Source organism: Thioclava pacifica DSM 10166, assembly GCF_000714535.1.
Lineage (GTDB): Bacteria > Pseudomonadota > Alphaproteobacteria > Rhodobacterales > Rhodobacteraceae > Thioclava > Thioclava pacifica.
Map to the genome: position 1 here is coordinate 53,880 of NZ_AUND01000042.1, position 55,059 is coordinate 108,938.

The 55,059-nt window shown below is 64.3% G+C and carries 56 protein-coding genes and 1 riboswitch (2 of these 57 running past the window's edge); of the genes, 34 read left to right on the plus strand and 22 right to left on the minus strand.

Annotated features, from left to right (window positions below; all coding sequences use genetic code 11):
• The 5 genes from TP2_RS17490 to TP2_RS17510 form a co-directional block, all read left to right on the plus strand.
• Window positions 1-835: the 3' portion of a Hint domain-containing protein gene (locus TP2_RS17490; RefSeq protein WP_038080164.1), read on the plus strand. 149 nt of this gene lie to the left of the window's left edge; 835 of the gene's 984 nt are visible here — the last part of the coding sequence; its start codon lies off the left edge, out of view; the stop codon is at window positions 833-835.
• Window positions 836-940: 105 nt separating this feature from the next.
• Window positions 941-1,639, plus strand: a complete 699-nt coding sequence (locus tag TP2_RS17495; protein WP_038080166.1) for a type 1 glutamine amidotransferase — start codon at window positions 941-943, stop codon at window positions 1,637-1,639.
• Window positions 1,640-1,651: 12 nt separating this feature from the next.
• The gene (locus TP2_RS17500; protein WP_038080317.1) at window positions 1,652-3,007 is read left to right on the plus strand and encodes a glutamine synthetase family protein; all 1,356 of its coding nucleotides are present in this window, start codon (window positions 1,652-1,654) and stop codon (window positions 3,005-3,007) included.
• Between the two features lie 4 nt (window positions 3,008-3,011).
• Entirely contained in the window at window positions 3,012-4,313 is a 1,302-nt protein-coding gene (locus TP2_RS17505; protein ID WP_038080168.1) for an NAD(P)/FAD-dependent oxidoreductase, read from the plus strand.
• 103 nt (window positions 4,314-4,416) lie between these two features.
• Window positions 4,417-5,601 carry a DegT/DnrJ/EryC1/StrS family aminotransferase gene (locus tag TP2_RS17510; RefSeq protein ID WP_038080170.1) on the plus strand — a complete coding sequence of 395 codons (1,185 nt, stop codon included), beginning with the start codon at window positions 4,417-4,419 and terminating at the stop codon, window positions 5,599-5,601.
• 89 nt (window positions 5,602-5,690) lie between these two features.
• Here TP2_RS17510 and TP2_RS17515 read toward each other — a convergent pair whose 3' ends face one another.
• From TP2_RS17515 to ubiA, 3 genes are all read right to left on the minus strand, one after another.
• A complete protein-coding gene (locus TP2_RS17515) occupies window positions 5,691-6,017 on the minus strand; it encodes a hypothetical protein (RefSeq protein WP_038080173.1) in 327 nt (108 codons plus the stop codon).
• An 11-nt stretch (window positions 6,018-6,028) separates the two neighbouring features.
• The gene (locus tag TP2_RS17520) at window positions 6,029-8,155 is read right to left on the minus strand and encodes an OmpA family protein (protein WP_051692833.1); all 2,127 of its coding nucleotides are present in this window, start codon (window positions 8,153-8,155) and stop codon (window positions 6,029-6,031) included.
• A gap of 77 nt (window positions 8,156-8,232) precedes the next feature.
• Window positions 8,233-9,213: a 4-hydroxybenzoate octaprenyltransferase gene (ubiA, locus tag TP2_RS17525; protein WP_038080176.1), complete on the minus strand. Its 981-nt coding sequence runs from the start codon at window positions 9,211-9,213 to the stop codon at window positions 8,233-8,235.
• Window positions 9,214-9,225: 12 nt separating this feature from the next.
• Here ubiA and TP2_RS17530 point away from each other — a divergent pair, with 12 nt between their 5' ends.
• From TP2_RS17530 to TP2_RS17540, 3 genes are all read left to right on the plus strand, one after another.
• Window positions 9,226-9,951, plus strand: a complete 726-nt coding sequence (locus TP2_RS17530) for a 16S rRNA (uracil(1498)-N(3))-methyltransferase (RefSeq protein WP_038080179.1) — start codon at window positions 9,226-9,228, stop codon at window positions 9,949-9,951.
• Window positions 9,948-10,484: a hypothetical protein gene (locus TP2_RS17535; RefSeq protein ID WP_051692835.1), complete on the plus strand. Its 537-nt coding sequence runs from the start codon at window positions 9,948-9,950 to the stop codon at window positions 10,482-10,484. Before TP2_RS17530 ends, TP2_RS17535 begins: the two co-directional genes overlap by 4 nt.
• A gap of 69 nt (window positions 10,485-10,553) precedes the next feature.
• On the plus strand, window positions 10,554-11,924 hold the full coding sequence (locus tag TP2_RS17540; protein ID WP_038080182.1) for a glutamate--cysteine ligase: 1,371 nt from the start codon (window positions 10,554-10,556) through the stop codon (window positions 11,922-11,924).
• Between the two features lie 46 nt (window positions 11,925-11,970).
• Here TP2_RS17540 and TP2_RS17545 read toward each other — a convergent pair whose 3' ends face one another.
• The gene (locus tag TP2_RS17545) at window positions 11,971-12,660 is read right to left on the minus strand and encodes an NAD-dependent deacylase (RefSeq protein WP_038080184.1); all 690 of its coding nucleotides are present in this window, start codon (window positions 12,658-12,660) and stop codon (window positions 11,971-11,973) included.
• A 28-nt stretch (window positions 12,661-12,688) separates the two neighbouring features.
• Here TP2_RS17545 and TP2_RS17550 point away from each other — a divergent pair, with 28 nt between their 5' ends.
• Window positions 12,689-13,159, plus strand: a complete 471-nt coding sequence (locus TP2_RS17550) for a low molecular weight protein-tyrosine-phosphatase (protein WP_038080324.1) — start codon at window positions 12,689-12,691, stop codon at window positions 13,157-13,159.
• 28 nt (window positions 13,160-13,187) lie between these two features.
• On the opposite strand, the gene TP2_RS17555 is transcribed toward TP2_RS17550, so the two are convergent.
• Window positions 13,188-13,499, minus strand: coding sequence for a hypothetical protein (locus TP2_RS17555; RefSeq protein ID WP_038080185.1), 312 nt, complete (start codon window positions 13,497-13,499; stop codon window positions 13,188-13,190).
• A 203-nt stretch (window positions 13,500-13,702) separates the two neighbouring features.
• A complete protein-coding gene (locus TP2_RS17560) occupies window positions 13,703-13,894 on the minus strand; it encodes a heavy-metal-associated domain-containing protein (protein WP_038080187.1) in 192 nt (63 codons plus the stop codon).
• Between the two features lie 118 nt (window positions 13,895-14,012).
• Between TP2_RS17560 and lepA the strand changes: the two genes are divergently transcribed.
• Complete coding sequence (lepA, locus tag TP2_RS17565; RefSeq protein WP_038080190.1) at window positions 14,013-15,812, plus strand: translation elongation factor 4; 1,800 nt, start codon at window positions 14,013-14,015, stop codon at window positions 15,810-15,812.
• Between the two features lie 56 nt (window positions 15,813-15,868).
• Window positions 15,869-17,227, plus strand: a complete 1,359-nt coding sequence (gene dgt, locus TP2_RS17570) for a dGTP triphosphohydrolase (RefSeq protein ID WP_038080192.1) — start codon at window positions 15,869-15,871, stop codon at window positions 17,225-17,227.
• A gap of 78 nt (window positions 17,228-17,305) precedes the next feature.
• On the opposite strand, the gene TP2_RS18360 is transcribed toward dgt, so the two are convergent.
• Window positions 17,306-17,446 carry an entericidin A/B family lipoprotein gene (locus TP2_RS18360; RefSeq protein ID WP_084714476.1) on the minus strand — a complete coding sequence of 47 codons (141 nt, stop codon included), beginning with the start codon at window positions 17,444-17,446 and terminating at the stop codon, window positions 17,306-17,308.
• 113 nt (window positions 17,447-17,559) lie between these two features.
• Between TP2_RS18360 and TP2_RS17575 the strand changes: the two genes are divergently transcribed.
• The 4 genes from TP2_RS17575 to TP2_RS17590 all read left to right on the plus strand — a co-directional run bounded on the left by TP2_RS17575 (window position 17,560) and on the right by TP2_RS17590 (window position 19,109).
• Window positions 17,560-17,772, plus strand: a complete 213-nt coding sequence (locus TP2_RS17575; protein ID WP_038080195.1) for a hypothetical protein — start codon at window positions 17,560-17,562, stop codon at window positions 17,770-17,772.
• A gap of 129 nt (window positions 17,773-17,901) precedes the next feature.
• Window positions 17,902-18,225, plus strand: a complete 324-nt coding sequence (locus tag TP2_RS17580; RefSeq protein ID WP_038080197.1) for a hypothetical protein — start codon at window positions 17,902-17,904, stop codon at window positions 18,223-18,225.
• A gap of 111 nt (window positions 18,226-18,336) precedes the next feature.
• Complete coding sequence (locus TP2_RS17585; protein WP_038080199.1) at window positions 18,337-18,519, plus strand: hypothetical protein; 183 nt, start codon at window positions 18,337-18,339, stop codon at window positions 18,517-18,519.
• 98 nt (window positions 18,520-18,617) lie between these two features.
• Complete coding sequence (locus TP2_RS17590) at window positions 18,618-19,109, plus strand: cytochrome b (protein WP_038080201.1); 492 nt, start codon at window positions 18,618-18,620, stop codon at window positions 19,107-19,109.
• Window positions 19,110-19,126: 17 nt separating this feature from the next.
• On the opposite strand, the gene TP2_RS17595 is transcribed toward TP2_RS17590, so the two are convergent.
• The gene (locus tag TP2_RS17595; protein ID WP_038080203.1) at window positions 19,127-19,900 is read right to left on the minus strand and encodes an alpha/beta fold hydrolase; all 774 of its coding nucleotides are present in this window, start codon (window positions 19,898-19,900) and stop codon (window positions 19,127-19,129) included.
• 125 nt (window positions 19,901-20,025) lie between these two features.
• Here TP2_RS17595 and TP2_RS17600 point away from each other — a divergent pair, with 125 nt between their 5' ends.
• The gene (locus TP2_RS17600; RefSeq protein WP_038080209.1) at window positions 20,026-20,397 is read left to right on the plus strand and encodes a hypothetical protein; all 372 of its coding nucleotides are present in this window, start codon (window positions 20,026-20,028) and stop codon (window positions 20,395-20,397) included.
• A gap of 258 nt (window positions 20,398-20,655) precedes the next feature.
• Here the strand turns inward: TP2_RS17600 and glyA are convergent, their stop codons facing one another.
• Window positions 20,656-21,948 carry a serine hydroxymethyltransferase gene (glyA, locus tag TP2_RS17605; protein ID WP_038080211.1) on the minus strand — a complete coding sequence of 431 codons (1,293 nt, stop codon included), beginning with the start codon at window positions 21,946-21,948 and terminating at the stop codon, window positions 20,656-20,658.
• Between the two features lie 160 nt (window positions 21,949-22,108).
• Between glyA and TP2_RS17610 the strand changes: the two genes are divergently transcribed.
• Window positions 22,109-22,873: an NAD kinase gene (locus tag TP2_RS17610; RefSeq protein WP_084714479.1), complete on the plus strand. Its 765-nt coding sequence runs from the start codon at window positions 22,109-22,111 to the stop codon at window positions 22,871-22,873.
• Window positions 22,874-22,895: 22 nt separating this feature from the next.
• Here the strand turns inward: TP2_RS17610 and TP2_RS17615 are convergent, their stop codons facing one another.
• From TP2_RS17615 to TP2_RS17630, 4 genes are all read right to left on the minus strand, one after another.
• On the minus strand, window positions 22,896-24,374 hold the full coding sequence (locus tag TP2_RS17615) for a sigma-54-dependent transcriptional regulator (protein ID WP_084714482.1): 1,479 nt from the start codon (window positions 24,372-24,374) through the stop codon (window positions 22,896-22,898).
• A 136-nt stretch (window positions 24,375-24,510) separates the two neighbouring features.
• A complete protein-coding gene (locus TP2_RS17620; protein ID WP_038080213.1) occupies window positions 24,511-25,887 on the minus strand; it encodes a hybrid sensor histidine kinase/response regulator in 1,377 nt (458 codons plus the stop codon).
• Between the two features lie 156 nt (window positions 25,888-26,043).
• The gene (locus tag TP2_RS17625; RefSeq protein WP_038080215.1) at window positions 26,044-27,936 is read right to left on the minus strand and encodes a propionyl-CoA synthetase; all 1,893 of its coding nucleotides are present in this window, start codon (window positions 27,934-27,936) and stop codon (window positions 26,044-26,046) included.
• Window positions 27,937-28,141: 205 nt separating this feature from the next.
• Window positions 28,142-30,418, minus strand: a complete 2,277-nt coding sequence (locus TP2_RS17630; RefSeq protein ID WP_038080218.1) for an NADP-dependent malic enzyme — start codon at window positions 30,416-30,418, stop codon at window positions 28,142-28,144.
• Window positions 30,419-30,658: 240 nt separating this feature from the next.
• On the opposite strand from TP2_RS17630, the gene TP2_RS17635 reads away from it, so the two are divergent.
• The 5 genes from TP2_RS17635 (at window position 30,659) to TP2_RS17655 (ending at window position 35,586) form a co-directional block, all read left to right on the plus strand.
• Window positions 30,659-31,051 carry a cytidine deaminase gene (locus TP2_RS17635; protein WP_038080221.1) on the plus strand — a complete coding sequence of 131 codons (393 nt, stop codon included), beginning with the start codon at window positions 30,659-30,661 and terminating at the stop codon, window positions 31,049-31,051.
• Entirely contained in the window at window positions 31,051-32,373 is a 1,323-nt protein-coding gene (locus TP2_RS17640) for a thymidine phosphorylase (RefSeq protein ID WP_038080224.1), read from the plus strand. Before TP2_RS17635 ends, TP2_RS17640 begins: the two co-directional genes overlap by 1 nt.
• Entirely contained in the window at window positions 32,370-33,587 is a 1,218-nt protein-coding gene (locus tag TP2_RS17645; RefSeq protein ID WP_038080227.1) for a phosphopentomutase, read from the plus strand. Before TP2_RS17640 ends, TP2_RS17645 begins: the two co-directional genes overlap by 4 nt.
• Window positions 33,588-33,596: 9 nt before the next feature.
• Window positions 33,597-34,229: a uracil phosphoribosyltransferase gene (upp, locus tag TP2_RS17650; RefSeq protein WP_038080230.1), complete on the plus strand. Its 633-nt coding sequence runs from the start codon at window positions 33,597-33,599 to the stop codon at window positions 34,227-34,229.
• A 67-nt stretch (window positions 34,230-34,296) separates the two neighbouring features.
• On the plus strand, window positions 34,297-35,586 hold the full coding sequence (locus tag TP2_RS17655; protein WP_038080234.1) for an SPOR domain-containing protein: 1,290 nt from the start codon (window positions 34,297-34,299) through the stop codon (window positions 35,584-35,586).
• Window positions 35,587-35,633: 47 nt separating this feature from the next.
• Here TP2_RS17655 and TP2_RS17660 read toward each other — a convergent pair whose 3' ends face one another.
• Window positions 35,634-36,653: a hypothetical protein gene (locus tag TP2_RS17660; RefSeq protein WP_038080235.1), complete on the minus strand. Its 1,020-nt coding sequence runs from the start codon at window positions 36,651-36,653 to the stop codon at window positions 35,634-35,636.
• Between the two features lie 318 nt (window positions 36,654-36,971).
• On the opposite strand from TP2_RS17660, the gene TP2_RS17665 reads away from it, so the two are divergent.
• The 10 genes from TP2_RS17665 to gcvP all read left to right on the plus strand — a co-directional run bounded on the left by TP2_RS17665 (window position 36,972) and on the right by gcvP (window position 48,299).
• The gene (locus TP2_RS17665) at window positions 36,972-38,003 is read left to right on the plus strand and encodes an NADP-dependent oxidoreductase (protein ID WP_038080236.1); all 1,032 of its coding nucleotides are present in this window, start codon (window positions 36,972-36,974) and stop codon (window positions 38,001-38,003) included.
• Window positions 38,004-38,079: 76 nt separating this feature from the next.
• On the plus strand, window positions 38,080-38,523 hold the full coding sequence (locus TP2_RS17670) for a tellurite resistance TerB family protein (protein WP_038080238.1): 444 nt from the start codon (window positions 38,080-38,082) through the stop codon (window positions 38,521-38,523).
• 140 nt (window positions 38,524-38,663) lie between these two features.
• Entirely contained in the window at window positions 38,664-39,458 is a 795-nt protein-coding gene (locus TP2_RS17675; RefSeq protein WP_038080241.1) for an ABC transporter ATP-binding protein, read from the plus strand.
• A 38-nt stretch (window positions 39,459-39,496) separates the two neighbouring features.
• Window positions 39,497-40,216, plus strand: a complete 720-nt coding sequence (locus tag TP2_RS17680) for a transporter substrate-binding domain-containing protein (RefSeq protein ID WP_038080244.1) — start codon at window positions 39,497-39,499, stop codon at window positions 40,214-40,216.
• A gap of 44 nt (window positions 40,217-40,260) precedes the next feature.
• Window positions 40,261-41,142 (plus strand): ABC transporter permease, encoded by an 882-nt coding sequence (locus tag TP2_RS17685; RefSeq protein ID WP_038080246.1) that lies wholly within the window; start codon window positions 40,261-40,263, stop codon window positions 41,140-41,142.
• Window positions 41,139-41,966, plus strand: a complete 828-nt coding sequence (locus tag TP2_RS17690) for an ABC transporter permease (protein ID WP_038080248.1) — start codon at window positions 41,139-41,141, stop codon at window positions 41,964-41,966. The genes TP2_RS17685 and TP2_RS17690 overlap by 4 nt, the downstream gene beginning before the upstream one ends.
• A gap of 3 nt (window positions 41,967-41,969) precedes the next feature.
• Window positions 41,970-43,301, plus strand: coding sequence for a glutamine synthetase family protein (locus tag TP2_RS17695; RefSeq protein ID WP_038080249.1), 1,332 nt, complete (start codon window positions 41,970-41,972; stop codon window positions 43,299-43,301).
• Between the two features lie 414 nt (window positions 43,302-43,715).
• A riboswitch (glycine riboswitch) is annotated at window positions 43,716-43,806 on the plus strand.
• Window positions 43,807-43,968: 162 nt separating this feature from the next.
• On the plus strand, window positions 43,969-45,072 hold the full coding sequence (gene gcvT / locus TP2_RS17700; RefSeq protein WP_038080251.1) for a glycine cleavage system aminomethyltransferase GcvT: 1,104 nt from the start codon (window positions 43,969-43,971) through the stop codon (window positions 45,070-45,072).
• A 23-nt stretch (window positions 45,073-45,095) separates the two neighbouring features.
• Entirely contained in the window at window positions 45,096-45,455 is a 360-nt protein-coding gene (gene gcvH / locus TP2_RS17705; RefSeq protein ID WP_038080253.1) for a glycine cleavage system protein GcvH, read from the plus strand.
• Between the two features lie 6 nt (window positions 45,456-45,461).
• Window positions 45,462-48,299 carry an aminomethyl-transferring glycine dehydrogenase gene (gene gcvP / locus TP2_RS17710; RefSeq protein ID WP_038080255.1) on the plus strand — a complete coding sequence of 946 codons (2,838 nt, stop codon included), beginning with the start codon at window positions 45,462-45,464 and terminating at the stop codon, window positions 48,297-48,299.
• Window positions 48,300-48,433: 134 nt separating this feature from the next.
• On the opposite strand, the gene glpX is transcribed toward gcvP, so the two are convergent.
• The 4 genes from glpX to TP2_RS17730 all read right to left on the minus strand — a co-directional run bounded on the left by glpX (window position 48,434) and on the right by TP2_RS17730 (window position 51,499).
• Window positions 48,434-49,399 (minus strand): class II fructose-bisphosphatase, encoded by a 966-nt coding sequence (gene glpX / locus TP2_RS17715; protein ID WP_038080257.1) that lies wholly within the window; start codon window positions 49,397-49,399, stop codon window positions 48,434-48,436.
• A gap of 83 nt (window positions 49,400-49,482) precedes the next feature.
• A complete protein-coding gene (locus tag TP2_RS17720; RefSeq protein ID WP_240473785.1) occupies window positions 49,483-49,902 on the minus strand; it encodes a VOC family protein in 420 nt (139 codons plus the stop codon).
• Window positions 49,903-49,905: 3 nt separating this feature from the next.
• A complete protein-coding gene (locus tag TP2_RS17725; RefSeq protein ID WP_038080264.1) occupies window positions 49,906-51,210 on the minus strand; it encodes a homoserine dehydrogenase in 1,305 nt (434 codons plus the stop codon).
• A gap of 73 nt (window positions 51,211-51,283) precedes the next feature.
• A complete protein-coding gene (locus TP2_RS17730) occupies window positions 51,284-51,499 on the minus strand; it encodes a hypothetical protein (RefSeq protein ID WP_038080265.1) in 216 nt (71 codons plus the stop codon).
• 111 nt (window positions 51,500-51,610) lie between these two features.
• Between TP2_RS17730 and TP2_RS17735 the strand changes: the two genes are divergently transcribed.
• The gene (locus tag TP2_RS17735; RefSeq protein ID WP_038080266.1) at window positions 51,611-52,201 is read left to right on the plus strand and encodes a TetR-type transcription factor C-terminal domain-containing protein; all 591 of its coding nucleotides are present in this window, start codon (window positions 51,611-51,613) and stop codon (window positions 52,199-52,201) included.
• Between the two features lie 78 nt (window positions 52,202-52,279).
• On the opposite strand, the gene TP2_RS17740 is transcribed toward TP2_RS17735, so the two are convergent.
• Together TP2_RS17740 and hisA are read right to left on the minus strand one after the other, a co-directional pair.
• Window positions 52,280-52,747, minus strand: a complete 468-nt coding sequence (locus tag TP2_RS17740; protein ID WP_038080267.1) for a hypothetical protein — start codon at window positions 52,745-52,747, stop codon at window positions 52,280-52,282.
• A 104-nt stretch (window positions 52,748-52,851) separates the two neighbouring features.
• Window positions 52,852-53,571, minus strand: a complete 720-nt coding sequence (hisA, locus tag TP2_RS17745; RefSeq protein WP_038080268.1) for a 1-(5-phosphoribosyl)-5-[(5-phosphoribosylamino)methylideneamino]imidazole-4-carboxamide isomerase — start codon at window positions 53,569-53,571, stop codon at window positions 52,852-52,854.
• A gap of 143 nt (window positions 53,572-53,714) precedes the next feature.
• Between hisA and TP2_RS17750 the strand changes: the two genes are divergently transcribed.
• Window positions 53,715-54,098: a DUF2147 domain-containing protein gene (locus TP2_RS17750; RefSeq protein WP_038080270.1), complete on the plus strand. Its 384-nt coding sequence runs from the start codon at window positions 53,715-53,717 to the stop codon at window positions 54,096-54,098.
• Here the strand turns inward: TP2_RS17750 and TP2_RS17755 are convergent, their stop codons facing one another.
• A complete protein-coding gene (locus tag TP2_RS17755; protein ID WP_038080272.1) occupies window positions 54,099-54,764 on the minus strand; it encodes a Dph6-related ATP pyrophosphatase in 666 nt (221 codons plus the stop codon).
• A protein-coding gene (gene hisH / locus TP2_RS17760) for an imidazole glycerol phosphate synthase subunit HisH (protein WP_038080273.1) crosses the window boundary here: on the minus strand, window positions 54,764-55,059 show its final stretch. The gene runs 343 nt beyond the window's last position; the window shows 296 of its 639 coding nt (coding positions 344-639); its start codon lies off the right edge, out of view; it ends in the stop codon at window positions 54,764-54,766. The genes TP2_RS17755 and hisH overlap by 1 nt, the downstream gene beginning before the upstream one ends.

The following is a 55,059-nucleotide window of genomic DNA, read 5'->3' on the forward strand; positions in this document are numbered from 1 at the left end:
GCTGATCCTCGCACAGAGCGGTGCGCAGGCGGAGGTGGTCGAGGGGTCCGAGTTTGGTGCGCAGGGCGATCCTCTGATCCTCGTTGCGCGGCATCTGATGATGACGCCCGATGGCGACACGGTCGACGTGCTGCTGATCCGGCATGACCCGCAAGGCCGCCACTTCGCGCTGCCGCTTTCGCCGATCGCCCCACGGCTCGACTACACGCTGCTGGAGGCCAGCGACGACCCGGGCGAGGTTCAGCTCGTGGATCTGGTCTGTGTGGCGTTCACGACCGGCACGATGATCACGCTCGCGGGCGGGGCGCAGATGCCGATCGAACAGCTCAAGGCCGGTGATCGGGTGCTGACGCGCGACAACGGCCCGCAACCGGTGCAGCTCGTCGCCAAGGCCACGATGCGTGCTCTGGGAAGTTTTGCGCCCGTTGTGATCTCGGCGGGCGTCTTGGGAAATGAGGGCGATCTGGTGGTCTCGCCGCATCACCGGGTCTTTCTCTACCGGCGCGGCAAGCAGAAGCTGGCCGATACTTCCGAGATCCTCGTGCAGGCCAAGCATCTTGTCGATGACGAGAATGTCTGGCGCCGCGAGGGTGGGTTCGTCGATTACTATGCGCTGGTCTTCGAGCGCCACGAGATCATCTATGCCGAGGGTATTCCGGTCGAGAGCCTGATGGTGTCGGAGGCGACGTTGTCGCTTCTGCCCGAGGAGCTTGGCACGGAGATCTCGGCGCGTCTGCCCGATCTCGCGCATCGGCCGCATTTCGGCACCGAAGCGACGCGCGAATTGCTCGACCGTATCGGGCGTGAGCAGATTTTCCGCAAGCGTAAGCCTTGAACGCCTCTTGCGCGTGACTTGACGCCGGGATCGGCGCGGTCCCCCTTGCCGCGCTACCCGCCCCGCACTACGCTCCGCTCAAAAGAGCTTACGAGCGGACCTTTCATGCGTATCGGCATCCTTCAAACCGGCCAATCCCCTGACGTGCTGCGCGATCAGGCGGGTGACTATCCCGACATGTTCGAAACCCTTCTGGCAGGGCGCGGGCTGACGTTCGCGCGCTATGATGTCGAGCATATGCAGTTCCCGAAAGACGTGCATGAGTGCGAGGGATGGCTGATCACCGGCTCGCGCCACGGCGCCTATGAGGAGCACCCCTTCATCCCGCCGCTGGAGGATTTCATCCGCAAGGCGCATGAGGCGAAAGTGCCGATGGTGGGGATCTGCTTTGGCCACCAGATCATCGCGCAGGCGCTTGGCGGCGAGGTCGAGAAATTCGCGGGCGGCTGGGCCGTGGGTCCGCAGGACTATGATTTCGACGGCGAGACGGTGACGCTCAACGCCTGGCATCAGGATCAGGTGACCAAGCTGCCGCCCGGCGCCACGCCTGTCGCGGGCAATGATTTCTGCGCCTATCCGGCGCTCGTTTATGGCGATACGATATTCACCGTGCAGCCCCATCCCGAGTTCCGCGATACTTTCGTGGAAGGGCTGATGGACACGCGCGGGCGCGGCGTGGTGCCGGATAATCTGATGGAGGCGGCGCGCGCGAAGCTCGGTTCTCCCAATGGCTCGGCACGAATGGCTGCGCGGATCGCCGATTTCTTTCTACAGGAAAGGGCGCAGGCGCGCCCGGAAAGCTGACCGATGAACTCGATGAAGGACTGGACCGACCGTATCCCGCAGGCGGCGCGCGACTATCTTGAGGGCCGCCGCCTCGACGAGGTGGAGTGCATCGTCGCCGACATTGCCGGCGTGGCGCGCGGCAAGGCGATGCCCGCGTCGAAATTCCAGTTCCAGGACCGGTTCTTCCTGCCGAACTCGATCTTTTTGCAGACGATCACCGGCGAGTGGACGGACAACCCTTCGGGCGCCTTCACCGAGCCGGACATGATCCTCGTGCCCGATTTCTCGACGGCGACCGCCGCGCCTTGGACGGCCGACTGGACCTTGCAGATCATCCACGATGTCGAGGACCAGCAGGGCAACCCGGTGCCGATCGCGCCGCGCAACGTCCTCAAGCGCGTGCTCAGCCTTTACGAGGCCGAGGGCTGGAAGCCGGTCGTCGCGCCCGAAATGGAGTTCTTCCTTGTCGCGCGCAACGTGGACCCGAACCAGCCGATCATCCCGCCGATGGGCCGCTCGGGCCGTCGCGCGGCGGCGAAACAGGCCTATTCGATGTCGGCGGTCGATGAATACGGCAAGGTGATCGACGACATCTACGATTTCGCCGAACTTCAGGGCTTCGAGATCGACGGCATCTTGCAGGAAGGCGGCGCGGGCCAGATCGAGATCAACCTCGCCCATGGCGACCCGGTCGAGCTGGCCGACCAGATCTTCTACTTCAAGCGGCTGATCCGCGAGGCCGCGCTGCGCCACGATTGCTTCGCGACCTTCATGGCCAAACCGATCGAGGGCGAGCCGGGTTCGGCGATGCATATCCACCAATCGGTGATCGACATCGAGACCGGCGAGAACATCTTCTCGGATGAAAAGGGCGGCGAGACCGAGGCCTTCCTGCATTGCATCGCGGGGCTGCAAACCCATCTTCCGGCGGTGATCGCGCTGCTCGCGCCTTACGTGAACAGCTATCGCCGCTACGTTCCCGATTTCGCCGCACCCATCAATCTCGAATGGGGCCGCGACAACCGCACGACGGGGCTGCGCGTGCCGATCTCGGGGCCTGCCGCACGGCGGATCGAGAACCGTCTCGCGGGGATGGACTGCAACCCCTATCTCGGGCTCGCGGCCTCGCTCGCCTGTGCCTATCTGGGGCTGAAAGAGCAGCAGATGCCGAAGCCCGAATGTCTGGGCGACGCCTATATGTCGGCCGAGGACGTGCCGGTGAACCTTGGCGATGCGCTCGATCTCTTCTCGGAGGATGCGAAGATCCGCGATGTGCTCGGCCATGAATTCTGCGCCGTCTACGAGGCGGTCAAGCGCAACGAGTACAAGGAATTCCTGCAAGTGATCTCGCCCTGGGAGCGTGAGCATCTTCTGCTGAACGTGTGATCCGATGAACCTGCTCTTTGCCAATGACCGCCGGGGTGAGCACCCGCCGAGCTACTACGCTGCGACAGCGCTGACCAAGAAACGCTGGCCGGAGCTGAAGGGGCAACAGCGTGCCGATATCTGTGTGATCGGTGGCGGTTTCACCGGGCTTTCGGCGGCTCTGCACCTGGCCGAGAAAGGCTTTTCGGTGATCCTGCTCGAAGCCCATCGCGTGGGCTTCGGCGCCTCGGGGCGCAATGGCGGTCAGGTGGGATCCGGTCAGCGGCTCGAACAGGACGAGCTGGAGAAGATCCACGGGCGCGAGATGGCGCATCGGCTTTGGGATATTGGTGAAGATGCGAAGGCGCTCGTGCGCGATCTGATCGCGCGCCATGAGATGGGGGTGACCTTCCATCCCGGCATCGCCCATGCCTGCCGCAGCGAGACCGAGGTCGCCCATTCGCACAAGATGGCCGAGAAGCTCGCCCGCGATTACGGCTATGACAAGATCGATCCGCTCTATCGCGAGGATCTGCGCGCGCTGCTGCCGTCCGAGGCCTATATCGGCGGCGATCTCGATCGTGGGGCAGGGCATCTGCATCCGCTCAATTTCGCGCAAGCTCTGGCGTTGGCCTGCGACAAGGCAGGGGTGACGATCCACGAGAGTTCTCTCGTTCATCATATCCGCCCCGGAGAGCCGGTGCGCATCCAGACCCAGCATGGCCATGTCGATGCCGATCACCTGATCTTCGCGGCCAATGGCTATCTGGGGGATCTCTCGCCGCGCGTGGCTGCCCGCGTCATGCCGATCAACAATTTCATCCTCGCGACTGAACCGCTGGGCGATCGTGTCGACGAGGTGCTGCGCGCCAATATCGCCGTGGCCGATACCAAGTTCGTGGTGAATTACTGGCGACTGTCCGAGGATAACCGGCTGCTTTTCGGTGGTGGGGAGAGCTATGGCTACAAGTTTCCCGATATCGTCGCGACCGTACGCAAGCCGATGCTCGAGGTTTATCCGGGCCTTGCCGATGTGCGCATTGATTACGCATGGGGCGGAACGCTTGCGATCACTCGCACCCGGATGCCCTATTTCGCCCGCCCACTGAAGAACGCGCTTTCGGCCAGCGGATTCTCTGGCCATGGCGTGGCGATGGGCACGATGGCGGGTAAGATCATGGCCGAGGCGGTTGCCGGGCAGGCCGAACGTTTCGATCTGATGGCCGGGCTCAAGGTGCCGAGCTTCCCGGGCGGTGCGCTCCTGCGCAGCCCGCTTCTGGTTGCGGCGATGACGTGGTTCTCGATGCGCGACAAGCTGGGCATTTAAGGCACGAAACCGCCCGGTCTCGATTTCGTCATGAAATGGTCACTGGAGAAATATCCACAGAGAGTGTAAGGTTTCCCAAATATCAGTTTCAGGAAACCTTGCCATGCCGCGTGACGGACAAATCGCCCCGAACTGCTACGACGCCGAACCCATCCCCGAGGCCGCCCGCGCCGAGATCGACCGCCTGCTCGCAAGCGGCGATCTGTTCCGCTACACCTCGGAGAATGCCCCCGTCGCCCGGCTCGAAGCCGAGTTTGCAGAGTTCATGGGCGTGAAATACGCGGTCGCGGTGTCGTCCTGCTCGCAGGCGCTGTTCCTCGCGATGAAGGCGCTCGACCTGCCGCGGGACGCCCGCGTGTTGGTCCCGGCTTTCACCTTTGCGGCTGTACCCTCCGCCATTGTCCATGCCGATTGCGTGCCGGTGCTGGTCGAGGTGGGGTCGAATTACCGGATCGACCTCGATGATTTCCGCGCCAAGTTCGACGACAGCATCGACGCGGTGATGATTTCGCACATGCGCGGACACACCTCCGACATGGATGTGATCATGGAGCTCGCCGAAGAAAAGGGCGTGCCGGTCATCGAGGACGCGGCGCATTCGCTCGGGACGCTCTGGAATGGCAAGAAGATCGGCACGATCGGCAAGATCGGCTGCCTCTCTTTCCAGTCCTACAAGCTGATCAACGCGGGCGAGGGCGGCATCCTGCTGACCGACGACCCGGAACTGGCCGCGCGCGCCGTGATCATGTCGGGCGCTTACGAGCATAACTGGAAGAAACACCCCGGCCTGCAAAACTCCTTCGTGCAATGGCAGAACAAGCTGCCGCTTTATAACTGCCGGATGCAGAACCTCTCGGCTGCGGTGATCCGTCCGCAGATCCCGGAAGTGGATCGCCGTGTGAACGACGGCCGCGCGAACCACGATTATGTCGCGGAGCGGCTGAACACGAGCGATTGGCTCGACGTGCCGCCTCCGCTCGGGCCCGAGACCCGCGCACCGGACTCGCTGCAATTCAACCTCGCGGGCGAGTGGACCGACGAAGAAGCCCGCAAGCTTCAAACCGAGGCGAAGGCCCGGGGCGTCGGCGTACAGGTTTTCGGTCTGAGCGAAGATAACGCGCGTGCCTATTGGAACTGGCAGTTCCTCGGCGATGTGCCGGAGCTGCCGAAGACCCGCGCGATGCTGATGCGCGCCTGCGACACGCGCCTTCCCGCGCGCCTCAAGCAGCCCGAGCTCGATTACATCGCCGATGCGATCCTCGAAGCGGTTGAGGTTGTAAAAGGGTAATTCGGCCAGCCGAAGGCCAGCGGATAAAAACAGGGGCGCGAGTGATCGCGCCCCTTTTCGTTTGTTCTCGCCTTGGCCTGTTTGTCCGCTTAAGCCTGCTGCATCCGCTCGATATAGGCGCGCAGTTCCTCGGCCTCGTGGCGGGCGTCGCGCAGCCCGTCCATCGCGGCGCGCAGTTCGGCCTCGGACTGGTTGAGCTGGTTGGTCAGCTCCGCCTCGCGCTGCTCGAAATAGGCGAGCGCCTGATCGCGCGTTTCCTCGGCTTCGTGCAGCGCTTGCGCCATCTGCTCCAGCTCGCCCATGTCGGCGCGGGTCACGCGGGTCAGGCGATGGATCAGCCAGCTCGCGAACCAGCCCAGGGCGAAAGCCACGAAGAGAATGATCGCGGTGGCGATGATGAATTCGGTGCGGTTCATATCCTGTCCCCTCAGCCCTTCGTAAGATCTTGCGGCCGGGTCTTCGGACGCGGCGTGGCATCGCCGGGCGTCTCGACCGGGAGCTCGTCTTGCGTGGCAGGCTCTGTGGCCCCTGTGTCGGTGGTGTCGGTGGCTGCCGCGTCAGTGGCGGCCGCATCCCCCGGCGTCTCGGTTGCATCGGCGGCAGGCTGCGCGGCCCCATCCGTCTGCGCATCCTCTGTCGGAGCGGCATCTTCGGTCGCGGGCGTACCGTCATCGGTCACCGCGCCGTCCCAATGCGGCTCGCCTTCGGCTGCGGCATCGGCCGCGCTCGTTTCACCCTCGTCGACCGGAGCCTCGTCGAGCAGCACAAATTCGATGCGGCGGTTCTCTTCGCGGCCTTCTTCGGTGTCATTCGTGGCGATCGGCTGGTCTTCGCCATAGCCTTTGGCCACAAGATTGCCGATCAGGATGCCGCGATCGAGCAGGCCGCGGATCACCGCCTGGGCGCGCTCTTGCGAGAGTTGAAGGTTCATCTCCTCGCGGCCCTGATTGTCGGTATAGCCCGCGACTTCCATGCGGAACTCGGTGCAGTTCTTCATCGCCCCGGCCAGCGCGTCGAGCGCGGGCAGGCTGTCGGTGGAGACCTGTGCCGAGCCAGGGTCGAAATTGACCTTCTGCTTGGCCAGCGCGCCATTGAGCCGGGCCACGCATTCCTTGCCAGTGGGCAGGGCCAGCGTCGGATCGAGGCGCTTGTCATAGCTGACCTTGAGATCCATCTGCACGCCTTCGCCAAGCTGGCTCGTCAGGATGCGCGAGATCGTGTCGGAGGCCTGAGCGTCGCCGCTCGTGCCGCTCACGGTGATCTTCTTCGGCGTCACGGTGACGGTGCCATCATGGAGCACTGCGAGCGCCTCGATCCCGGCCAGCGTGCGCACCGGCCAGCCCGCGGGCAGTTCCTTGTCGACGCGGGTCGCCCCATGCACGTTGTCATGGCCGAGCTTGGCGCGGGCGAAGCTTTCGACCGCTTCGCGCTGGCGCGCATCAACCACACGGCCTTTCAGTTCGACCTGGCCTTTGCCGTCGCGGGTGGCGATGAATTCTGCCTCGGCAGCCGTGGCGTTGGGAACAGGTTCCAGCGTGGCCTTGAGCGAGAAGACCGGCGGCAGGTTCGATTCCAGCTCGCCCACGACATCGTCGAACGTCTTCTGCGGCACGGTCGGTTTCGCATCGAGCGCGATGTCGGCATCCGAGAAGGTCACCGAGCCCGCCCCGAGTTGCCCCATCGCCTTGATCGCCATCTCGGCGGCGGTGGCCCAGTCGGTCGAAGGCGTGCCCATGCCGATCGTGCAGCTCAGCGTGCCCTTGGCCCCGGCCGCGCGCGCCGCGGCGAGGATGCGGTCGCGCGCCTTTTCGGTATCGGCCGAGCAGGCGTCGAAGCGCGCGCCGTCCTTGTCGACGATGAAACGCAGCGTGAAGGGGGTGATCACCGGGCGCGGCGCCGAGATGTCGAAATCGAGTTTCAGATTCGACGGGCGGCTGCGCGCGAGCGAAGTCTCTACCCGGCCTTTCTCCGCCACGCTGTCGGTGATCGCCTGAACCGAGACTTGCCCGGCCGTGACCGAGACCTTCGAGCGCGGCAGCGTCTCAAGCGTGCGCAGCCCGAATTGCATCGCCTCGTCCCAATTGCCGGGCATCGGGTAATCGGCGCTCTCGAGCATGTCGGTCACGCCCTCCTCGCCAGCGACCTTGGAAAGTTTCTCGACGATGGCTTTGCGGTCGATCGAAGCGGGCACGAGGCCGATCAGAGAGATGCCGTTCTCGTTGCGCAGCATTTCGAGCGAGAAGGCGGGCGGCGTGATGTCCTTGGCGACCTCGGTGTCGGTGTTGTCCACCACACGCGAGCTGTCGACATATTTGTCCACCTCGGACACAGCGCGGAATCGCTCGGCCTCGGTGGGGGCGGTGCCGGCGAGGACGACCTGAAGACCGTCGGTATGGATATTCATCCAACCGTAGCCCTGCGCCTCCATTGCGACGCGCACCTCCTGCTTGGTGCTTTTCTCGATCACGGTCGCGGCGCCGCCGGCAATCACGGCCGAGACAACGAGCGCGAGGACAAAGGCGGCAATCGTCAACAGGGTGGCGCGTGTGCGCATCTCTCAGGAGCCCTCCCCAGGGAATCTTTACCCGTGTTCCTTAAGGTGCGCGGGACAGGGGATCAATCGCAAGCGCGTTACACGATTGCGCCAGCGGCGAGAAACAGCGCAGCAATCAGGCCGGTATCGCGGTTCGCGCGGAAAAGCCGCAGGCAGATATCGGGGTCGTCGATGTCGAGCTGGCGCATCTGCCAGAGCATGTGCCAGCCCATCGCCCAGGGCGCCAGCAGCGACAGGCCGAGCCGCAGCGGCGGCGCGTCGGGCATGAGCGCGCCCATCACCGCGGCGGTCATCAGCGTGACGGCCAGCATCAGGAACGCCCCCAGCCATTTTGCGCTGTTGTCGCCAAAGAGCCGCGCGGTGGATTTCACCCCGATCAGCGCGTCGTCCTCTTTGTCCTGATGGGCGTAGATCGTGTCGTAGAAGAGCGTCCAGATCAGCCCCGAGAGGTAGAGAACCACGGGCGGCCATGTCAGCGTGCCGGTATGGGCCACCCAGGCCAGCAGCGCGCCCCAGTTGAAAGCGATGCCGAGAAAGACCTGCGGCCACCAGGTGAAGCGCTTGGCGAAGGGGTAGATCGCAACCGGCACGAGAGAGACGATCCCGAGGATGATCGCGGGCGTGTTGAAGCTCAGCAGGATGGCGAAGGAAATCAGCGACTGGATCACCGCCCAGGCAAGCGCCTGTTTCACGCTCACCTGCCCCGAGGGGATCGGGCGCGAGCGGGTGCGTGCGACGCCTGCGTCGATCTTGCGATCGGTGATGTCGTTCCAGGTGCAGCCCGCGCCGCGCATCAGGAACGCGCCGATCGCGCAGCCCACCGCGAGCCACAGGTCCATCCAGACGAAGCCACCAGTGGAGGAGGCCGCAAGCGCGATCCCCCACCAGCAGGGCAGCAGCAAAAGCCATGTACCGATCGGGCGGTCGGCGCGGCTCAGGCGCAGATAGGGGCGCGTCCAGGCCGGGGCGAGCCGGTCCACCCAGTTGCCTCGATAGGCATCTGCCACGGTGCCTGCTACCTCGCCTGCCGCCTCTGGCGTTTCGCTTTTTCCGCTCATAAAGTCCGCCTCATGGAACGTGCCAAGATCAGGCTCTGTGTAGAGCACCCATTGGGCGCGGGGCAAGCCGTGCCTCTGACGCAGGATGAGGCGCATTACCTTTTCGCGGTGATGCGGCTGGAGGTCGGTGCGCGCGTCGCGCTGTTCAACGGTCGCGACGGGGAATGGACGGCGGAAGTCGTGGAGGCCCACAAGAAGCGCGGCGTTCTGGCCTGCGTGGAACAGGCCGCGCCGCAGCTGGCCCCGCCCGATCTGTGGCTGATCTTCGCGCCGATCAAGAAGGAACGCACCGATTTCATCGTCGAGAAGGCGACCGAGCTGGGCTGCGCGAAAGTGCTGCCGGTGCAGACCGAGTTCACCAATTCCGCGCGCATCCGGCAGGATCGGTTGCAGGCGCATGCCAAGGAAGCGGCCGAGCAATGTCTGGGCACTTATGTGCCGCCCGTCGAAGATCTGGAGCCGCTGAAGAAACTGCTGGCAAGTTGGGACCCGGCGCGCCGCATCCTCTGGGCCGACGAGGCACTGGTCGGTCCCGCCGAGACGCTTGCGGGGCTCGCACCCGGCCCCTGGGCGATCCTGATCGGTCCCGAGGGCGGGTTCTCGGAGGGCGAGCGCGAGACGCTCCGCAGCCTCGATTTCGTCACCCCGGTCAGCCTCGGCCCGCGCATCCTGCGCGCCGATACCGCCGTCTGTGCGGCCATCACGCTCTGGCAATCGGCGCTGGGGGACTGGCGGTGATCCGTCCCGAGGTTGCGCAAGGCTTCAAGCGTTGGGGAGAGGTGATCACGGCAGGCGCGGTGGTGGCTTTTGGCGCATGGCTGATCTGGCTCGGGGGCTATCTGCTCATGACGCTGGGCGCGGTCGCAGTGGCGCTGGGCCTTGGGTGGGCGCTGATCGGCTGGCGCCGGATGCGGTTTTCGCGCGATGTCGGCGCGCCCGGTCTGGTCGAAATCGACGAGGGCCGGATCTCCTATTTCGCGGCCTCGCGGGCACGCGCCATCGCGGGGCCGGGCAGCAATGTCACGGCGTTGGGGATGGGGGGCGAGCTGGCGCTACGCGAGTTGGCCGAGATCCGGCTTTTGAACCTGCAAGGCAAGCAATACTGGCGGCTGCGCAGCGGCGCAGGCGAGGCGCTGCTGATCCCGCTCGATGCTGCGGGCGCGAATGCGCTTTACGATGCCTTCGCGAGCCTGCCCGGGATCGACATGGGCAAGCTCTCGGCGGCGCTTGATCGCGAGCTCGCCGCACAAAGCCTGTGGACGCGGCGATAGGTTTCGCGCTTGACTTGGGCCATCCCCCGCGCCACCTGTGGCGTTCCTTGAGACGACGCGAGAGCAGACATGTCCATTCCGCAGCAGGGCGGCGGCCCGATCGAACGGTTCGAGCAACTGGCAGAGTTCCTTGCCGAGGGGGAAAAACCCCGAGAGCAATGGCGCATCGGCACCGAGCACGAGAAATTCGGCTATTGCGAAGACAAGCAACTGCCGCTGCCCTATGACGGGCCGCGCTCGATCAAAGCGATGCTGGAAGGGCTGCGCGATCGCTTCGGCTGGAAGCCGGTCGAAGAGCAGGGCAACATCATCGGGTTGGAGCTCAATGGCGCCAATGTCAGCCTCGAGCCGGGCGGGCAGCTGGAGCTCTCCGGTGCGCCGCTCGAGACGATCCACCAGACCTGCGACGAGGTGAACGAGCACCTGCGCGAGGTCCATGAAGTCGCCGACAAGATCGGCGCGCGCTTCATCGGGCTGGGGGCCGCGCCGATCTGGACGCAGGACCAGATGCCGATGATGCCGAAGGGCCGCTACCGGCTGATGACCGATTACATGGGCCGCGTGGGCGAGCTTGGCACGCAGATGATGTATCGCACCTGCACCGTGCAGGTGAATCTCGATTTCGCCTCTGAGGCTGACATGGTGCAGAAGATGCGCGTGGCGCTGTCGCTGCAACCCGTGGCGACGGCGCTCTTCGCCAATTCGCCCTTCCTCGATGGCAAGCCGAACGGGATGAAATCGTGGCGCTCGCATATCTGGCAGAACCTCGATGATGCGCGCACCGGTATGTTGCCCTTCATGTTTGAGCAGGGCGCGGGCTACGAGGCCTATGTGAACTACGTGCTCGATGTGCCGATGTATTTCGTCTATCGCGACGGGAAATATATCAACGCTCTGGGCCAGTCCTTCCGCGACTTCCTCAAGGGCGAGCTGCCCGCGCTGCCGGGCGAGAAGCCGACGCTGAGCGACTGGGCCGATCACCTGACCACCGTTTTCCCCGAGGCGCGCACCAAGAAATATATCGAGATGCGCGGCGCCGATGGCGGCCCGTGGCGGCGCCTGTGCGCGCTGCCCGCGCTCTGGGTCGGGCTGCTCTACGACCAGTCCGCGCTCGATGCCGCCTGGGATCTGGTCAAGGACTGGGATCACGAGACCCGCGAGGGGCTGCGCCGCGCGGCGGCGGTCGATGCGCTGCAGGGCGAGTTCAACGGGATCAATCTGCACGATCTCGCCCGCGAGACGGTGGCGATCGCGAAATCCGGTCTGGCGGCGCGGGCGAAGCCCGGCGCGAACGGGCTCATTCCGGATGAGACCCATTTCCTCAACGCGCTGGAAGAGAGCGTCGAGACGGGCCGGGTGCCTGCAGACGAACTGCTCGAGAAATACCACGGCGAGTGGAATGGCGATCTGAGCAAGATCTACGCCGAATACAGCTACTGACGAGAGGGTGGGGCGGTCTGTTGCGCCCAGTCCTTTGTCACGCGCCTCAGCCCAGCCGCTCGCGCACCCATTCGGGCACCAGCACGCTTGCCGGACCCTGGCGCGCCTCGTCGAACATCGAGCGGCCCGCCGAGGGTTCGAGGTTCAGCTCCAGCGTCGGCACGCCCGCATGCATCGCATCTGCCACGAATCCTGCGGCGGGATAGACATTCCCGCTTGTCCCGATCGAGACGAAGAGGTCCGCCGCGCGCAGCGCGTGCCAGATTTCTTCCATCCGGTAGGGCATCTCGCCGAACCAGACGATATCGGGGCGGGTGGCCTGTGCGCCGCAAGAGGGGCAGGTATCGCTGGGCGACATCACCTCGGGCGCGGGCCAGCGGTGCTCGCAGGAATGACATAGCGCGCCGAAGAGCGAGCCGTGCATATGGAGCACGTTTTGCGAGCCGCCGCGCTCGTGCAGGTCATCGACATTCTGCGTGACGATCAGAACCTCGTGACCCGGATCGGCCTCGAGTTCGGCCAGCGCGGTATGGGCTGGGTTGGGCGCGGCCGCCGTCGCTGCGGCCCGGCGGGCGTTGTAGAAACGGTGCACCAGCGCGGGGTCGTGCATAAAGCCCTCGGGGGTCGCGACATCCTCGATCCGGTGCTCTTCCCAAAGCCCGTCGCTGGCGCGGAAGGTCCGGATCCCGCTTTCGGCGGAAATGCCCGCGCCTGTCAAAATCACGATCTTGGCCATCGCTCTGCCCTCCGCTATCACTTGCCCTATGCGTATCCTGTTTCTCTGCCTTGGCAATATCTGCCGCTCACCCGCCGCCGAAGCGGTGACCCGTCACAAAGCCCGCGCGGCGGGGCTCGATATCGAGTTCGACAGTGCCGGCACTGGCGATTGGCATGTGGGCGAGCCGCCCTACGGCCCGATGATCGAGGCGGCCGAGGCGCGTGGTTATGACATGCGCTCCTTGCGGGCCCGCCAGATCGCGCCTGCCGACTATGACGCTTTCGATGTGATCCTTGCGATGGACGAGAACAACCTGCGCAACGCGCTCGACGTGGCCCCGCGCCAGATGAGCGCGCAGGTGCAGATGTTCATCGACGGACCGAACGGGCCGCAGAATGTGCCCGATCCCTATTACACGCGAGATTTCGAGGCGGCGCTCGACCTGATCGAGGCGGGCGCCGAGGCGCTCGTTGCTGATCTTCTGGCTGACGAAGAAGAGAAGCGGCGCGGGAGCTGATCTCCCGCGCGCAGCCGGACCCGGAGCTTTACTGGCTGCAATAGCTCTCTGCGGTCGAGGCGAAGTTCTTGTAGCGGTCCCAGAAATCCGAATCCGACTGGCGGTCGGACATGCGCACTTCCTGCGCGCGGTCGGGGTCGTGGAAGAAGCCGGCTGCGCGACGCTGATCACGGTTGCTCAGCGTCATGTCTGCAACCTTCTGGATGCAGCCGCAGAGCGCCGGGCTGCCCGCGCGTCCCGCTTTCATACAGGCGTTGCCAACCGGACCGGCCGAAACGCTCGTGGCCAGCGCCATCGCGCCGGCGAATGCACAGATTCCGAATGTCGTCTTGAAAGTCATTGCACTGCCCCTTGCATTGCGGTCGACGTCAGATGCGCCGATCCTGCCTCGTTATTTGTCCCGCATTCTAACGGAAATTCAAAAGGCAGGCAATGAAACAGGCGGGTTTCCGCCGGTCGCGCGAAGGTGCGGGAACCGGGCCGCAATCGGTCGGGGGCAGGGGAGGACGACCCCCTAGATCTGGAGACCTCCCCGTGGTCCGATCACTCCTCGACGGGCGTTGCCTCGTAGCCTGCAGCCTTGAGCGCGCTGAGCACGGTGGATTCGGGCAGGCCCGAGACCTCGATCTCACGATCCTCGAGATAGACATCGGCGCGCCCGCCAACCTCTTCGATCGCGGCTTCGACGGCGGCCTTGCAATGGCCACAGGTCATGTTCGGCACGGAAAAGATCATGGCTGCATCTCCTGAGTTGCTTGCCCGAGATATGTTGCTCGACAGGATGAAAGGTCAATGGGTGCGGCACGCTCAATCCCTCTTCCCGGCCCTCATTTTCCCCTGTATACGCGCGCCCATGACAGATCTTGATCGCATCCGCAATTTCTCCATCGTGGCGCATATCGACCACGGCAAATCCACGCTTGCCGACCGGCTCATCCAGCTGACCGGCACGGTGGCCGAACGCGACATGAAGGAGCAGCTCCTTGATGCGATGGATATCGAACGTGAGCGCGGCATCACGATCAAGGCCAACTCGGTGCGGATCGAATATCCCGCCAAGGACGGCAACACCTATATCCTGAACCTAATCGACACCCCCGGCCACGTGGACTTCGCCTATGAGGTCTCGCGCTCGATGCAGGCGGTCGAAGGCTCGCTGCTGGTGGTCGATGCCTCTCAGGGCGTCGAGGCACAGACGCTGGCGAACGTGTATCAGGCGATCGACGCGGATCACGAGATCGTCCCGGTGCTCAACAAGATCGACCTGCCGGCGGCAGAGCCGCAGCGGGTGAAGGAGCAGATCGAGGACGTCATCGGGATCGACGCCTCCGACGCGGTCGAGATCTCGGCCAAGACCGGCCTCGGTATCCCGGATGTTCTGGAAGCGATCGTTCACCGTCTTCCCGCGCCCAAGGGCGAGCGCGATGCGCCGCTCAAGGCGATGCTGGTCGACTCTTGGTATGACAGCTATCTCGGCGTCGTCGTTCTGATCCGCGTCATGGATGGCGTGATCCGCAAGGGCGACCAGATCAAGATGATGAAGACGGGGGCGACCTACAAGCTCGACCGTCTCGCCGTTCTCAAGCCGCAGATGGTCAATATCGACGAGCTCGGCCCGGGCGAGATCGGCGTCTTCACCGCTTCGATCAAACAGGTGCGCGACACCAAGGTTGGCGACACGATCACCCACGAGAAGAAACCCTGCGCGCAGGCGCTGCCGGGCTTCAAACCCTCGATCCCGGTCGTGTTCTGCGGCCTCTTCCCGGTCGATGCGAACGATTTCGAAGCGCTGCGCGACGCGATCGAGAAACTGCAGCTGAACGACGCGAGTTTCTCGGCCGAGATGGAAACCTCCGCCGCGCTCGGCTTCGGCTTCCGCTGCGGTTTCCTGGGGCTTTTGCACCTCGAAGTGGTGCGCGACCGGCTGGAGCGCGAATACGATCTCGACCTGATCACCACCGCGCCCTCGGTCGTGTTCAAGCTGTTCATGAAGGATGGCGAGGTGCGCGATCTGCACAACCCCGCCGACATGCCCGACCTCACTTACGTCGATCATATCGAGGAGCCGCGCATCAAGGCGACGATCCTCGTGCCCGACGAATATCTGGGCGATGTGCTCAAGCTCTGTCAGGACCGCCGCGGCATCCAGCTCGACCTGACCTATGCAGGTTCGCGCGCGATGGTGGTCTATGACCTGCCACTGGCCGAGGTCGTGTTCGACTTCTACGACCGTCTGAAATCGGTCACCAAGGGCTATGCGAGCTTCGATTACCAGATCACCGAATATCGCGAGGACAACCTCGTGAAGATGTCGATCCTGGTGAATGACGAGCCCGTGGATGCGCTCTCGATCATGGTGCATCGCGACCGCGCCGAGGCGCGGGGCCGCGCGATGTGCGAGAAGCTGAAAGACCTGATCCCGCGTCACATGTTCAAGATCCCGATCCAGGCCGCGATAGGCGGCCGCGTGATCGCGCGCGAGACGCTGAGCGCGATGCGCAAGGACGTGACCGCGAAATGCTACGGCGGGGACGCGACCCGGAAGAAGAAGCTTCTTGAAAAGCAGAAGGCCGGTAAGAAGAAGATGCGCCAGTTCGGGAAGGTGGAAATCCCGCAATCGGCGTTCATCGCCGCGCTCAAGATGGATGAATGAGATAGGCCCCGCTTCGGCGGGGTTTTGTTTTTAAGAAGACGGATTTCAAGATGATAATGGATTGGACAAAGCTGCTCGACACCCGGTTGCTTGGTGCGGAGGAACGCGAGCCCTCTGAAGATCGGCCGCACTCAGCGCAGGATTACGACCGGCTCGTCTTTTCGGCTCCCTTTCGGCGGCTGGCGAACAAGACACAGGTTCATCCGCTCTATGCCGACGACCACCTTCACCACCGCCTGATCCATTCGATCGAAACCAGCAGCGTCGGGCGTTCGCTCGGGCTGCAGGTTGGCCATTGGCTCGAAAGCGAGGGCCGGATTGCCGGGGGCGCGCGCCATATCGTCTCGGGTGTGGTGCAGGCGGCCGCGATCGCTCACGACATCGGCAACCCGCCTTTCGGGCATTCCGGCGAAAGCGCGATCGGTGACTGGTTTGCGAGCGGCTTCAAGGAGGGAGGGGCGATCTTCGACGGCCTGTCGTCAGAGGAACGTTCCGAACTCGAGAATTTCGAAGGCAATGCTCAGGGCTTCCGTCTGCTGACCCGGTTGGAGATGTATCGCAACGCGGGTGGGATGCAGCTGAGCTACGCCACGCTGGGTGCTTTCTCGAAATACCCGACCCTTTGCGCGACCTCAAAGGCAAAGAAAGACCAAGCGGAAAAGGCGGGTGAGGCGGTTTACAAGGGGCTCAAGAAATACGGCCTCTTCCGGTCCGAATACTCGATATTCGAGCAGGTCGCCGGAAGGCTCGGCCTCATCGAGGGCGGGATTGTCGAGGGACGAAAATGGTGGCGCCGCCATCCCCTCGTCCTGTTGGTCGAGGCCGCCGACGACATTTGCTACAATATCATTGATCTGGAGGATGCTGTGAATGCCGGCGATTTGCCGGCTGAGCAGGTCAAGGCGCTGTTGGCGGAGGTCTTCGGCGGAACGTCGCGACAATTCGATGAGGCAAATGAAGAGATCGCCTATTATCGGGCGCGTGCTATCGGAAGCGCAATTCCAGCCTGTGTCGAGGCGTTCAAGTCACATTACGATGCAATCATGGTCGGGGAATTCTCGGGGGCGTTGGTCGATCAGAGCGCTCAGGCAGTCGCGTTCGGCGAGATCGAGAAGGCCGCGAATAAACAAATCTTCACTGCCCCGCGCAAGACCCGGCTTGAGGTCGCTGGGCGCGCCATCCTGCATCGGGTGCTCGACGGCTTGCTGCCTGTTCTGAAGGCTCTGCAGGAGAAGAAGTGGAATCAGGACGAACTGCCGGATCACCTGCGTCAGATAGTCTCCGCGACCCAGATCGACCTGCGCGATGTGCGCGACGAATACTCCGCCCTGCAGGCGCTCGCAGACTATGTGTCAGGCATGACCGATCGCTATGCTGTCAAAGTGGATAGAATCCTGTCCGGACGTATTGACTGAATAGATGTCGTCAGGCCTAAATTCCAGAGAAGCCCCAAGGTCTCCCTCGGGGCTTCTTTGTGCCGCTTTCCCGGGCACTTACTGCGCCTTGTTGGCTTCGCTCGCGATCGTGTTGCCCGCGACCGAGAGATCCTGCCCCGCGCCGCGCACCGTGTTGCACGCCGCCAGACCGAGGATCACCAGCGCCATCGCCGCGCCCAGCTTAACCGTCTTCGTCATCTTTCTCGCTCTCCTATGAAGCCACACCGGCCAACGTATGAAATTTTTTACGGTTCCATGGAACCCTCTTCAACGTGCGGCGTTAGCGGTCTGAACACAACACGGAGAGTTCGATGAAATCGCCTTTGCGCCTGTTGATCGCCGCCCTCTCGGCCCTCGTGGTGACCGGGGTTGTCGTGATCGTGGCGCTCAGCCTCGGCGTGGTCGAGTGGCAGGATTTTGCGATGGCCGTGATCGTGGGGCTCGTGCTGGGCATCCCGGCCGGGCTCTGGACCGAAAGACGTATCAAGAGGAATGACCCGTTCTGGCCGCCCCGCCAGGCATGATCCCTGTCAGAACGGCGTTGCGGCCCCCGCCCGTCCCTCGCGGGGGCCGCTACCTTCCGCCCGAGCAGGTTAACTGACTGTTAACGATGCTCTGAAAGGCTCCGGGTTGTCCCTCCCCGGAGCCTTTCCATGTTCAGATCCCCGATCCTTCTTGCAGCCTTCATTGTCCTCGCCGGATGCGGGGCATCACCCGCCCCGCAATTCTTCGGCGCGGCGCGCCACGAGTTGCGCCTCGAGGGCATCGATTTCGTGGTCTTCGTGAAGGGCGGGCGGGCCGAGGTGATCCGCATGGGCTATCTGCGCCGGTCCGAACGTGATCGGGTGCCCGCGCTGATGATCCGCGCCGCCGAAGAGGCCTCGGGCTGTGCGGTCGCGGGGCCGGCCGGAGGGCTCTATCGCTCCCCTTCGCTGCCCGGCGACACAGGCGAGGCACGGTTTCAGCTCGATTGCTGATGCGGCGCGATGCCGCAGATTCCGCTCGGGCAGTTTGACTCCGATCAAGGTCACGTTTTCGCGATCATGGTGATCTTCCCCCATAAAACGCGCCGCTCAAGGAGACTCGACATGCGCCTTTTCGCCATCATGTATTCGCTCGCCGGCCCGACTGTTGCGGGCATCCTGATCATCGCCGCGCTGACGATGAACATGTTCACTGCCAAAGCGATGATCGCCTCGGCCGTGATCGGCTTCATCGTTGCCCTGCCGATTTCCTGGTTCATCGCGAAGATGATCCGCGAGAACGTCTGACATCCGCTCTCGCAAGCGTGATGGACGGAACTGGCGAGCTTCCTCGTTGATTGTATCGAGGAAGCGTAAGTTACGTTTATCCATTCGCGAGAGGTTCGATGTCCAACGCTCCCGGCTATTCAAAGACGCAGATCTGGCTGCACTGGCTTGTCGTGCTGCTGATCATTCCGCAATTCCTGCTCCACGATTCGATGGCGCATACGTTTTGGGGGCAGGCGAAGGGCGAGTCGGTCTCGCCTGATGTTCTGACCTATGGCCATATCGTTCTGGGGGTGGTGATCTTGCTGCTCGCGGCGTGGCGGCTGGTTCTGCGCGCGACCCACGGCACCCCCGAGCCGCCGCACGATGATCCCGAGCTGATGCGCTTTGGCGCCAAGGCGATCCACGTGCTGCTCTATCTGCTGCTCTTTACGCTGCCGATCTCGGGTGGGCTCGCCTATTACTTCACGCTGGGCTGGATGGCAGAGGTCCATTCCGCGCTGACCACGGGGCTGCTGATCCTGGCAGGCCTGCATATCGCCGCGGCGCTCTATCACCAGTATTTCCTGAAAGATCACCTGCTGCGGCGGATGATGAAGGCAGGCGGCTGACCTGGCTGCGCGCGACCTCAGCCGAGGAAGCGCGCCACATCCGCCTCGAATTCGCGGGGTTTCTCGGCGTGCAGCCAATGCCCCGCGCCGTCGATCACGACAAACCGCGCCTGCGGGAACCGCGCGAGAATATCCGCGTGGTCCTCGGGGCGGAGATAGGGTGAATTCGCGCCCGACAGGAACAGGGCAGGGCCATCGAAAGGCTGCATGCCCTCGGGGTCGGACCAGTCGAGGATCGCATCGAGATTGGCCTTGAGTGCATCAAGGTTGAACTTCCAGCGCACCGGCCCGTCGCGCAGGCTCAGCGATTGAAGCAGGAAGGCGCGCGTGCCGGGATCGGAGATCCGCTCTCCCAGGCGTTCATCGGCGACCGAGCGCGAGCTCAGATCGTCGATCTTCATTTCCTGCATCGCCTCGATCAGTGCGCCGTGGCTGTCGCCATGTGCGTAGCCTCTCGGCGCCATGTCGGCGATCACCAGCTTTCGCACCAGCTCGGGCCGGGTGAGCGCGAGCGTCATCGCCGCCTTGCCCCCCATCGAATGGCCCATCACGTCGGCCTGCCCGCCCTGCGCCTCGATCACCTCGGCAATATCGCGGGCCATCGCGGCATAGGAGTGATCGTCGTCCCAGAAGCTGTCGCCGTGATTGCGCATATCGAGCGCGATTACCGGGCGATCCGCACTCAGTCGCTTGGCAATGGCATTCCAGTTGCGCGCCGAGCCGAACAGGCCGGGAGCGATTAGCAGTGGAACTTCGGAGCTGTCGGCGGGGTAGGGAACGGTATTGAGCATGGCCCACAAGCTAGGACTCTCTGACTCTCTCCGCCAGAGGGTGGGAAGGAAAATTTGCGTGCGTCACGCTGGTTGCACCAATCGCGCGCGGCGGCTAGCGTCCGAGGTAAGCGACGGAGAGGGCGATGGGACCGGACAGGATCACCGAGATGACAACGCAGATCTCGCGGCTACTGGCCGTCCGGTTGGGGGCGAAAGGCCATGATCTCGAGTCTCGCGTCGCGAGCCGGGCCCGGGTCCTGCCACGCAAGGTGCGCAAGGCGGCGCGGCTTCTGGCGGAGGCCGAGCGCAAGGCCCACGCCCCCAAGGTCGCCCGGCAGCTGGATCCGCGTGCAATCGAGACGGCTTACGCGACCTGCCGCAACTATCTTGAGCCGCTGGGCGCAGGCGACAGGTTGCGCGGAGCGTTGCTGAACCTCGGAGGCTCGATCGCGTTCATCTTCCTGGTTGTCGGCGGTACGCTGCTGGCGGCGATGCTGTGGTCGGGGATGATCTGAGGCCTGTCGCTGCGGCCTTGCCCGGAACAGCCGCGTCAGCGGCCCGGGCAGCGCCCGACCGCCCCCTCGGGCGGGCGTTTGGGTGACGTCAGCGCGCGGATTGAGGTCGTCCGGATTTGGCTGAGATAAAGGGATGACCTCGTAAGGAGGAGCGCCCACCCGACGATCGGGCGCAGCCCTCCTTGTCGGCATGTCGTGCCCCCGAAAACGTAAAAGGCCCCCGAGATCGGGGGCCTTCGCAATCCGTGTCCGAAGATATCAGAGCTCGGGATAGATCGGGAAGCGCGCGAGCAGCGTCGCGACCTTGGCCTTCACGGCCTCTTCGACCTCACCGTTGCCCTCTTCGCCATTGGCGGCCAGACCATCGACCACTTCGACGATCAGGCGGGCGATCTCGCGGAAGTCTTCCTCGCCGAAGCCACGGGTGGTCCCGGCAGGGGTGCCCAGACGGATACCCGAGGTGACCATCGGCTTTTCCGGGTCGAACGGGATGCCGTTCTTGTTGCAGGTGATATGCGCGCGCCCCAGTGCCTTCTCGGTCGCGTTGCCCTTCACGCCTTTCGGGCGCAGGTCCACCAGCATGACGTGGGTGTCGGTGCCGCCGGTGACGATGTCGAGGCCGCCCTTCATCAGCTCGTCGGCCAGTGCCTGGGCGTTTTTCACGACCTGCTCGGCATAGACCTTGAACTCGGGACGCAGCGCCTCGCCGAAGGCCACGGCCTTGCCCGCGATCACATGCATCAGCGGACCGCCCTGAATACCCGGGAAGATCGCCGAGTTCACCTTCTTCGCGATCTCCTCATTGTTGGTGAGGATCATGCCGCCGCGCGGACCGCGCAGGGTCTTGTGCGTCGTGGTGGTCGCGACATCCGCATAGGGGAAGGGCGAGGGGTGCTGGCCACCGGCCACGAGACCGGCGAAGTGGGCCATGTCGACCATCAGGTAGGCGCCGACCTCATCCGCGATCTCGCGGAACTTGGCGAAGTCGATCTGGCGCGGGATGGCGGAGCCGCCCGCGATGATGAGCTTCGGCTTATGCTCGAGGGCCAGTTCGCGGACCTGCTCGTAATCGAGAAGGCTGTCTTGCTTGCGCACGCCGTATTGCACCGCGTTGAACCATTTGCCCGACTGGTTGGGCTTGGCGCCGTGGGTCAGGTGGCCGCCCGCATCGAGGCTCATGCCGAGGATCGTGTCGCCCGGCTTCACGAGCGCGGTGAACACGCCCTGGTTGGCCTGCGAACCCGAGTTCGGCTGAACGTTCGCAAACTCACAGCCGAAGAGTTCCTTGGCGCGCTCGATCGCGAGGGTCTCGGCGACATCGACATACTGGCAGCCGCCATAGTAGCGCTTGCCCGGGTAGCCTTCGGCGTATTTGTTCGTCATCACCGAACCCTGCGCCTCCATCACCGCCTTCGAGACGATGTTCTCCGACGCGATCAGTTCGATTTCGTCGCGCTGGCGGCCCAGCTCGTCGGTAATCGATTTGAAAAGCTCGGGGTCACGGCTGGAAAGGCTTTCGGTAAAGAAGCCAGCGTCGCGTTGCTCGGTCATGGTGCGCTCCTCGCAAAGATCCGGGGTCGCGGCCCATTTAGCGCAGTTTTCGTGGGGCTGAAAGCGCCCAAAGCGACCAAAACAGGTTTTTCACCGGCCTTTCGCGCTTGTCTTTCGTCCGGGCGCTTGCAACACCTTGGATGTGCAAGAGGAAAACGCCGTGGCGAGCCAGTACAACCATATCCATTTCGCGGCCTCGAGCGCGGAGGGCGCGCAGGAGGCGATGGCCGAGTTGGTTGCGCTTTACGGGCAGGTGCCGCGCTACGCCGCGGATGTGATCGTGGCGCTGGGCGGCGACGGGTTCATGTTGCAATGCCTGCATGAAGGGACGGGCCTGCCGGTCTACGGGATGAATCGCGGCTCTGTCGGCTTCCTGATGAACGATTTCGTGGCCGAGAACCTGCCCGAGCGGCTTGAGACGGCCGAGGAGGCGGTGATCAACCCGCTTTCGATGAAGGCCGAGACCGAGGACGGGGTGCTGCACGAGGCGCTTGCGATCAATGAGGTCTCGCTGCTGCGCGCAGGTCCGCAGGCGGCCAAGCTGAAGATCTCGATCAATGGCAAGGTCCGCATGCAAGAGCTGGTCTGCGACGGGGCGATTGTCTCGACGCCTGCGGGCTCGACCGCCTATAACTTTTCGGCGCACGGGCCGATCCTGCCGATCGGGTCGGATGTGCTTGCGCTGACAGGGATTGCCAGTTTCCGGCCCCGGCGCTGGCAAGGGGCGATCCTGCCTTCCTCCGCGGTCGTGCGCTTCGATGTGCTCGAGCGGGCGAAGCGCCCGGTCATGGCGGATGCGGATTCGCGCTCGGTTAAGCCTGTGAAATGGGTCGAGGTTCGGTCCGAGCCCGAGATCGCGCACCGCATTCTCTTCGACCCCGGACACGGGCTCGAAGAAAGGCTCATGCGCGAGCAATTCGCCTGAGGCGACCGGAAACGCGTCAGGCTCAGTCCTGCGCGGCCCAGCTTTCGCGTTTGCGATAGATCGTCGAGGGGGCGACGCCCAGCTCGTTTGCGGCCCGCGGAATCGAGCCGTCATGGCGTTCGATCGCGGCCTCGATCACGATGCGCTCGATCTCCGAGAGGGTCATCCCTTCGAACGTGAGCCCCGACGCCTCGCCCGTCTCGGGCGCATCGGCCAGAGGCGCTACGCTTGGCAGATCGGGCAGCATTTCGGCGCGCAGCACCGGCCCATCATGCATCACCATCGCGGCGCGCAGCACGTTCATCAACTGACGCACGTTGCCAGGCCAGGGCATTTGTTCGAGCTTGCGGATCGCATCGTCGGTGATGACGTTGTAGCAACGGTTCTCTTCGGCGGCGAAACGCTCCAGCGCCATGCGCGCGATCGGGCCGATATCCTCGCCATGGCTGCGCAGCGGCGGCATCTCGATCGAGAGAACGTTGAGCCGATAGTAGAGATCCTCACGCATCTTGCCCGAGGCGAGCGTCTCGGTGGGCGTCTTCGCCGAGGCAGAGATCACCCGCACATCCACCGTTACCGGCTCGGTCGCGCCATAGGGTTTGACCTGGCCGGTCTCGAGAAAGCGCAACAGCTTGATCTGCGCGGGCATCGGCAATTCGCAGACATTGTCGAGAAGCAGCGTGCCGCCATCGGCCATCGTCACCGCGCCGGGCTTGTCATGCAGCGCGCCGGGGAAGGCGCCGCTGTGGTGGCCGAACAGCTCGCTGTCGAGACGGTCGGGAGGCAGAGAGCCGCAATCGAGCGTCACGAAGGGGCCGCTGCCGCGCGTGCCGTTGGAATGGATCGCATGGGCGCAAAGCTCCTTGCCTGTGCCGCTTTCACCCCAGAGATAGACCGGGGCGGACGAGCGCGCGGCCGAGCGGGCACGCTCGTAGACGGACTGCATTCGCGATGAGGTGCCGATGAAATCGCCCAGCGGCGCCTTGGTTTCGGCCAGGTTTTCACCCGGAGCCTGAAGGCTCGCGGAGCGCGCGCGGTCGATCGCCGCATTCAGGCGGGTCTCGTCGATCGGCTTGACCAGGAAGTCGACTGCGCCCGCATGCATCGCGCGCACCGCGCGATCCACCGAACGGTCGGCGGTCACAACGATGATCGCCGTGCGCGGACGCAGCTCGAGCATCTCCTCGATCATCGTGTCGCCATCGCGATCGGGCAACATGAGATCGAGCAGCACCATCCTGATCGGGTGGGCGCGAAAGATTGCGAGCCCCTCGGCGGCGGTCTCGGCGCTATGGGTCACGAAACCTGCAGCGCGCAGGTAGGCGTCGTAGATCGCACGCAGCGATCCGATATCTTCGATCAGAAGAACATGTTCGGCGGTGTTTGGGTCTGTCGGACGCACGTTCTGACGTGGCCCGCCCTCATAATCTGGCAGGCCCGTTCCGGGCCCGGTCTTGTCCGCTGACGCGGCACTGCTCTGGTCATTTTCTTGCGCACTCATGGTCGAAATCGTCTTTTTCCAATAAATCTTGTGTCATTTTGACAATGAGCCGTTCCAACAGGGCCAGAACGATGCGCCCAAGGTCATCAATATCTTCATAGGTGCCATGGCGGGCAGCACTGTCAAGCGCGCGCGCCTATCGGGTGAGGATATCGTCACCGATCGCTCCCGCGACGGCTGCGAGCTTGTGGCTCTGACAACTCAGGGTGGCGCGATCCTGCTCGGCGACGGCCTTGGCAAGGGCGGATTGCACCGCGCGCAAATCCTCGGTGCAGGTGTCGCCGAGAAGCTCGGCGAGGCTGCGCCCGGTACGCGCCATGAGCCGCGCGATCAGCAGGTCGTCATTGGGCGAACAAATCCGAGATGCGGGTTGGCGCGCATCGGCGATCTCGGTGATGGCGCGCAGGATCGGCATCACGCCGATCAGTGGTTTCGCGAGGATGACGTCGGCGCCTGCGCTCCGCATCGCTGTGCGTTCGGACTGAAGTATATGGCCCGAGCAGGCGATGATCGGCAGCCGCGCCCAGTCGCGGTCAGAGCGGCGCAGCGCACGCATCACCTCAAGCCCGCTCAGCCCGGGCATCTCGATGTCGATTACCGCGAGATCATAGGGTGCACCCAGCAGTTTCTCCTGCGCGTCTGCCCCGTCCGAAAGCGCCACGACCTGTGCTCCCATCGCGCGCAGCAGATGTTCGAATATCGCCCGCCCTGAAGCGCTGTCATCGGCGACAAGCGTGGTCCATCCGGTCAGGTCGGGAAGGTGATCGAGACACGCCGTCTCGGTTCCGGGCTGGCCGGACCGCACCGGCGTGACCGGCAGGGCGATGCGGATCTCTGCCCCGCCGTCCGCGGGATTGGACACACACATTGTGCCATCGAGCGCCTCGGTGATTTCTCGGCAGATCGACAGGCCCAGGCCGCTCGCATGTCGGCTAGGTGCGAAAGGTGCAGAAGACGCTTCTCCGGCAGCATGGTCGTTCAGCGTCGTGTCGGGAAAACCGGGTCCGTCATCGCGCACCGTAAGGGTGAACCGGCTGCCCTGCTCTAGTCCGAAGCGCAGCCAGACCGCGCTTTGCGCGCCATGGGCCAGAGCATTGCCAAGAAGATTCGAAAGCAACCGTTCCAGAGCCAGTCGGTCGAGATGCAGTGAGGTGGGCAGATCATGCGACACCTCAAGCGTGAAGCGGATGCCGCGCGCCTGCGCCGCCGCCTCCCAGCGTCGCGCCACAGAGGCGAGGAAGGCATCGAGGCGCAGCTCGGGCGGCTGATGTGACAAGGCGCGCGGATCGGGGCTCAGCAACGAGATCAGCCGCCCCATCTCCTCGCTCAGCCCGCGCAGGGCTTCGAGCCCGCTGCGGGTCTCGCTTTCCCGGGTGCGGGCCAGTAGCTGCGACAGCCCTCCCAGCATCTCAGAGAGCGCGGCGCGCAGATCATGCTGCAACATCTTCCCATCCGCGCCGGGAGGGCGCGACGACGAACTGTCGGGGATGGGTGTCGCGATATAGTTTTTCATGTAAAGCCCCGATCAATCATCCGGGGGTGGCGGGCCGAAATCAAGCGTCCCGCCCGAGATAAAACGCCGCGCCCTCGAAGGGACGCGGCGAAATGGAAAAAATGTGATCGGCAATTGCGGGTCGCGGCCATCCGTCGCCCCATAGCGCCAGAGCGATCAGCCGCGCGGATAGCCCAGACCTTTCAGCGCCTCGGTGATCTCGTCGAGAATCGCCGGGTCGTCGATCGTGGCGGGCATTTTCCACTCCTGCCCGTCGGCAATCTTGACCATCGTGCCGCGCAGGATCTTGCCCGAGCGGGTTTTGGGCAGGCGGTCCACCACGGTTGCGAGCTTGAAGGCCGCGACCGGGCCGATCTGGTCGCGCACGCGGGCGACGCATTCCTTGACGATCTCGGCGTGCGGGCGGTTGCAGCCCGCGTTGAGGCACAGGAAGCCCATCGGGGACTGGCCCTTGAGGTCGTCGGCCACACCGATCACCGCGCATTCCGCGACATCGGGGTGACCTGCCAGAACCTCTTCCATCGCGCCGGTCGAGAGGCGGTGGCCCGCGACGTTGATCACGTCATCGGTGCGCGCCATGATGTAGAGGTAGCCATCTTCGTCGATATAGCCGGCATCGCCCGTCTCGTAATAGCCCGGGAAGTGCTCAAGATAGCTCTTCTTGAAGCGCTCTTCAGCCTGCCACAGCGTCGGCAGGGTGCCCGGAGGCAGCGGCAACTTGATCGCGATGGCGCCGAGCGTGCCGGGCGCGACCGGATGGCCACCCTCGTCGAGCACCTGCACGTCATAACCCGGCATCGGCACGGACGGGCTGCCGACCTTGGTCGGCAGTTCCTCGATCCCGATCGGGTTCGCGGCGATCGCCCAGCCGGTCTCGGTCTGCCACCAGTGATCGACAACCGGCACGCCGAGATGCTTCTGCGCCCATTCCACGGTGTCGGGATCAGCGCGTTCGCCTGCGAGGAACAGCGCCTGCAGGTCGTGCAGCGCGTAACGCTTGATCCATTCGCCATTCGGGTCTTCGCGCTTGATCGCGCGCAGCGCGGTCGGAGCGGTGAAGAAGCTCTTGATGCGGTTGTTCTGGATGATGCGCCAGAACACGCCCGGATGCGGGGTCCCGATCGGTTTACCCTCGAACACGACCGTGGTCGCGCCCGCGATCAGCGGGCCGTAACAGATATAGCTGTGGCCAACGACCCAGCCCACATCCGAGGCCGCCCAGAACCGGTCGCCCGCCTCGATGTTGTAGATGTTCTTCATCGTCCATTGCAGGGCGACGAGATGGCCGCCGGTGTGACGCACCACGCCCTTGGGCTGGCCGGTCGTGCCGGAGGTATAGAGAATATAGGCCGGGTGGTTGCCCTCGACCGGCACGCAGTCGGCGGGCTTCACGCCGTATTGGAAGCCGTGCCACGAGAAGTCGCGGCCCTCGATCAGCTTCGCGACTTCCTGCTCGCGCTGGAAGATCACGCAGAATTCGGGCTTGTGATCGGCGATCTCGATCGCCTCGTCCAGAAGCGGCTTGTAATGCACGACGCGGTTGGGCTCGAGGCCGCAAGAGGCCGCAATGATCGCCTTGGGCGTGCAGTCGTCGATGCGCACGGCGAGTTCGTTCGCCGCGAAGCCGCCGAAGACGACCGAGTGGATCGCACCGATGCGCGAACAGGCCAGCATCGCCTCCAGCGCCTCGGGGATCATCGGCATGTAGATGATGACGCGGTCGCCCTTCTCGACGCCGCGCATCTTCAGCGCACCGGCGAGCGAGGCCACGCGGGTCTGCAGTTCCTTGTAGGTGATGCCCTTGGTCGAATGGGTGATCGGGCTCTCATGCATGATCGCGATCTGGTCGCCGCGACCTTCCTCGACATGGCGGTCCACCGCGTTCCAGCAGGTGTTCACGAGCCCGTCCGAGAACCACTCATAAAGCGGGGCATTGCCATCGAAGAGCGCCTTGGAGGGTTTGGTGTCCCAATCGATCTTCTCGGCGGCCTCCATCCAGAATTTCTCGGGATCGGCCTGCCAGGCGGAATAGACCTCTTTGTAGCCCATGCGAACATCTCCTCCTCAGGAATTTGCAGATGTGTTACGAAGGGGCAGGGCGCGACGCAAGATTGTTACCGCGCACAATTGCCGGAACGGCAGAAAAATTTGCATAAGCCGCGACAAAACACCCGCAAACCTTTGCAAAGCGCGGAGGAGTATTCAGCTTCTTTGCAGCTTGCGGGTGCTTTGCAAACTTTGCGGGCTTTGCGACTCAGCTGTAATGCGCAACCGGGGTGCCTGCGATGGCCGACATGTTCAGCAGCCCGCGCGAGGTGATCGAGGGGGTCACGATATGCGCCTTGTTGCCCATCCCCATCAGGATCGGACCGACCTCAAGCCCGCCCGCTTTCATCTTGAGGATGTTGCGCACGCCCGAGGCCGCGTCGGTGTTGGCGAAAACGAGCACGTTGGCCGCGCCCTCGAAACGACTGTCAGGCATGAGGCGGGTGCGGGTCTCGGGATCAAGGGCGGCATCGACATGCATTTCGCCCTCGAAATCGAACTCGACCTCACGCTGCAACAGCAGGTTCATCGCGGCGCGCATCCGCTCGCCCGAGTCGATGTCGAGATTGCCAAACTGACTGTGCGAGCAAAGCGCGATCTTCGGCTTGAGGCCGAAGCGGCAGACATGGCGCGCCGCGCCGATGACGGTTTCCGCGATCTGCTCGGGGGTGGGCTGGTGGTGGACATGGGTGTCCGCGATGAAGAGGGGGCCATCCTCGAGGATCATAAGCGAAAGTGCGCCCTGTGGATGCAGCCCGTCGCGGGCGAGAATCTCGCGGACATATTTCAGGTGCCACAGATACTGCCCGAAGGTGCCGCAGATCATCGAATCCGCCTCGTTGCGATGGACCATGATCCCCGCGATGGCGGTGGTGTTGGTGCGCATGATCGCGCGAGCGAGGTCGGGGGTGACGCCGCGCCGGGCCATCAGCTCGTGATAGGTCCCCCAGTAGTCGCGATAGCGCGGGTCGTTCTCGGGGTTCACGATCTCGACTGCCCTGAGGTCGAGCGGCAGGCCTGCGCGCTCGCAACGCATCTCGATCACGTCGGGGCGGCCGATCAGGATCGGCGTGTCAGTGGTTTCCTCGATCATCGCATTGGCCGCGCGCAATACGCGCTCGTCCTCGCCTTCGGAGAAGACGATGCGGCGCGCGGCGGTGGCGGCGGCATCGAAGACCGGACGCATCAGCAGGGCGGATTTGAACACCGAACCGTCGAGCTGCGCCTTGTAGGCCTCGGGCGCTTCCAGCGGACGCGCGGCAACTCCGGTCTCCATCGCGGCCTTGGCCACGGCGGAGGCGACGATGCCTATCAGGCGCGGGTCGAAGGGTTTGGGGATCAGGTAATCCGGGCCGAAGCTCAGCTTTTCGCCACGATAGGCGGCGGCAGCCTCGGCCGAGGTGGTCTGGCGGGCGAGCTTGGCGATCCCCTCGACGCAGGCGATCTGCATCTCGTCATTGATCGTGGTTGCGCCCACGTCGAGCGCGCCGCGGAAGATGAAGGGGAAGCACAGGACGTTGTTGACCTGGTTGGGGAAATCCGAACGGCCCGTGGCGATGATCGCGTCGGGGGCGACTTCGCGGGCCTCGTCGGGCAGGATCTCCGGGGTCGGGTTGGCCAGCGCGAAGATGATGGGCTGTTTGGCCATTTTCGCGACCATCTCGGGTTTGAGCACACCCGGGCCCGACAGGCCGAGGAACATGTCCGCGCCCTCGATCACATCGCTCAGCGTCGCGGCGGTTGTGCCTTGGGCATATTCCGCCTTCTGCGGGGTCATGTCCTTTTCGCGGCCCTCATAGACGAGACCTTCGATGTCGCAGAGCCAGACATTCTCGCGCTTCACGCCGAGTTTCAGCAGCATGTTGAGACAGGCGATGCCGGCCGCGCCGCCGCCGGTGGAGACAATCTTGATCTCGTCGAAGGATTTGCCGGTCAGGCGCAGCGCGTTGGTCGCAGCGGCCCCCACGACGATTGCGGTGCCGTGCTGGTCGTCATGGAAGACCGGAATGTTCATCCGTTCGCGGCAGATCTTCTCGACGATGAAACAGTCGGGCGCCTTGATGTCTTCGAGGTTGATCGCGCCGAAGGAAGGCTCGAGCGCGCAGACGATCTCGGCGAGCTTCTCTGGATCGCTTTCGGCCAGTTCGATGTCGAAGCAGTCGATATTGGCGAATTTCTTGAACAGGACGGCCTTGCCTTCCATCACCGGTTTCGCGGCGAGCGGGCCAATGTTGCCAAGCCCTAGAACCGCTGTGCCATTGGTGACGACGGCCACCAGATTGCCCCGTGCGGTGTAGTCGCGCGCCGTGTCGGGATCAGCCTTGATCGCGAGGCTCGCCTCGGCCACGCCGGGCGAATAGGCGCGGCTCAGATCACGCCCGTTGGCGAGCGGTTTCGTTGCGCGGATCTCCAGTTTTCCGGGCTTCGGATGGGCGTGATAGTCCAGTGCCGATTGCCGGAGATTGTCTTGGCGGGCCTCTTCCATCTGTTCCTCCCGAAACTGGTTTAGCGCTAAACTACTTTTTCGAGCGCGACTCTTGTGCCGCTCTAGATAGCACATGAAAGCCGAATGCAAGAGTCCCGCTGACCTTGCGGCATGAACATCGCGAGAGCGGGTAGCGCTACGCGAGGTGAGCGCTTGCATCCGGCGCGGGGGCGGCGCAGGATCGGAAAAACTCAACCGGCTGGACAAATTTCATGTCCGGCCCAGCCCGGAGACCGGCCCATGTCGTTGCTCGATGCTGCGCGCGAGGTGCGCGAAAACGCCTATGCGCCTTACTCGAAATTCAAGGTGGGCGCGGCAGTGCGCGGTGCCTCGGGCACGATCTATCGCGGGGTGAATGTCGAGAACGTGGCTTATCCAGAGGGCACCTGCGCCGAGGCTGGCGCTATCGCGGCGATGGTGGCTGCGGGCGAGACCGAGATCACCGAGGTCGCCGTGATTGCCGACAGTCCGACCCCGGTGCCGCCTTGCGGTGGCTGCCGTCAGAAGCTGGCCGAGTTTGGCCGCCATGACACGCCGGTGACGCTGGCCACGACCGAGGGCGACCGGCTCGATACCACCGTCGGCGATCTGCTGCCCGGCCGCTTCGACATGAGCCATATGGACAATACCTGATGGACGCGCGCAGCATCATCCAAGGGGTGCGCGACGGGAAGGGCTTGGGCGAAGAGGCCGCCCGCTGGTTCGCGCGTGGCCTCGCCGACGGCGCGGTCTCGGATGCGCAGGCCGGGGCATTTGCGATGGCGGTGCTGCTGAAGGGCATCGGCACCGAAGGCCGTGTGGCTCTGACCAAGGCGATGCGCGACTCGGGTGAGGTGTTGGCTTGGGACATGCCCGGCCCGGTAATCGACAAGCATTCGACGGGCGGCGTGGGAGACTCGGTCTCGCTGTTGCTTGCGCCTGCGCTGGCGGCCTGTGGTTGCTACGTGCCGATGATCTCGGGGCGAGGCTTGGGCCATACCGGCGGGACGCTCGACAAGATGGAAGCGATCCCCGGTTATGACGCGCTGCCCGGCATCGGCACGCTGCGCAAGGTCGTGGCCGAGGTCGGTTGCGCCATCGTCGGCGCCACAGGCGAGATCGCGCCCGCCGACAAGCGCCTTTACGGCATCCGCGATATTTCGGGCACGGTGGAGAGCATCGACCTGATCACCGCCTCGATCCTGTCGAAGAAGCTGGCCGCCGGTCTTGAGGGCCTGATCCTCGATGTGAAGGTCGGCTCGGGGGCGTTCATGGCAAAGCCCGAAGATGCGCGCGCCCTGGCTGAAAGCCTCGTGGCCACCGCGAATGGTGCAGGCTGCAAGACGACGGCGCTGATCACCGATATGGATCAGCCGCTGGGCCATTCGGCTGGCAATGCGCTTGAGGTGATCGAGGTGCTCGAGACGCTGACGGGGACGGTGGTGAACGAGGCACTCTGGGACGTGACCGCGGCGCTGGGTGGCGAGGCGCTCGTGCTTGCGGGGCTGGCTTCGGATGCGGAAGAGGGCACGGCCCGGATTGACGAGGCGATCGCCTCGGGTCGCGCGGCGGAGATCTTCGGCAAGATGGTCGCGGCGTTGGGTGGTCCTGCCGATTTCGTCGAACGCTACCCCGACCGTCTGCCTTCGGCTCCGGTGATCCGTGCCGTGGCGAGCCCGCGAGCGGGATTCGTCACCCGGATCAATACCCGCGCGCTGGGCGAGGCGGTGGTGCATCTGGGCGGCGGGCGGCTGGTTGGCACCGACAAGATCAACCCCTCGGTCGGGCTTTGGGAAACTGTCGCGCTTGGCGAAGAGATGGAGCGCGGCGAACCGCTCACCATCATCCATGCCGCGAGTGATCGCACGGCCGACGCCGCCGAAGCCGCGATCCTCAGGGCGATCACGCTGGGCGATGAAGCTGGCGAGGAGCCACCTTTGATCCATGACCGCATCGGCCCGGAGGATGTGCAATGAGTCGCGCCTTCCTGATCGTGATGGACAGCGTCGGGATCGGCGGCGCGCCGGATGCGGACCGCTTCTTCAACGATGGCGTGCCCGATACCGGGGCGAATACCCTTGGCCATATCGCACAGGCCTGTGCCGCCGGGAAAGCCGAAGTCGGGCGGTCCGGTCCGTTGAAACTGCCCGCGCTCGATGCGCTGGGGTTCGGGGCTGCGGTCAAGCTTGCCTCGGGCGAGGAGGCGCCGGGTCTGGGGGCCGAGCCGCAAGGGCTCTGGGGCGCGGCCACTGAGGTCTCGCCCGGCAAGGATACGCCCTCGGGCCATTGGGAGCTGGCGGGCGTGCCGGTGCCGTGGGAATGGCACTATTTCCCCGATCATCAAAACAGCTTCCCGCCCGATCTGGTCGCGAAAGCCTGTGAGATCGCGGGCACCGAGGGGATATTGGGCAATTGCCACGCCTCGGGCACCAATATCATCGAGGAACTGGGCGACGAGCATATCCGCACCGGCTGGCCGATTTGCTATACCTCGGCCGACAGCGTCTTCCAGATTGCCGCGCATGAGGAGCATTTCGGCCTCGACCGGCTGCTGAAGCTGTGCGAAGGGCTCGCGCCCACACTTCATGCGATAAAGGTCGGGCGGGTCATCGCGCGTCCCTTCGTGGGCGAAAACGGTCAGTTCACCCGCACCCCGAACCGCCGCGATTTCGCGATCCCCGCGCCCTCGCCGACGCTGCTGGACTGGGCCTATGATGCGGGCCGGGTGACCCATGCGATCGGCAAGATCGGCGATATCTTCAGCCATCGCGGCATCACCCATCTGCACAAGGGCAAGGGTGACGCCGACCTGGCAGATCACCTGATCCGGCTTGCCGACGAGGCCGAGGAGGGCTCGCTCACCTTCGCCAATCTCGTCGAGTTCGACAGCCTCTACGGCCACCGCCGCGATGTCTCGGGCTATGCCCGTGCGCTGGAATGGTTCGACGGGCGCGCGGCCGAATTCATGGCGCGGCTGCGCCCCGGCGATCTGGCCATCTTTACCGCCGATCACGGCAACGATCCGACCTGGACCGGGACCGATCACACCCGCGAGCGCGTGCCCGTTCTGGGATATGCGCCAGGTCAGGGGTCGCGCGCCTTGGGCCAGGTAGGCTATGTGGATCTTGCGGCCTCGATTGCCGCGCATCTGGGGATCCCGGCGCAAGGACCGGGCAAGAGCTTTCTGTGAGGGACTGAAATGAGTGAACACCTGACCGTCGTCAAACACCCGCTGGTGCAACACAAGCTGACCCTGATGCGCGAAAAGGACACCTCGACGGCCTCCTTCCGTCGCCTGCTGCGCGAGATCAGCCTGCTTCTGGCCTATGAGATCACCTCGGAACTGGAGCTGACCACGAAGAAAATCGAGACCCCGCTTTGCGAGATGGACGCGCCGATCCTTGAGGGCAAGAAGCTCGCGCTGGTCTCGATCCTGCGGGCGGGTAATGGTCTTCTCGATGGCGTTCTGGAACTGGTTCCGGCGGCGCGGGTGGGCTTTGTCGGTCTTTACCGCGATCCCGAGACGCTGCAGCCGGTCGAATATTACTGCAAGCTGCCGGGCGAGCTGGAAGACCGTCTGACCATCGTCGTCGATCCGATGCTGGCCACCGGCAATTCCTCGGTTGCCGCGATCGACCTGATCAAGGCCAAGGGCGCGAAGCATATTCGCTTCATGTGCCTGCTGGCCGCCCCCGAGGGTGTGGCGCGCATGAAAGAGGCGCATCCCGATGTGCCGATCGTGACCGCAGCGCTCGACGAATGCCTCAACGATCATGCCTATATCGTGCCCGGTCTGGGGGATGCGGGCGACCGTATGTTCGGGACCAAATAAGCCCTAACCCCCTTTACTCAAAAGAAAGACTCCGTCATCCTGTCCTCCGATTGGACAGGGGGCGGATATGCGTTTTGACGGCGGTTTTTCGGCAGCGATTCTGGCTGCGGTTTTCGGAGCTGGAACGGGGCTCTTCGCAACCGTCGCGCAGGCAGAGGATTACGCTCCGGCCGAGACGCCCCCCTCTTCCTTCCAGGGTCGGCAATATGTCGACAGCAATGGCTGCGTCTTTATCCGCGCGGGTTATGGCGAGGCGGTGAAATGGGTGCCGCGGATCAACCGCGATCGCACGCCGGTCTGTGGCTACAAGCCGACCTTCCCGAGCGCCGAACTTGCGGCAGCACCCAGTGCCGCCCCGGCTCCCGCACCTGCTCCGGCACTCACCCCCGCGGCTCCGAAACCGACCCCGATGCGCACTGTCTCGGCCCCTGCGCCGACGCCGGCGCCGCGCGCGAACGCCCCCATGGAAACGGTTGCCTCGAAGATGATGCCCGCGCCGAGCGCCACGAACTCGCCCTATTACCCGGTCGCGCAGTCGGCACCGACGGTGCTTGCCTCCGCGACCAGCGCCCCCGCGACGAGCGGCTATGTCTCGCCTTTTTCTGCGACCGGCGATGCGGCCCCGGGCGGCAGCTATAGCGTGAACGTGCCCGTCGCCCCCAGCGCACCTCAGGCCAATCCAGCCCCTGCGACGAGCGGCGATTGCGCCGGTCTCGATCCGCTGGCGCAACAGCTGATGATGACGCGCGAGGGGATGAGCGTGCGCTGTGGCCCGCAACAGATCTCGCCCACGAGCGGCTATGTCGTTCCCGGCGCGACAACAGTGGTCGCGGCCCCCGCAGCGCGCCAGATCCCGCGCGAAGTCAGTGTCGGCGGGCTTGCCCCGGTGGTGACGACTTCGAAAGCGCCCGATGGCGGCTGGCGTCCGGCATTCGACGATGGTCGGCTCAATCCCTATCGCGGCCCGCGAACCACCTATGGCGATGCGCAGATGGCGCAACGCTGGGGCGACGGCGTGCCGATGGAAATGCCCAAGCCCCCGGCCAGTCGCGTGATCTACGTGCCGGTCGCACCGACGCAGGCGACCATGTCCTCGAAATCGGTGGCCCCGGCCAAGACCGTGACGCGCCAGGGCGCGGTTGCGGGCAAGCGCTTCGTTCAGGTCGGCAGCTTCGGGGTGCCCGCCAATGCCGAGGCGGCTAAGGCGCGGCTGCGCGCACTTGGCTTGCCGGTCGCGACCGGAAAGTCGGGGCGGCTGACTGTCATTTATGCGGGTCCGTTCGCGAGCTCCGCCGCGCTGCAACAGGCGCTCGCGTCTGCGAAAGGCGCAGGCTTCTCCGACGCCATCCTGCGCTGAGCGGAAACTTTTGCGACATCGGGAAGCGGCCCCTCCGGGCCGCTTTTTCAATGTGCCGAACAGATGTCCTGCAAGGCCACCCATTGCGCATCTTCGAGAACGGGGTGTGGCGCGGGCTGCCCCTTGAACGGGTCGGCCTCGATCAGGCCGAGCACGCTCTCGCCGGTCGGATCGAGCGCATAGGCATAGGGCGTGGAGCTGACGCCTGCCTCACGAAATGCATGTAAAAGCGTGTCATTGTTGGGCCGTTCGGGCGGGTGTTGGACCAGCTCCTGCGCATATTCGGCAATGCCGTCGTCAGGCAGATCACCCGTCGTCAGGAGCCGGAGCGCCGCCGCGGGACCAAGCCAGTCGAGCATCCGGTGCAGCGGCCGCTCACCTGCTGCGCCGCGCTGCGCGGCGATCAGAAAGCCCGCGACCACCTCGGGTGTATCAGGCCCCGCGATCGTGTTGCGCCCCACGATGGCGAGCCCGCCCGGCAGCAGCCGTGCGCCGTCCAGAGCTTCGGGCAGAACTTCGATCACTTGCTGCCCCGGCAGTCGCTCGGCCAGAGCGGCGAGCGCCTTGTCGCCCGCGGGACTATGGCAGGGCTGGCCGGTCATCTTGGTGAACTCGGTCAGCAATTTGCGCCCGATCTCGACACGCTTGGCCTGCGGCGCGATGCGCGCGGCGTGATCGACAAGTGCGCCGGGCAGCCAGAACAGCACCACCGCTCCTAGAAGAAGGACGCCGCCTCCGATCAGTGCGCCGCGCAGTCGCCCCGGATGCGGACGGCGCGCCTCGATCATCGCATGAACCTTCTCGATCGCGGCGATCATCGTCTCGTCGGCGATCTCGAGCTCTTCGCCCGGCTCGGCCGAAGGCGCATAGATTGCAGGTCGCGCGCCCGGGTTGAGCCGGATCATCGCGGGCAAGGACCAATGCGCCAGTGCCGTCGCCGAGCGATCGTCCGCGATCACCAGCGTCGCATCGCCGAGCGAGAGGATCACCTCCTGGCGCTGCGCCTCCGGGTCGGGACGCCAAATCCCCTCGGCCTCGAGGCGTTCATATTCGGATAGGGCGGTCATGCGGACCTGTCACTGCTCTTGTTTCTCAAGAGGATAGCCGATCTTCCCTCAGGGTCAATCTGAGCCGTGGGATCAGGGGGTGCTGCCCCCGTCGCCGGAGGGCGACAATTTACAGAGAAGGAGGGGGCGCTGCCCCCTCTGGCCTTTCGGCCATTCACCCCCGAGATATTTTCGTCAAGAAGAAGGGAATGGGATGTTTCTTCTTCTTGATCCAAATATCTCGGGGGGTGAATTCGGCGAGAGCCGAAGAGGGGGGCAGCGCCCCCTTTTCCAGACCCGTGCGCGGGCTAGCTGGGAATTTCGAAGAGGAGACAAGTCATGCCCCAGACGACCGAAACCAATCGAAAGATCATTCTGGCCTCGCGTCCGAAAGGCGCGCCGGATGACACTACGCTGCGACTTGAGACCGAGGCCGTGCCGCTACCTGGCAAGGGCGAAATGCTGCTGCGCACTGTCTGGCTATCGCTCGATCCCTATATGCGCGGGCGGATGAACGATGCGAAATCCTACGCGACCCCGGTCGAGATCGGGGGCGTGATGACGGCGCAGGTCGTGGCCGAGGTGATCGAGAGCGATGTCGCGGGCTTTTCGAAGGGCGATTACGTGCTCGCGCCCTCGGGCTGGCAGGACTGGTTCGTCTCGGATGGCACGCAGGTGCTCAATCTCGGGCCGGAGCCGCAAAACCCGAGCTGGGCGCTCGGGATCCTCGGGATGCCCGGCTACACGGCCTATGCAGGGCTCTTGAAGATCGGCGAGCCGAAACCGGGCGAGACAGTGGTGGTGGCCGCGGCGTCCGGGCCGGTCGGCGCGACTGTCGGCCAGATCGCGAAGATCAAGGGCTGCCACGTCGTCGGCATCGCGGGCGGGGCGGAGAAATGCACTCATGTCGTCGAGACTCTCGGTTTCGACGCCTGCATCGACCACCGCGCGGAGGATTTCGCGGATCAGCTGGCCGCGGCCTGCCCGGACGGGATCGACGTCTATTTCGAGAATGTCGGCGGCAAGGTGCTGTACGCCGTTCTGCCGCTGCTCAATCCCTTCGCGCGGATGCCGGTCTGCGGCATGGTCGCGTGGTATAATCTGCCCGGTCTGCCGGACGGTCCCGATCACGGGCCGCAGATCCTTTCGACGATCCTGCGGATGAAAGTGAAGATGCAGGGCTTCATCATCTTCGACAGCTTCCCCGCCGAGCTCTATCAGGAGTTCGCGCGTGACATGACCGGTTGGCTCGCCGAAGGGAAAGTGCGCTACAAGGAGCAGGTAGTGGAGGGGCTCGAGGCCGCGCCACAGGCGCTTTACGACCTGCTCGAGGGGCGCAATTTCGGCAAGGTCTTGGTGCGCGTCGGCTGAGGCGCGCGGGAGAGCGGGGCAGGGGCTCCGCTTTCAGTGACTTGCCCTTTCCTGCCGGACCCTTATCTCTATTCTCATGTTTGGACGCCTTCTCAATATTCTCAACGACCCCACGCCCGATCCGATGGCGGGCGAGGAGCGTGAACTGGCGCTTGGCGCGCTTCTGGTACGGCTCGCGCGCTCGGATGAGCATTATGACGAGGAGGAGAAGATCCGCATCGACCGGGTCCTCGCGCAGCGCAACGGGCTGTCGGGTTTCGAAGCGACCGAGATGCGCAAGCGCGCCGAAGAGGTCGAGGCGGGCGCACCCGATACGGTACGTTTCACCCGCGCGCTCAAGGACAAGGTTGCTTATGAGGATCGCACCGGTGTGATCGAGGCGCTCTGGGATGTCGCCCTGGCCGATGGCGTGCGCGATGCGCATGAGGACGCGTTGATCCGTCTGGCGGCGAAATTGCTGGGTGTGAATGACGTCGATTCGGCTCGAGCACGCCAGCGCGTGGAAGCACGCCGCGGTTGAAACGGTGGCGTTTGGCGCTCATTTTTTCGCCATCTGCCCGTGATTTCGCCCCTTTCCCTCTGGTCAAGCTGCTTGGCACCGTTGCAATCATCTCTAAAATCGCGCCAGATTGACCGGATGGACAAAGAGAAGCTGCCCGCGTGACCATAAACGAGCCCGCGCCCCAAGACGCGCCCGTCATCGAAATTCGCGACCTTCACAAGAGCTACGGCTCGCTCGAGGTGCTCAAGGGCGTCTCGATCACCGCACCGCGTGGCCATGTAATCTCGTTGATCGGATCCTCGGGCTCAGGCAAGTCGACGCTTTTGCGCTGCTGCAATCTGCTGGAAGACAGCCAGAAGGGTGAGGTGATCTTCGAAGGCGAAGCGGTCACTTGGAAAGGCGAGGGGCTGGCGCGCCGTCCGGCGGATCGCGCTCAGGTCACGCGCTTTCGCACCAACCTTTCGATGGTGTTCCAGCAGTTCAATCTCTGGGCCCATATGACGATCCTTCAAAACGTTATGGAAGCGCCGGTGACGGTGCTGGGCCGCGACAAGGCCGAGGTCGAGCCGCTTGCCCGCTTGCTTCTGGCCAAGGTCGGCATCGGTGACAAATGCGATGCCTGGCCCGCGCAGCTTTCGGGTGGCCAGCAGCAGCGCGCGGCGATCGCGCGGGCGCTGTGCATGGAGCCCAAGGCGCTTCTTTTCGATGAGCCGACCTCTGCGCTCGATCCCGAATTGCAGCAGGAAGTGGTGAAGGTCATCAAGGACCTCGCCGCCGAGCACCGCACCATGATCCTCGTGACCCATGACATGCGGCTGGCACGGGACGTGTCGGATCACGTCGTCTTCCTGCATCAGGGCAAGATCGAGGAAGAGGGGCCTCCCGAAGCCCTTTTCGGCGCTCCGAAATCGGCGCGTCTGCAACAATTCCTGTCGGCCACCGCGCCGGCGTGAACCCAAGAACCAAAGTCCAACGACAGGGGAACTCAAGAATGAAAAAACTGATCCTGACCGCCGCCATTCTCGGCCTTTCGGCTGGCGTCGCTGCGGCCGAGACCGTGCGCATGGGCACCGAGGGCGCCTACCCTCCCTACAACTACATCGACGATAACGGTCAGGTTGCCGGTTTCGAGCGCGAGCTGGGCGACAAGCTGTGCGAGATGGAAGGTCTGACCTGCACCTGGGTCACCAATGACTGGGATTCGATCATCCCGAACCTGCTCTCGGGCAACTACGACACGATCATCGCCGGCATGTCGATCACCGAAGAGCGCGAGAAGTCGATCGACTTTACCCAGGCCTATTACCCGCCGGCAGCCTCGGCTTACATGTCGATGGATCCGAATGCCGATCTCAAGGGCGGCGTGATCGCGGCGCAGACCGGCACGATCCAGGCGGCCCATGTCGCCGAGAGCGGTGCGACGCTGGCGGAATACGCGACCCTCGACGACACGATCGCTGCGGTGAAGAACGGTGAAGCGGATGCAGTTTTCGCTGACAAGGACGCACTGGCGCCGTTTGCGGGTACCGACGGGATGGAATTCGTGGGCGATGACGTGCCGCTCGGCAAGGGCATCGGCATCGGCCTGCGCAAGTCCGATACCGCGCTGAAGGACAAGTTCAACGACGCGATCTCGAAGATGAAAGCCGACGGCTCGCTGAACGAGATGATCAAGAAGTATTTCGGCGACGACGCCCTGACCTTCAACTGATCCGTTTGGGGGCGGGCTCCGGCCCGCTCCCATCTTGACCTGCGATGTTCGAGAGCTGTTCCGACCCCTCCGCCCTGCACGGGCTGTCATGGATGCTGTGCTACCTGACCACGGGTAAGCACCTGTTGTTCTATGGCTCCTTCGGGATCGTCCTGATCCTGCTGGCGATCACCGCCCCGGTGGCGCTGATCTTCGGATTCGGGGGCGCTCTGGCGGCGCGTTCGGCGCTCTGGCCGTTCAAGCTGATCGGGCGTGGCTACATCGCGATGGTGCGCGGCGTACCCGACATCATCTTCTTTCTCTTCGTGCCGATCGCAATGGACCAGGGGCTCGAGTTCCTGAAGTCGCGCGCGGTCTGCGAGGATACTTCCGCGCCGGTATGGTCGAATAACGAATTCCATGTCTGCGCCGCGGCCAAGATCCCGCTGGGATCGTCGCCGCAGCTCTATCACGAGATCTATGGCTTTGCGCTGGCCGTGATCGCCTTCTCGGTGGTCTATGGGGCCTTTGCCGCGAATGTCCTTTACGGGGCGATGCAGGCCGTGCCGCGCGCGCAGCTCGAGACGGCCGAGGCCTATGGCATGACGCGTGCGCAGGTGAACCGTCGCGTGCTGATCCCGCAAATGTGGGCCTATGCGATCCCGGGTCTGTCGAACCTCTGGATGATCCTGATCAAGGCCACGCCACTGCTGTTCCTTCTGGGGATCGAGGATATCGTTTACTGGGCGCGCGAGCTGGGCGCGACCAAATCCCAGATCTATGCTTTCCCGCATCCTGACTGGCGGCTCTATTACTTCCTCGTGCTGCTGGTCTTCTACCTCCTGATGACCAAGCTGTCGGAAATCGTGCTCGCCAAGATCAACCGCCGCATCGCCTTCGGGCAGGCCACGGCGGCGGGCGAGGCGCTGAGAAAGGCAGGCGCATGAGCTGTATCCAGACCATCGCGGATTACGGGCTGCGCTCGATCGGGATCGGCGAGCGGATGCTGCCGCGCTCCGATTTCACCATGTGCCAGCAGTTCACTCTGATCGGCTCGGGGATGCTCTGGAACCTCTATTTCGGGATCCTCGCGCTGCTGGCAGGTTTCTTCCTCGCGACCTTGTTGGCGGTCGCGAAGAATTCCGAGCAGGCGCTGTTTCGCAAGCCCGCCGAGTGGTTCATCTTCGTCTTCCGGGGCTCGCCCCTCTTCATCCAGTTCTTCCTTGCCTATGAGGCCTTTGCGATGCTGCCCCGCGCGGGCATCCCGATCTTCGGGATCACGGTCGCGACCGACTGGATCACGCGGGCCTGGGCCGGGGCTCTGGTCGTATTGTTCTTCAACACCTCCGCCTATGCCGCCGAAATCTTCTACGGCGCGCTGCGTTCGGTCCCGAAAGGTGATCTCGAGGCGGCGGATGCCTACGGCATGGCCGGCTGGACCAAGTTCCGCCGCGTGACCTGGCCGACGATGTTGCGGCTCGGCTGGCCGTCCTACACCAACGAGGCGATCTTCCTCTTCCATGCCACGACGCTTGTCTTCTTCTCGGGCTTCCCGGCGTTCCGGCAGGAGGGCGACGCGCTCTATTACGCGAAATATTTCGCGGACAAGACCTTCAACCCCTTCATCCCTTACCCGATCGCGGCGTTCTACTTCATCTTGCTCACGCTTTGCGTTATCGCGGTCTTCGGATTGATCAACCGCCGACTGAATCGTCACATCCCGCAGGAAAGCCGCAGGCGTATCCGGTTCAGGCCGCAGATTATCAGGTAACCAATGAACTGGCTTCAAGACCACCCCGATGTTCGCACGATCCGCGTTGCGGCGGCCGATCTCAACGGGGTGGCGCGCGGTAAGCGCCTGCCCGCACGCTTTGCCGACAAGGTCTTTACCGAGGGCACGCGCTTTCCGTTCTCGGTGATGAATCTCGACATCTGGGGCGAGGATATCGAGGATAGCCCGCTCGTCTTCGAATCCGGCGATTGCGACGGCCTTCTGATGCCGACCGAACGGGGCTTCCTGCCGATGCCCTGGCTCTCGGCTCCGACCGCGCTGCTGCCGATCTGGATGTTCCACATGGACGGCAAGCCCTATGCGGGCGATCCGCGCCAGGCGCTGGCGCGGGTGATGGATCGCTACAAGGCGCTCGGGCTCACCCCGGTGGTCGCGACGGAGCTGGAGTTCTTCCTGATCGACGATAGCGGCAAGACCCTGCGGGTCCCGCCGAGCCCGCGTTCGGGCAAACGCCGCACCGGGGGGGAGGTCCTGTCCCTGCGAGCGCTCGACGCTTTCGACATCTTCTTCACCGAGCTCTACGAAGCCTGCGAGCAGATGGACATTCCCGCCGATACGGCGATCTCAGAGGCCGGTCCGGGCCAGTTCGAAATCAATCTGAGCCATCAGGCAGATCCGCTGCGCGCGGCGGATGACAGCTGGCTCTTCAAGATGCTGGTGAAGGGGCTTGCGCGGCGCCATGGGTTCGCCGCCTCCTTCATGGCGAAACCTTACGACGAATGGTCCGGCAACGGGATGCATATGCATTTCTCGGTGCTCGACCGTGACGGCAACAACATCTTCAACGACGGTTCGGCGCAGGGCTCTGACAAGCTGCGCCATGCGGTTGCGGGCTGCCTTGCGGCGATGGAGGGTTCAACCCTGATCTTCGCTCCGCATGAGAACAGCTATGACCGGCTGGTCCCCGACGCCCATGCGCCGACCGGGATTGCCTGGGCCTATGAGAACCGGACCTCGGCGCTGCGCATCCCGGCCTCGGGCCCCGCTGCGCGGCGCATCGAGCACCGGGTCGCGGGAGGCGATGTGAACCCCTATCTGATGATCGCGGCAATCCTCGGCGCGGCGCTGATCGGGATCGAGGACGAGATGGAGGCTCCGCCGCCGATCAAGGGCAATGCCTATGCGCTCGACCTGCCGCAGATGCCTACGGATTGGGGCACCGCGATCGAGGCTTTCGCGAGCTGCAAGATGATGCCGCGGATCTTCGAGCGTGAGCTGATCGACAATTTCGCCATGACCAAGCGCCAGGAGCTGCATTACATGGCGGAACTCTCCGAACAGGAACAGACCGAACTGTATCTCGACACGGTCTGAGGGCGTTCCGCCTGCATCGCGGGTGGGCGAACGTTCTTGATCCGGAGGGGGCTTTACCGCTTTCGCCGGAGGGCGAATATCTTGTTCTGGAGGGGGGCTCTGCCGCCTTCGCCGGAGGGCGAAAATCCTGATCTGGAGGGGGCTCTGCCGCCTTCGCCGGAGGGCGAAAATCCTGTTCTGGAGGGGGCTTTGCCGCCTTCGCCGGAGGGCGAAAACCCTGATCTGGAGGGGGCTCTGCCCCCGCCGCGCGTGCCGCGCGTCCCCCCGAGATATTTTCATCAAGAAGAAGGGGAGGCGGCGCCTTGCGCCTCTTGCTTGGGCAAATTCGCGCGAGGAGTGTCGGTTTTCGCTCCGAAACGGCGCATTTGGAGATTGGGGCTTGTCAGTGGCACAGCGGCCGGGCTATGCGAGTCTATGTCGGATACGGGAGAATCTGGGGGAAACCCCGGTGCCGAAGGAGCAACCGCCCCGGTAAACTCTCAGGCAAAAGGACCGCATCCGGCCAAGGACTCTGGAGAGAGGCGCTTAATGCGTCCGCCGAAGGGATAACGATCTCAGGCGCCCGAAACCGGAAACGGGGGAGGGCAAGGACAGAGGGGGCATCGGGCGGGCCGGGAACGGCCTATGGATCGATGCCGGGTCATCCGGCTGAAAGGGGAAGGCCGCGATGAGCGATTTGAAACGCACACCGCTTTACGATCTGCATGTGGAGCTTGGCGCCAAGATGGTGCCCTTCGCGGGTTACGAGATGCCGGTGCAATATCCGCTGGGCGTGATGAAGGAGCATCTGCACACGCGCGCGCAGGCGGGGCTCTTCGATGTCTCGCATATGGGTCAGGTGATCGTGCCCGGCGCGGATGCGGCCGAGGCCTTCGAGGCGCTGGTTCCGGTCAGCCTGATGGGGCTGAAAGAGGGCCGTCAGCGTTATGCGATGTTCACCAATGACGAGGGCGGCATTCTCGACGACCTGATGGTGGCCAATCGCGGCGATCATCTCTTCGTCGTGGTGAACGCGGCCTGCAAGGAGGCTGACATCGCGCATATGCGGGCGCATCTCGATCAGGTCGAGGAGATCACCGACCGCGCGCTGCTTGCGCTTCAGGGACCGGCGGCGGAAGGCGTGCTCGAGGCGCTGGTGCCGGGCGTTGCCGCGATGCGTTTCATGGATGTGGGTATCTCTCAGTGGAACGGGGTGGAGCTTTGGATTTCGCGCTCGGGCTACACGGGCGAGGACGGTTACGAGATTTCCGTGCCTGCAGACCGGGCTGTGGAGTTTGCCAAGACGCTTCTGGCCGATGAGGCGGTTGAGCCGATCGGCCTGGGCGCGCGCGACAGCTTGCGTCTGGAAGCCGGGCTTTGCCTTTACGGCCATGACATCGACACCACGACGAGCCCGGTCGAGGGCAACCTGTCCTGGGCGATTCAGAAGGTGCGGCGCAAGGGCGGCGAGCGCGAAGGCGGCTTCCCCGGTGCTGATCGCATCCTGACCGAACTGGAAGAGGGCCCGTCTCGCCTGCGTCTCGGGTTGCGCCCCGAGGGTCGTGCGCCGATGCGCGAGGGCGTCGAGATCTTCGCAAGTGCTGAGGGCGGCGCGCCGATCGGCCGCGTCACTTCGGGCGGTTTCGGCCCCTCGATCGAGGCGCCGATGGCGATGGCCTACCTGCCCGCCGACACCGCGGAAGGCACCACCGTCTATGGCGAGGTCCGCGGCAAGCGTCTGCCCGCCACGGTCGTGCCGATGCCCTTCCGCCCCTCCACCTACAAACGCTGATAAAACCAACCGGGAGACCCCAGATGAAATTCACCGAAGACCATGAATGGCTGAAGACCGAGGGCGATCTTGTGATCGTCGGGATCACCGAGCACGCCTCCGAGCAGCTTGGCGATGTCGTTTTCGTCGAGCTGCCCGATGTGGGCGACGAAGTCTCCAAGGGTGACGAGATCTGCGTGATCGAGTCGGTCAAGGCTGCCTCGGATATCCTCGCGCCGCTTGATGGTGAGATCGTCGAGATCAATGAGGATCTGGCCGACAATCCGGGTCTCGTGAACGAAGACCCGCTCGGCAAAGCCTGGTTCTTCAAGATGAAACTGGCCGATGCTTCGGCACTCGAGGGCTTCATGGACGAAGCCGCCTACAAGGACTTCATCGGGTAATCGCACATGTTCACCCCCACGACTTATGACACTTACGATTTCGCCAATCGCCGCCATATCGGGCCGTCCCCGTCCGAGATGGAGGAGATGCTCAAGGCCGTGGGGGCGCGTGACCTCGACGCGCTGATCGACGAGACGGTGCCCCGCTCGATCCGGCAGGACAAGCCGCTGACCTGGGCCCCGCTGACCGAATTCGGCCTGCTTCAGAAGATGGAAGAAGTAGCCAAGAAGAACCGCGTGATGGTCAGCCTGATCGGGCAGGGCTATTACGGCACCGTCACGCCGCCGGCGATCCAGCGCAACATCCTCGAGAACCCCGCCTGGTATACGGCCTACACGCCCTATCAGCCCGAGATCGCACAGGGCCGGCTCGAGGCGCTGCTGAACTACCAGACGATGGTCTCGGACCTGACCGGGCTGCCGGTGGCCAATGCCTCGCTTCTCGACGAGGCGACGGCGGCGGCCGAGGCTATGGCGATGGCGCAGCGGGTCGCGAAGTCGAAGGCGATGGCGTTCTTCGTCGATGAGAACTGCCACCCGCAGACCATCGGCGTGATCAAGACCCGCGCCGAACCGCTCGGGATCGAGGTGATCGTGGGTGCGCCCGAGGCGCTCGCGGCCGACAAGGTCTTCGGCGCGATCTTCCAGTATCCGGGCACTTACGGCCATGTCCGCGACTTCACTGCCGAATGTGAAGCGCTTCACGCGGCAAAGGCCGTGGCGATCGTTGCGACTGATCTGCTTGCGCTTTGCCTGCTCAAGGAGCCGGGCGCGATGGGGGCCGATATCGCGGTGGGCTCGGCGCAGCGTTTCGGCGTGCCGATGGGCTATGGCGGCCCGCATGCGGCCTTCATGGCCTGCGCCGATCCGATGAAGCGCGCGATGCCGGGGCGGATTGTCGGTGTGTCCATCGACAGCCACGGCAACCGTGCTTATCGCCTCAGCCTGCAAACCCGCGAGCAGCATATCCGCCGCGAGAAAGCGACCTCGAATGTCTGCACCGCGCAGGCGCTGCTGGCCGTCATGGCGAGCTTCTACGCGGTCTTCCATGGCCCCGTCGGGCTGCGCGCGATTGCCGAGCGGGTGCATCTGCTGACCGTTCAGGTGGCCGAGGCGCTGAAAGCCGCTGGTGCCGTGGTCGAGCCTGACGCCTTCTTCGACACGCTCACCGTGAAGGTCGGCGTGGGCCAGCAGGGCATTCTCGCCGCGGCCCGCCATCGCGGGATCAACCTGCGCAAGGTGGGGCGTGACCGGGTCGGGATCTCGCTCGACGAGACCAGCGATCCGGGGATCGTCGCTCGGCTTCTGGATGCGTTCGGGATCACCGAGCCTGCGCCGGAAGCGACGCAGCCCTCCGTGCCCGACGCGCTGCTGCGGGAAAGCGAGTACCTGACCCATCCGGTCTTCCACATGAACCGCGCCGAATCTGAGATGATGCGTTACATGCGCCGTCTGGCCGATCGTGATCTCGCGCTCGACCGGGCGATGATCCCGCTCGGATCGTGCACGATGAAGCTCAATGCGGCGGCCGAGATGATGCCGCTGACCTGGCCGGAATTCGGCTCGCTGCACCCCTTCGTGCCGGCCGATCAGGCGCAGGGCTATCACGAGGCGATTGCGGATCTGACCGAGAAGCTCTGCGAGATCACCGGCTATGACGCGTTCTCCATGCAGCCCAACTCGGGTGCGCAGGGGGAATATGCGGGGCTGTTGACCATCGCCGCGTATCACCGCGCCAATGGGGATGATCAGCGCGACATTTGCCTGATCCCGATGTCGGCCCACGGCACGAACCCGGCGTCGGCTCATATGGCGGGGATGAAGGTTGTGGTGGTGAACTCCGCCCCCAATGGTGACGTGGATCTCGAGGATTTCGAGGCCAAGGCCAAGGAGGCCGGCGAGCGTCTGGCGGCCTGTATGATCACCTACCCGTCTACCCATGGCGTGTTCGAGGAGACGGTGAAGCGCGTCTGCGAGATCACTCACGAGCTCGGCGGTCAGGTCTATATTGACGGGGCGAACATGAACGCGCTCGTGGGGCTGGTGAAGCCCGGCGAAATCGGCGGGGATGTGAGCCACCTCAACCTGCACAAGACCTTCGCGATCCCGCATGGCGGTGGCGGTCCGGGCATGGGTCCGATCGGTGTGAAGGCGCATCTCGCGCCCTTCCTGCCGGGCCATCCCGAGATCGGTGGCGAGGAAGGCCCGGTCTCGGCCGCGCCCTATGGCTCGGCTTCGATCCTGCTGATCTCCTGGGCCTATATCCTGATGATGGGCGGTGAGGGGCTGACCCAGGCGACCCGCGTGGCGATCCTCAACGCCAATTACATCGCGGCGCGCCTGAAATCGGCTTATCCGATCCTGTTCATGGGCAATCGCGGGCGGGTCGCGCATGAGTGCATCCTCGACACCCGCAAGTTCGCCGATGTCGGCGTGACCGTGGACGATATCGCCAAGCGCCTGATCGACAACGGCTTCCACGCACCGACGATGAGCTGGCCCGTTGCGGGCACGCTGATGGTCGAGCCGACTGAATCCGAGACCAAGGCCGAGATCGACCGCTTCATCACCGCGATGCTGGCGATCCGTGACGAGATCGCGGCGGTCGAGCGCGAGGAGATCACCCCCGAGGACAGCCCGCTGCGTCATGCGCCGCACACGGTCGAGGATCTGGTGGCCGATTGGGATCGCGCCTATTCGCGCGAGGCCGGGTGCTTCCCGGCGGGTGCGTTCCGGGTCGACAAGTACTGGCCGCCGGTGGGCCGGGTCGACAACGTCTGGGGTGACCGTAACCTCGTGTGCACCTGCCCGCCGCTTGAGGCCTATGCCGACGCGGCCGAGTGAGGCGGTTCAAAAGATGAAAAAGGCCGGGGCGATGCTCCGGCCTTTTGGTTTCGCGTGCAGGGTCGTGCGTACTGGTTTTCGCAAATGAAAAGGGCGACCCAAGGGCCGCCCTCTCAATGACATTGCGGTCCCGATCACTTCACCGGGTTGCGGTAGATCACGCGCCGGACCGAACCGGTTTTCGAGCGCATCAGAAGCGTTTCGGATTCGATGTAGGTCGGCTCGCGCTTCACACCTTTCACGATCGAGCCATTCGTCACGCCGGTCGCGGCGAAGATCACGTCCGAACGGACCATCTCGTCGCGGGTGTAGACCTTGTTGAGATCGGTGATCCCTGCCTTTTTCGCGCGGCCACGTTCGTCGTCGTTGCGGAACAGCAGTTTGCCCCACATCTGGCCGCCCATGCATTTGAGCGCCGAGGCCGCGAGCACGCCTTCGGGGGCACCGCCCGAACCCATATACATGTCGATCCCGGTGAAGTCGGGTTCGGCACAGTGAATGACACCGGCCACGTCGCCATCGGTGATCAGGCGGATCTTTGCGCCGGTTTCGCGGACCTCGGCAATCATGTCCTCATGGCGGGGACGGTCGAGGATGCACACGGCAATGTCCTTGGGCTCGACGCCCTGAGCCTTGGCCAGCGCCACGACGCGTTCGGTCGGGCTCATGTCTAGCGACACCACATCCGTCTCGTAGCCCGGGCCAATGGCGAGCTTTTCCATGTAGACGTCAGGGGCGTGCAGCATCGTGCCGCGCGGCGCCATTGCGATCACGGTCAGCGCGTTGGGCATGTCCTTCGCGGTCAGGGTCGTCCCTTCGAGCGGGTCGAGTGCGATATCGACCTCGGGGCCGATGCCTTGGCCAACCTCTTCGCCGATATAGAGCATGGGCGCTTCGTCACGCTCGCCCTCGCCGATCACCACCGTCCCCCGGATTTCGAGCTTGTTGAGCTGTTCGCGCATCGCGTTCACCGCAGCCTGGTCGGCGGCCTTCTCGTCACCGCGCCCGATCAGGTCGGCGGAGGCGTGCGCCGCAGCTTCGGAAACGCGGGCGAGGCCCAGCGAAAGCATACGGTCGTTGAAATCACTCGGAGGGGTCATCTGTTTCTTCCTGTCTGCCAAGGGGCGTTACGGGCCGGGCTCAGATAAAGCCTTTAGGGCAGGGAAGGGCAACCCTGTGAACGCTAACGCCGCACTGCTTGGGCTTCGGCGGGGCTGTGACAGGCCACGCAGAGCTTGTTGCCGTCGCAATCGCGGAAATAGGCGCCGTAATAATCGGGGTGGTAATGCGTGCGCAGCCCAGGTGCGCCCTCATCGGTACCACCCATCGCCAAGGCCTTCGCATGGACGGCATCGACGGTGGCGCGATCTGGTGCGTCGAAGGCCACCATCGGCCCGTTGCCGGGTTCGGGAGCGTTGCCGTCATAGGGACGGGTGATGAAGAAGATCGGGCGGCTGCCATCCGCGGCGGTCCAACCCGCCCAGTGCTTGTCGGCTTCGGCAAAGCGCAGCCGCAGCCCGAGCCGCTCCATCAGCGGCGCGTAGAAGGCGAAAGCGCGCTCATACTCCGCGATGCCCAGCGACAGATGGCTGAGCATCGCCATGTCTCAGAGCTCTTCGATGCGGATCGCGACCGGCTCGCCCTCGACCACGCGGGTCGCGGGCAGGGCGCTGATCGCCGCGTCGATCGCGTCGCGGGTCGTCTTGTGGGTGACGATCAGCACCGGGGCCGCCGTGTCGGCATGGCCGTACTGGCGCATGCGGCTGATCGAAACGCCTGCCTCGCCCAGCACCGTCGCGACCTTGGCCAGCGCGCCGGGTTTGTCCGACAGTTGCAGGCGCAGATAATAGGGCGCGGCGATCGCGGTCACGGCCGGCGTGGGCGTCGCGAGGCTGGCGGCCGGCTGGCCGAAGACGGGCAGGCGCATTCCTCGTGCGAGGTCCATCACGTCGCCCATCACGGCCGAAGCGGTCGGGCCTTCGCCCGCGCCCGCGCCGCGCAGCACGATCTGGCCGACCGAGTCGCCTTCAAGTACGACCATGTTCGTCCCGCCCGAGAGCTGGCCCAGCGGCGAGCTCGACGGCACGAGACAGGGCGTCATGCGCTGCTCCAGCCCGCGCCCGGTCATCTGCGCAACGCCCAGCAGCTTGATCTTGTAGCCCATGTCGCCCGCGCGCCGGATATCGTCGATCGAGATCCGCCCGATCCCTTCGAGCACCACATCGTCGAAGCTGACCTGCGTGCCGAAAGCGATGGCCGCGAGGATCGCGAGCTTGTGGCCCGCGTCGATGCCACCCACGTCGAGGTTCGGATCGGCCTCGAGATAGCCCAGCTGACGGGCTTCTTCGAAGACCGTGTCATAGGGCAGGCCCGCCTCTTCCATCCGCGTCAGGATGTAGTTGCAGGTGCCGTTCATCACGCCCATCACGCGCCGCATCCCGTTGCCCGCAAGCCCCTCGGTCAGCGATTTGATCACCGGGATGCCGCCTGCGACTGCGGCCTCGTAGCGGATCGTGCGGCCGAGGCTTTCGGCCAGTTCCGCCAGCGCCTGCCCGTGATGGGCCAGCAGCGCCTTGTTCGCGGTCACCACATCCTTGCCCGCCTTCAGCGCGGCCTCGGTTGCCTCTTTCGCAGGCCCCTCATGGCCGCCCATCAGTTCGACGAAGACATCGACATCCTCGCGGGTGGCCAGCGCCACCGGATCGGTTTCCCACGCATAATCGGACAGATCCGCATCACGGTTCTTCGTACGATCACGTGCCGAGACGGCGGTGATGGTTACCGGGCGGCCCGAGCGCGCGGCCAGCATCGCCGCATGGCGCTGGACGATTTTCACCACGCCAATGCCCACGGTGCCAAGACCCGCGATGCCAAGGCGCAGGGGCTGAGCGGAATCGGTGGCGCGGGACATGGGTGACCTCATGAAGGGATGATTTTCGCCCTGTTAGCGGGAAAGCGGTCTTGGCGCAACGCGGCGTGACGCGTCACTGCGCCGTTGTGGCGCTTTGATCGGCGCGCAGCATGTCCGCGCGGGCCTTGAGCGCCGCGGCGCGGGCCTCGAGATCGGGGGCTGGATCCGGGCTCAATGGCTGATCGTCGAGGATTTGATCAAGCGGCAACAGCGCGGGATACTCCTCGCTCGAATGCTTCGAGCAGGCGGTGAGCATGGCCAGCGAGGCGATCAGGGCAAGCGCGCGCATCGGGTCTCCTTATCGACGCGCCCAAACTATTGCGCGCCGACCCGCTTTGCCAGAGCGGAATGCGCGCGTTTGGGGTTTGATAATGAACGAGCGTTCAGTTAGCGTCGGCCCATGGCACGCAAGACTGGTTCGCATTCCGAGATCACTGGCCCGAAGATCCGCGCCGAGGCGCAGAGGCTCTTCGCGCGTCACGGTTTTGCGGCCGTGTCGATGCGCCAGATAGCGGCGGCGGTGGGGGTGCAGGCGGGCGCGCTTTATCTCTATACGCCCGACAAGGAGGCGCTGCTCTTCGATCTTCTGAAGTCGCACATGGACGATCTGATCGCCGCCTGGCGCGCGGAGGCGCCCGAGGGGGCGGATGCTCTGGCGCGGCTGGAGCGTTTCGTGCGCTTTCACATCCGCTTCAACCTCGAACGTGCCGAGGTGGTCTTCCTGAGCTACATGGAGTTGCGCAACCTCTCGGAGGAGAATTTCGCGAAAATTGAGGGGCTGCGGAAGACCTATGAGACCGAGTTGGAAGAGATCCTCAAGGCGGGTCAGGCGGAGGGGGTGTTCCTGATCCCCGACACGAAGCTCGCCACGATGGCGATCATCGCGATGCTGACCGGGGTGAATACCTGGTTCCGCGAAGGCGGACGTCTGAGCCGAGCGATGGTGGCGGATATCTACTGGGACATGGTTCGCAAGGCGGTGGGGGCCTGAGCGCAAAAGGAAAGGGCGACTGACGCCGCCCTTTGATGATCCCAGCCGTTGGGCAAGGGTATCAGGGTTGAACGAGCCTTACCGTTCAAGCGTCGTCTCCGGCGCTTTCGGCTTGTCGAAGGTCAGGCTGTGCAGCCCGACATAACCTTCCCAGCCATTCTGGAAGTAGAGGTCTCCCCCGACATTCCAGCGCTCACCGAGGAGCCCGCCCGTGCCGAAGAAGCCGTGGCTGCCATAGCCCAAGCCCAGCTCGGCCATGCCGTCATTCTGGCCCGCGACGCCTGTCAGCTTGATCTTGCCCTGAACCGGGCCCGGGCCGACGCCCAGATGAAGCGACAGTTTCGCGCCCTTCATGTCGCCATCCGGGTCGATCCGGTAATTCATCGCGCCGACGACCCCTTCAAGGCCGCTGGCATGCGGACCGAAGGTCCAGTTCAGACCCACGAAGCCCTTCGTGTCGGTCTTGGATTTCGCCGTCGGGATTTCCTGAGCCGACGCGGCACCTGCCGCACAGATCATCGCCGCGACCAAGATGAGTTTACGCATTGTACTCCCTCCACACATTGCGAGCGTTCGCGGAAACAGTGCCGCGTTTGGTCTCTTCTCACAATGATCCATGTCATCGCCTGCGGATTTTCGCAGGCGCGATGTCAGGTGCGCAAGGCGGCAAGCGCTTCGGTCAGATCGAGCGCCCCGTCATAAATCGCGCGCCCCGAGATCGCGCCCGCGATCACACCGGTATCACGCAGCGCGATCAGGTCGGGCAGCGAGGACACGCCCCCCGAGGCGATCACCGGGATCTCCACCGCGCGCGCCAGCGCCTCGGTTGCCTCGATATTCGGCCCGGTCATCGCGCCGTCGCGCATGATGTCGGTGTAGATGATCGCGGCCACGCCCGCATCCTCGAAAGACTTCGCCAGATCGGTGACCATCACATCGGTCTCTTCCGCCCAGCCTTTCGTGGCGACGCGGCCATTGCGCGCGTCGATTCCCACCGCAACCTTGCCGGGAAAGGCCTTCGCCGCTTCGCGCACCAGATCGGGGTTCTCCACCGCGACGGTGCCGAGGATCACGCGCGAAAGTCCCTTGTCGAGCCAGCGCTCGATCGTCGCCATGTCGCGGATACCGCCGCCGAGCTGCGCGGGGACCTTGATGCGCGCAAGGATCGCCTCGACCGCCGCCGCGTTCACCGGCTCGCCCGCGAAGGCGCCGTTCAGGTCGACCAGATGCACCCATTCGCAGCCCGCCGCCTCGAACTTGGCCGCCTGCGCCGCCGGGTCGTCACCGAAGACCGTGGCCTTGTCCATCTCGCCATGCAGCAGACGCACGCATTGGCCATCCTTGAGGTCGATTGCGGGGTAGAGGATCATTCGGGGCACTCCTGAGCTGTCGCGAGCCTATTGCCACGGCCTCGGCGCTTTTCCAACCCTTACGCGGACGTCACGTAAATCTTGCCCGGAATCGGGACGCGTGGCCTGATGCGCGCCATGAGGCAAAAGGGAGGAAATTTGCCATGAAGACGATGTTGCTCGCCGCGGCTTTGACGTTCGCCGCCGGTGCGGCGCTGGCCGACCCGATCGAGGGCGTGTGGAAGACCCAGCCCGATGACGGCTCTTATGCCTATGTCACGATCAAGCCTTGCGGCGCGAATTTCTGCGGCGATATCAGCCGGACCTTCAAGGCCGATGGCGAATACAAATCGCCCAATCTCGGCAAGCAGATCGTGATCAACATGGCGCCCAAGGGCGACGGCAAATACGAGGGTCAGGTCTGGCGCCCGTCCAACAACAAGATCTATCTCGGCAAGATCACCCTGAACGGCAATGCGATGGCGCTGGCTGGCTGTGTGGCCGGGGGCCTGTTCTGCAAGTCGCAGGACTGGCAGCGGGTGAAGTAATCACTCGGGAATGAGATCGGCATAGGCGAAGCCGTCGCGCAGGACGGTTTCGCCGACCCGCACCGGGATCGGGGCGGAGAAGATCGGCCCGGCGCTGACCGCGGTGTGAAACTCGCCATTCTCACCGCAGGGATCGACGCCTTCGGGCAGATCGGCGAGCAGGCTTTCATCGAAACGCCGTCCCGCGAAGCTCGGATCGAGCTTGCTCGGGTCCACCGTCACCAGATGCGTGACGAACCCCGCCGCGATCATCTCGCGCGCCAGCTGGCGGGTCGGGCGCTGCCAGAGCGGGAAGAGCGCCGCGACGCCGAGCGGTTTCAGCTTCTCGATCCGGTAGTCGCGCACGTCCTCGAGGAATAGGTCGCCAAAGACCATGGTCTCGACACCAAGCGCCTTCACCTGCTCCATCGCCGAGGCCATCCGCGCCTCGTAATCCGCGTTCGAGCAAGGCCAGGGCAGCGGCACCTCGATCAGCGGCAGGCCCGCGGCTTCGGCCTGAGCGCGCAGCAGCTCATTGCGGGTGCCATGCATCGCGACTCGGTCGAAAGCCTCGTTGGTCGTCGACAGCAGTGCCACCACATCCGCGTGGCCTTCGCTCCGGCAGGCATGAAGCGCCATCGCGCAATCCTTGCCCGACGACCACGACAGAACCGCCTTCGGCGCCATCAGGGTTTCCAGCCGAGGAAATTCGCGATCAGCCGCAGACCAGTGGTCTGCGATTTCTCGGGGTGGAACTGGGTGCCCACGATATTGTCACGCCCCACGATCGCGGTGATCTCGCCGCCGTAATCGACATGGGCCAGACGGTGTTGGGGCTCGGCCACCTTGAAATGGTAGCTATGCACGAAATAGGCGTGATCGCCCGTCGTGATGCCGTCGAGCACCGCATGCGGATTGTCGACCACCAGATCGTTCCAGCCCATATGCGGCACCTTCATCGCAGGGTCCGAGAGCTCGATCT

Excerpts from the sequence above, each read along its gene's own strand:
- TP2_RS17495 (WP_038080166.1), top strand. The coding sequence starts at position 941 with ATGCGTATCGGCATCCTTCAAACCGGCCAATCCCCTGACGTGCTGCGC.
- TP2_RS17500 (WP_038080317.1), top strand. The coding sequence starts at position 1,652 with ATGAAGGACTGGACCGACCGTATCCCGCAGGCGGCGCGCGACTATCTT.
- TP2_RS17505 (WP_038080168.1), top strand. The coding sequence starts at position 3,012 with ATGAACCTGCTCTTTGCCAATGACCGCCGGGGTGAGCACCCGCCGAGC.
- TP2_RS17510 (WP_038080170.1), top strand. The coding sequence starts at position 4,417 with ATGCCGCGTGACGGACAAATCGCCCCGAACTGCTACGACGCCGAACCC.
- TP2_RS17515 (WP_038080173.1), bottom strand. The coding sequence starts at position 6,017 with ATGAACCGCACCGAATTCATCATCGCCACCGCGATCATTCTCTTCGTG.
- TP2_RS17520 (WP_051692833.1), bottom strand. The coding sequence starts at position 8,155 with ATGCGCACACGCGCCACCCTGTTGACGATTGCCGCCTTTGTCCTCGCG.
- ubiA (WP_038080176.1), bottom strand. The coding sequence starts at position 9,213 with ATGAGCGGAAAAAGCGAAACGCCAGAGGCGGCAGGCGAGGTAGCAGGC.
- TP2_RS17530 (WP_038080179.1), top strand. The coding sequence starts at position 9,226 with ATGGAACGTGCCAAGATCAGGCTCTGTGTAGAGCACCCATTGGGCGCG.
- TP2_RS17540 (WP_038080182.1), top strand. The coding sequence starts at position 10,554 with ATGTCCATTCCGCAGCAGGGCGGCGGCCCGATCGAACGGTTCGAGCAA.
- TP2_RS17545 (WP_038080184.1), bottom strand. The coding sequence starts at position 12,660 with ATGGCCAAGATCGTGATTTTGACAGGCGCGGGCATTTCCGCCGAAAGC.
- TP2_RS17550 (WP_038080324.1), top strand. The coding sequence starts at position 12,689 with ATGCGTATCCTGTTTCTCTGCCTTGGCAATATCTGCCGCTCACCCGCC.
- TP2_RS17555 (WP_038080185.1), bottom strand. The coding sequence starts at position 13,499 with ATGACTTTCAAGACGACATTCGGAATCTGTGCATTCGCCGGCGCGATG.
- TP2_RS17560 (WP_038080187.1), bottom strand. The coding sequence starts at position 13,894 with ATGATCTTTTCCGTGCCGAACATGACCTGTGGCCATTGCAAGGCCGCC.
- lepA (WP_038080190.1), top strand. The coding sequence starts at position 14,013 with ATGACAGATCTTGATCGCATCCGCAATTTCTCCATCGTGGCGCATATC.
- dgt (WP_038080192.1), top strand. The coding sequence starts at position 15,869 with ATGGATTGGACAAAGCTGCTCGACACCCGGTTGCTTGGTGCGGAGGAA.
- TP2_RS18360 (WP_084714476.1), bottom strand. The coding sequence starts at position 17,446 with ATGACGAAGACGGTTAAGCTGGGCGCGGCGATGGCGCTGGTGATCCTC.
- TP2_RS17575 (WP_038080195.1), top strand. The coding sequence starts at position 17,560 with ATGAAATCGCCTTTGCGCCTGTTGATCGCCGCCCTCTCGGCCCTCGTG.
- TP2_RS17580 (WP_038080197.1), top strand. The coding sequence starts at position 17,902 with ATGTTCAGATCCCCGATCCTTCTTGCAGCCTTCATTGTCCTCGCCGGA.
- TP2_RS17585 (WP_038080199.1), top strand. The coding sequence starts at position 18,337 with ATGCGCCTTTTCGCCATCATGTATTCGCTCGCCGGCCCGACTGTTGCG.
- TP2_RS17590 (WP_038080201.1), top strand. The coding sequence starts at position 18,618 with ATGTCCAACGCTCCCGGCTATTCAAAGACGCAGATCTGGCTGCACTGG.
- TP2_RS17595 (WP_038080203.1), bottom strand. The coding sequence starts at position 19,900 with ATGCTCAATACCGTTCCCTACCCCGCCGACAGCTCCGAAGTTCCACTG.
- TP2_RS17600 (WP_038080209.1), top strand. The coding sequence starts at position 20,026 with ATGGGACCGGACAGGATCACCGAGATGACAACGCAGATCTCGCGGCTA.
- glyA (WP_038080211.1), bottom strand. The coding sequence starts at position 21,948 with ATGACCGAGCAACGCGACGCTGGCTTCTTTACCGAAAGCCTTTCCAGC.
- TP2_RS17615 (WP_084714482.1), bottom strand. The coding sequence starts at position 24,374 with ATGAGTGCGCAAGAAAATGACCAGAGCAGTGCCGCGTCAGCGGACAAG.
- TP2_RS17620 (WP_038080213.1), bottom strand. The coding sequence starts at position 25,887 with ATGAAAAACTATATCGCGACACCCATCCCCGACAGTTCGTCGTCGCGC.
- TP2_RS17625 (WP_038080215.1), bottom strand. The coding sequence starts at position 27,936 with ATGGGCTACAAAGAGGTCTATTCCGCCTGGCAGGCCGATCCCGAGAAA.
- TP2_RS17630 (WP_038080218.1), bottom strand. The coding sequence starts at position 30,418 with ATGGAAGAGGCCCGCCAAGACAATCTCCGGCAATCGGCACTGGACTAT.
- TP2_RS17635 (WP_038080221.1), top strand. The coding sequence starts at position 30,659 with ATGTCGTTGCTCGATGCTGCGCGCGAGGTGCGCGAAAACGCCTATGCG.
- TP2_RS17640 (WP_038080224.1), top strand. The coding sequence starts at position 31,051 with ATGGACGCGCGCAGCATCATCCAAGGGGTGCGCGACGGGAAGGGCTTG.
- TP2_RS17645 (WP_038080227.1), top strand. The coding sequence starts at position 32,370 with ATGAGTCGCGCCTTCCTGATCGTGATGGACAGCGTCGGGATCGGCGGC.
- upp (WP_038080230.1), top strand. The coding sequence starts at position 33,597 with ATGAGTGAACACCTGACCGTCGTCAAACACCCGCTGGTGCAACACAAG.
- TP2_RS17655 (WP_038080234.1), top strand. The coding sequence starts at position 34,297 with ATGCGTTTTGACGGCGGTTTTTCGGCAGCGATTCTGGCTGCGGTTTTC.
- TP2_RS17660 (WP_038080235.1), bottom strand. The coding sequence starts at position 36,653 with ATGACCGCCCTATCCGAATATGAACGCCTCGAGGCCGAGGGGATTTGG.
- TP2_RS17665 (WP_038080236.1), top strand. The coding sequence starts at position 36,972 with ATGCCCCAGACGACCGAAACCAATCGAAAGATCATTCTGGCCTCGCGT.
- TP2_RS17670 (WP_038080238.1), top strand. The coding sequence starts at position 38,080 with ATGTTTGGACGCCTTCTCAATATTCTCAACGACCCCACGCCCGATCCG.
- TP2_RS17680 (WP_038080244.1), top strand. The coding sequence starts at position 39,497 with ATGAAAAAACTGATCCTGACCGCCGCCATTCTCGGCCTTTCGGCTGGC.
- TP2_RS17685 (WP_038080246.1), top strand. The coding sequence starts at position 40,261 with ATGTTCGAGAGCTGTTCCGACCCCTCCGCCCTGCACGGGCTGTCATGG.
- TP2_RS17690 (WP_038080248.1), top strand. The coding sequence starts at position 41,139 with ATGAGCTGTATCCAGACCATCGCGGATTACGGGCTGCGCTCGATCGGG.
- TP2_RS17695 (WP_038080249.1), top strand. The coding sequence starts at position 41,970 with ATGAACTGGCTTCAAGACCACCCCGATGTTCGCACGATCCGCGTTGCG.
- gcvT (WP_038080251.1), top strand. The coding sequence starts at position 43,969 with ATGAGCGATTTGAAACGCACACCGCTTTACGATCTGCATGTGGAGCTT.
- gcvH (WP_038080253.1), top strand. The coding sequence starts at position 45,096 with ATGAAATTCACCGAAGACCATGAATGGCTGAAGACCGAGGGCGATCTT.
- gcvP (WP_038080255.1), top strand. The coding sequence starts at position 45,462 with ATGTTCACCCCCACGACTTATGACACTTACGATTTCGCCAATCGCCGC.
- glpX (WP_038080257.1), bottom strand. The coding sequence starts at position 49,399 with ATGACCCCTCCGAGTGATTTCAACGACCGTATGCTTTCGCTGGGCCTC.
- TP2_RS17720 (WP_240473785.1), bottom strand. The coding sequence starts at position 49,902 with ATGGCGATGCTCAGCCATCTGTCGCTGGGCATCGCGGAGTATGAGCGC.
- TP2_RS17725 (WP_038080264.1), bottom strand. The coding sequence starts at position 51,210 with ATGTCCCGCGCCACCGATTCCGCTCAGCCCCTGCGCCTTGGCATCGCG.
- TP2_RS17730 (WP_038080265.1), bottom strand. The coding sequence starts at position 51,499 with ATGCGCGCGCTTGCCCTGATCGCCTCGCTGGCCATGCTCACCGCCTGC.
- TP2_RS17735 (WP_038080266.1), top strand. The coding sequence starts at position 51,611 with ATGGCACGCAAGACTGGTTCGCATTCCGAGATCACTGGCCCGAAGATC.
- TP2_RS17740 (WP_038080267.1), bottom strand. The coding sequence starts at position 52,747 with ATGCGTAAACTCATCTTGGTCGCGGCGATGATCTGTGCGGCAGGTGCC.
- hisA (WP_038080268.1), bottom strand. The coding sequence starts at position 53,571 with ATGATCCTCTACCCCGCAATCGACCTCAAGGATGGCCAATGCGTGCGT.
- TP2_RS17750 (WP_038080270.1), top strand. The coding sequence starts at position 53,715 with ATGAAGACGATGTTGCTCGCCGCGGCTTTGACGTTCGCCGCCGGTGCG.
- TP2_RS17755 (WP_038080272.1), bottom strand. The coding sequence starts at position 54,764 with ATGGCGCCGAAGGCGGTTCTGTCGTGGTCGTCGGGCAAGGATTGCGCG.